General features: G+C 48.2%; 62 protein-coding genes and 1 other annotated feature (1 of these 63 running past the window's edge). Of the genes, 50 read left to right on the top strand and 12 right to left on the bottom strand.

Going from position 1 to position 55,999, the window contains the following annotated elements:
- The first annotated feature begins 21 nt into the window (after positions 1-21).
- The 17 genes from AY633_RS05930 to AY633_RS05850 all read left to right on the top strand — a co-directional run bounded on the left by AY633_RS05930 (position 22) and on the right by AY633_RS05850 (position 14,526).
- The gene (locus AY633_RS05930) at positions 22-1,029 is read left to right on the top strand and encodes a tripartite tricarboxylate transporter substrate binding protein (RefSeq protein ID WP_068487371.1); all 1,008 of its coding nucleotides are present in this window, start codon (positions 22-24) and stop codon (positions 1,027-1,029) included.
- Positions 1,030-1,144: 115 nt separating this feature from the next.
- The gene (locus AY633_RS05925) at positions 1,145-1,603 is read left to right on the top strand and encodes a tripartite tricarboxylate transporter TctB family protein (RefSeq protein WP_068487368.1); all 459 of its coding nucleotides are present in this window, start codon (positions 1,145-1,147) and stop codon (positions 1,601-1,603) included.
- 15 nt (positions 1,604-1,618) lie between these two features.
- On the top strand, positions 1,619-3,121 hold the full coding sequence (locus AY633_RS05920) for a tripartite tricarboxylate transporter permease (RefSeq protein ID WP_068487367.1): 1,503 nt from the start codon (positions 1,619-1,621) through the stop codon (positions 3,119-3,121).
- 12 nt (positions 3,122-3,133) lie between these two features.
- Positions 3,134-4,513 (top strand): SLC13 family permease, encoded by a 1,380-nt coding sequence (locus AY633_RS05915; RefSeq protein WP_068487366.1) that lies wholly within the window; start codon positions 3,134-3,136, stop codon positions 4,511-4,513.
- A 138-nt stretch (positions 4,514-4,651) separates the two neighbouring features.
- Positions 4,652-5,038, top strand: coding sequence for a DUF302 domain-containing protein (locus AY633_RS05910; protein ID WP_068487364.1), 387 nt, complete (start codon positions 4,652-4,654; stop codon positions 5,036-5,038).
- A gap of 31 nt (positions 5,039-5,069) precedes the next feature.
- A complete protein-coding gene (locus AY633_RS05905) occupies positions 5,070-6,188 on the top strand; it encodes an MBL fold metallo-hydrolase (RefSeq protein WP_068487362.1) in 1,119 nt (372 codons plus the stop codon).
- 172 nt (positions 6,189-6,360) lie between these two features.
- The gene (locus AY633_RS05900) at positions 6,361-6,621 is read left to right on the top strand and encodes a metal-sensitive transcriptional regulator (RefSeq protein ID WP_068464762.1); all 261 of its coding nucleotides are present in this window, start codon (positions 6,361-6,363) and stop codon (positions 6,619-6,621) included.
- A gap of 153 nt (positions 6,622-6,774) precedes the next feature.
- Positions 6,775-7,254 carry a DsrE/DsrF/DrsH-like family protein gene (locus AY633_RS05895; protein WP_068487360.1) on the top strand — a complete coding sequence of 160 codons (480 nt, stop codon included), beginning with the start codon at positions 6,775-6,777 and terminating at the stop codon, positions 7,252-7,254.
- Between the two features lie 27 nt (positions 7,255-7,281).
- Complete coding sequence (locus AY633_RS05890) at positions 7,282-7,647, top strand: rhodanese-like domain-containing protein (protein WP_068487358.1); 366 nt, start codon at positions 7,282-7,284, stop codon at positions 7,645-7,647.
- An 18-nt stretch (positions 7,648-7,665) separates the two neighbouring features.
- A complete protein-coding gene (locus AY633_RS05885) occupies positions 7,666-7,962 on the top strand; it encodes a rhodanese-like domain-containing protein (protein WP_068487356.1) in 297 nt (98 codons plus the stop codon).
- Between the two features lie 43 nt (positions 7,963-8,005).
- A complete protein-coding gene (locus AY633_RS05880; protein ID WP_068487354.1) occupies positions 8,006-8,563 on the top strand; it encodes a sulfurtransferase TusA family protein in 558 nt (185 codons plus the stop codon).
- Between the two features lie 92 nt (positions 8,564-8,655).
- The gene (locus tag AY633_RS05875; RefSeq protein ID WP_068487352.1) at positions 8,656-9,777 is read left to right on the top strand and encodes an MBL fold metallo-hydrolase; all 1,122 of its coding nucleotides are present in this window, start codon (positions 8,656-8,658) and stop codon (positions 9,775-9,777) included.
- Between the two features lie 52 nt (positions 9,778-9,829).
- Positions 9,830-10,057, top strand: a complete 228-nt coding sequence (locus tag AY633_RS05870) for a sulfurtransferase TusA family protein (RefSeq protein ID WP_068487348.1) — start codon at positions 9,830-9,832, stop codon at positions 10,055-10,057.
- Positions 10,058-10,116: 59 nt separating this feature from the next.
- Positions 10,117-10,893: a sulfite exporter TauE/SafE family protein gene (locus tag AY633_RS05865; protein WP_068487346.1), complete on the top strand. Its 777-nt coding sequence runs from the start codon at positions 10,117-10,119 to the stop codon at positions 10,891-10,893.
- A 923-nt stretch (positions 10,894-11,816) separates the two neighbouring features.
- On the top strand, positions 11,817-13,925 hold the full coding sequence (topB, locus tag AY633_RS05860; protein ID WP_068487343.1) for a type IA DNA topoisomerase: 2,109 nt from the start codon (positions 11,817-11,819) through the stop codon (positions 13,923-13,925).
- A gap of 36 nt (positions 13,926-13,961) precedes the next feature.
- Positions 13,962-14,168: a hypothetical protein gene (locus AY633_RS05855; protein WP_068487341.1), complete on the top strand. Its 207-nt coding sequence runs from the start codon at positions 13,962-13,964 to the stop codon at positions 14,166-14,168.
- 166 nt (positions 14,169-14,334) lie between these two features.
- A complete protein-coding gene (locus AY633_RS05850) occupies positions 14,335-14,526 on the top strand; it encodes a hypothetical protein (protein WP_068487336.1) in 192 nt (63 codons plus the stop codon).
- A 47-nt stretch (positions 14,527-14,573) separates the two neighbouring features.
- On the opposite strand, the gene AY633_RS05845 is transcribed toward AY633_RS05850, so the two are convergent.
- Positions 14,574-15,344, bottom strand: coding sequence for a DUF2294 domain-containing protein (locus tag AY633_RS05845; protein WP_253183156.1), 771 nt, complete (start codon positions 15,342-15,344; stop codon positions 14,574-14,576).
- Positions 15,345-15,432: 88 nt separating this feature from the next.
- Between AY633_RS05845 and AY633_RS05840 the strand changes: the two genes are divergently transcribed.
- On the top strand, positions 15,433-15,918 hold the full coding sequence (locus AY633_RS05840) for a DUF2243 domain-containing protein (protein ID WP_068487332.1): 486 nt from the start codon (positions 15,433-15,435) through the stop codon (positions 15,916-15,918).
- Between the two features lie 21 nt (positions 15,919-15,939).
- On the opposite strand, the gene AY633_RS05835 is transcribed toward AY633_RS05840, so the two are convergent.
- A complete protein-coding gene (locus tag AY633_RS05835) occupies positions 15,940-16,524 on the bottom strand; it encodes a protein-L-isoaspartate(D-aspartate) O-methyltransferase (protein WP_082799187.1) in 585 nt (194 codons plus the stop codon).
- Positions 16,525-16,631: 107 nt separating this feature from the next.
- Here AY633_RS05835 and AY633_RS05830 point away from each other — a divergent pair, with 107 nt between their 5' ends.
- From AY633_RS05830 to AY633_RS05800, 7 genes are all read left to right on the top strand, one after another.
- Positions 16,632-17,303 (top strand): peptide-methionine (S)-S-oxide reductase MsrA, encoded by a 672-nt coding sequence (locus AY633_RS05830; RefSeq protein WP_068487330.1) that lies wholly within the window; start codon positions 16,632-16,634, stop codon positions 17,301-17,303.
- A gap of 117 nt (positions 17,304-17,420) precedes the next feature.
- Complete coding sequence (locus AY633_RS05825) at positions 17,421-17,615, top strand: PLD nuclease N-terminal domain-containing protein (protein ID WP_068487328.1); 195 nt, start codon at positions 17,421-17,423, stop codon at positions 17,613-17,615.
- Positions 17,612-18,493, top strand: coding sequence for an ABC transporter ATP-binding protein (locus tag AY633_RS05820; protein WP_068487326.1), 882 nt, complete (start codon positions 17,612-17,614; stop codon positions 18,491-18,493). Before AY633_RS05825 ends, AY633_RS05820 begins: the two co-directional genes overlap by 4 nt.
- A complete protein-coding gene (locus AY633_RS05815) occupies positions 18,490-19,275 on the top strand; it encodes an ABC transporter permease (protein WP_068487323.1) in 786 nt (261 codons plus the stop codon). Before AY633_RS05820 ends, AY633_RS05815 begins: the two co-directional genes overlap by 4 nt.
- A gap of 211 nt (positions 19,276-19,486) precedes the next feature.
- Positions 19,487-20,314 carry a metallophosphoesterase gene (locus tag AY633_RS05810; RefSeq protein ID WP_068487321.1) on the top strand — a complete coding sequence of 276 codons (828 nt, stop codon included), beginning with the start codon at positions 19,487-19,489 and terminating at the stop codon, positions 20,312-20,314.
- Between the two features lie 23 nt (positions 20,315-20,337).
- On the top strand, positions 20,338-20,817 hold the full coding sequence (locus tag AY633_RS05805; protein WP_068487319.1) for a GNAT family N-acetyltransferase: 480 nt from the start codon (positions 20,338-20,340) through the stop codon (positions 20,815-20,817).
- Between the two features lie 120 nt (positions 20,818-20,937).
- The gene (locus tag AY633_RS05800) at positions 20,938-21,453 is read left to right on the top strand and encodes an RDD family protein (protein ID WP_068487317.1); all 516 of its coding nucleotides are present in this window, start codon (positions 20,938-20,940) and stop codon (positions 21,451-21,453) included.
- Between the two features lie 41 nt (positions 21,454-21,494).
- On the opposite strand, the gene AY633_RS16325 is transcribed toward AY633_RS05800, so the two are convergent.
- Entirely contained in the window at positions 21,495-21,821 is a 327-nt protein-coding gene (locus AY633_RS16325; protein WP_082799185.1) for a CHY zinc finger protein, read from the bottom strand.
- A gap of 147 nt (positions 21,822-21,968) precedes the next feature.
- On the opposite strand from AY633_RS16325, the gene AY633_RS05795 reads away from it, so the two are divergent.
- From AY633_RS05795 to AY633_RS05780, 4 genes are all read left to right on the top strand, one after another.
- Positions 21,969-22,982 carry a GTPase gene (locus AY633_RS05795; RefSeq protein WP_068487315.1) on the top strand — a complete coding sequence of 338 codons (1,014 nt, stop codon included), beginning with the start codon at positions 21,969-21,971 and terminating at the stop codon, positions 22,980-22,982.
- Positions 22,983-23,060: 78 nt separating this feature from the next.
- Positions 23,061-23,741: a response regulator transcription factor gene (locus tag AY633_RS05790; protein WP_068487313.1), complete on the top strand. Its 681-nt coding sequence runs from the start codon at positions 23,061-23,063 to the stop codon at positions 23,739-23,741.
- The gene (locus AY633_RS05785) at positions 23,731-25,134 is read left to right on the top strand and encodes a sensor histidine kinase (protein WP_068487881.1); all 1,404 of its coding nucleotides are present in this window, start codon (positions 23,731-23,733) and stop codon (positions 25,132-25,134) included. The genes AY633_RS05790 and AY633_RS05785 overlap by 11 nt, the downstream gene beginning before the upstream one ends.
- 178 nt (positions 25,135-25,312) lie before the next feature.
- Entirely contained in the window at positions 25,313-26,485 is a 1,173-nt protein-coding gene (locus AY633_RS05780) for a S1C family serine protease (RefSeq protein ID WP_068487311.1), read from the top strand.
- Positions 26,486-26,545: 60 nt separating this feature from the next.
- Here AY633_RS05780 and AY633_RS05775 read toward each other — a convergent pair whose 3' ends face one another.
- Together AY633_RS05775 and AY633_RS05770 are read right to left on the bottom strand one after the other, a co-directional pair.
- Positions 26,546-26,773, bottom strand: a complete 228-nt coding sequence (locus AY633_RS05775; RefSeq protein WP_068487310.1) for a hypothetical protein — start codon at positions 26,771-26,773, stop codon at positions 26,546-26,548.
- A 58-nt stretch (positions 26,774-26,831) separates the two neighbouring features.
- The gene (locus AY633_RS05770; protein ID WP_068487308.1) at positions 26,832-27,536 is read right to left on the bottom strand and encodes a type 1 glutamine amidotransferase domain-containing protein; all 705 of its coding nucleotides are present in this window, start codon (positions 27,534-27,536) and stop codon (positions 26,832-26,834) included.
- Between the two features lie 148 nt (positions 27,537-27,684).
- Between AY633_RS05770 and AY633_RS05765 the strand changes: the two genes are divergently transcribed.
- Complete coding sequence (locus AY633_RS05765; protein WP_068487306.1) at positions 27,685-28,458, top strand: PAS domain-containing protein; 774 nt, start codon at positions 27,685-27,687, stop codon at positions 28,456-28,458.
- Positions 28,459-28,585: 127 nt separating this feature from the next.
- Here the strand turns inward: AY633_RS05765 and AY633_RS05760 are convergent, their stop codons facing one another.
- From AY633_RS05760 to AY633_RS05740, 5 genes are all read right to left on the bottom strand, one after another.
- Entirely contained in the window at positions 28,586-29,461 is an 876-nt protein-coding gene (locus AY633_RS05760) for an SDR family oxidoreductase (protein WP_068487304.1), read from the bottom strand.
- A gap of 145 nt (positions 29,462-29,606) precedes the next feature.
- Positions 29,607-30,242 (bottom strand): superoxide dismutase family protein, encoded by a 636-nt coding sequence (locus AY633_RS05755; RefSeq protein ID WP_068487303.1) that lies wholly within the window; start codon positions 30,240-30,242, stop codon positions 29,607-29,609.
- 70 nt (positions 30,243-30,312) lie between these two features.
- Positions 30,313-32,880 carry a YfhO family protein gene (locus AY633_RS05750; RefSeq protein ID WP_260804525.1) on the bottom strand — a complete coding sequence of 856 codons (2,568 nt, stop codon included), beginning with the start codon at positions 32,878-32,880 and terminating at the stop codon, positions 30,313-30,315.
- Positions 32,881-32,947: 67 nt separating this feature from the next.
- Positions 32,948-33,343 carry a GtrA family protein gene (locus tag AY633_RS05745; RefSeq protein ID WP_068487880.1) on the bottom strand — a complete coding sequence of 132 codons (396 nt, stop codon included), beginning with the start codon at positions 33,341-33,343 and terminating at the stop codon, positions 32,948-32,950.
- Complete coding sequence (locus AY633_RS05740) at positions 33,333-34,271, bottom strand: glycosyltransferase family 2 protein (protein WP_068487299.1); 939 nt, start codon at positions 34,269-34,271, stop codon at positions 33,333-33,335. Before AY633_RS05740 ends, AY633_RS05745 begins: the two co-directional genes overlap by 11 nt.
- Positions 34,272-34,610: 339 nt before the next feature.
- Positions 34,611-34,835, top strand: a binding site (T-box leader).
- Positions 34,836-34,914: 79 nt separating this feature from the next.
- On the opposite strand from AY633_RS05740, the gene AY633_RS05735 reads away from it, so the two are divergent.
- Together AY633_RS05735 and serA are read left to right on the top strand one after the other, a co-directional pair.
- Complete coding sequence (locus AY633_RS05735) at positions 34,915-36,072, top strand: pyridoxal-phosphate-dependent aminotransferase family protein (RefSeq protein ID WP_068487297.1); 1,158 nt, start codon at positions 34,915-34,917, stop codon at positions 36,070-36,072.
- A complete protein-coding gene (serA, locus tag AY633_RS05730) occupies positions 36,072-37,658 on the top strand; it encodes a phosphoglycerate dehydrogenase (protein WP_068487295.1) in 1,587 nt (528 codons plus the stop codon). Before AY633_RS05735 ends, serA begins: the two co-directional genes overlap by 1 nt.
- A 52-nt stretch (positions 37,659-37,710) precedes the next feature.
- Here the strand turns inward: serA and AY633_RS05725 are convergent, their stop codons facing one another.
- On the bottom strand, positions 37,711-38,511 hold the full coding sequence (locus tag AY633_RS05725) for an HAD family hydrolase (RefSeq protein WP_068487292.1): 801 nt from the start codon (positions 38,509-38,511) through the stop codon (positions 37,711-37,713).
- 308 nt (positions 38,512-38,819) lie between these two features.
- On the opposite strand from AY633_RS05725, the gene AY633_RS05720 reads away from it, so the two are divergent.
- Positions 38,820-39,917, top strand: a complete 1,098-nt coding sequence (locus tag AY633_RS05720; protein WP_068487290.1) for a nitric oxide synthase oxygenase — start codon at positions 38,820-38,822, stop codon at positions 39,915-39,917.
- On the opposite strand, the gene AY633_RS16590 is transcribed toward AY633_RS05720, so the two are convergent.
- Entirely contained in the window at positions 39,905-40,084 is a 180-nt protein-coding gene (locus AY633_RS16590; protein WP_141705885.1) for a hypothetical protein, read from the bottom strand. The genes AY633_RS05720 and AY633_RS16590 overlap by 13 nt on opposite strands.
- A 30-nt stretch (positions 40,085-40,114) precedes the next feature.
- On the opposite strand from AY633_RS16590, the gene AY633_RS05715 reads away from it, so the two are divergent.
- The 17 genes from AY633_RS05715 to dacB all read left to right on the top strand — a co-directional run.
- On the top strand, positions 40,115-40,831 hold the full coding sequence (locus tag AY633_RS05715; RefSeq protein WP_068487288.1) for a YebC/PmpR family DNA-binding transcriptional regulator: 717 nt from the start codon (positions 40,115-40,117) through the stop codon (positions 40,829-40,831).
- A 384-nt stretch (positions 40,832-41,215) separates the two neighbouring features.
- On the top strand, positions 41,216-42,442 hold the full coding sequence (locus AY633_RS05710) for an acyl-CoA dehydrogenase family protein (RefSeq protein ID WP_068487286.1): 1,227 nt from the start codon (positions 41,216-41,218) through the stop codon (positions 42,440-42,442).
- A gap of 137 nt (positions 42,443-42,579) precedes the next feature.
- Positions 42,580-43,632, top strand: coding sequence for a phosphotransferase family protein (locus AY633_RS05705; RefSeq protein ID WP_068487284.1), 1,053 nt, complete (start codon positions 42,580-42,582; stop codon positions 43,630-43,632).
- Positions 43,633-43,676: 44 nt separating this feature from the next.
- Positions 43,677-44,129, top strand: a complete 453-nt coding sequence (locus AY633_RS05700; protein ID WP_068487282.1) for an FAS1-like dehydratase domain-containing protein — start codon at positions 43,677-43,679, stop codon at positions 44,127-44,129.
- Positions 44,101-44,460, top strand: a complete 360-nt coding sequence (locus AY633_RS05695) for a MaoC/PaaZ C-terminal domain-containing protein (RefSeq protein WP_068487280.1) — start codon at positions 44,101-44,103, stop codon at positions 44,458-44,460. Before AY633_RS05700 ends, AY633_RS05695 begins: the two co-directional genes overlap by 29 nt.
- Before the next feature lie 134 nt (positions 44,461-44,594).
- Entirely contained in the window at positions 44,595-45,776 is a 1,182-nt protein-coding gene (locus tag AY633_RS05690) for an acetyl-CoA C-acetyltransferase (RefSeq protein WP_068487278.1), read from the top strand.
- Complete coding sequence (locus AY633_RS05685) at positions 45,769-46,671, top strand: NAD(P)H-dependent flavin oxidoreductase (RefSeq protein WP_068487276.1); 903 nt, start codon at positions 45,769-45,771, stop codon at positions 46,669-46,671. Before AY633_RS05690 ends, AY633_RS05685 begins: the two co-directional genes overlap by 8 nt.
- A complete protein-coding gene (locus AY633_RS05680) occupies positions 46,655-47,473 on the top strand; it encodes an enoyl-CoA hydratase-related protein (protein WP_145915652.1) in 819 nt (272 codons plus the stop codon). The genes AY633_RS05685 and AY633_RS05680 overlap by 17 nt, the downstream gene beginning before the upstream one ends.
- Before the next feature lie 150 nt (positions 47,474-47,623).
- Positions 47,624-49,036 (top strand): MBL fold metallo-hydrolase, encoded by a 1,413-nt coding sequence (locus AY633_RS05675; protein ID WP_068487272.1) that lies wholly within the window; start codon positions 47,624-47,626, stop codon positions 49,034-49,036.
- A 78-nt stretch (positions 49,037-49,114) separates the two neighbouring features.
- Complete coding sequence (locus AY633_RS05670) at positions 49,115-49,483, top strand: hypothetical protein (protein ID WP_068487270.1); 369 nt, start codon at positions 49,115-49,117, stop codon at positions 49,481-49,483.
- A gap of 357 nt (positions 49,484-49,840) precedes the next feature.
- Positions 49,841-50,863 (top strand): LacI family DNA-binding transcriptional regulator, encoded by a 1,023-nt coding sequence (locus tag AY633_RS05665; RefSeq protein ID WP_260804524.1) that lies wholly within the window; start codon positions 49,841-49,843, stop codon positions 50,861-50,863.
- Positions 50,863-51,738 carry a ribokinase gene (gene rbsK, locus AY633_RS05660; protein WP_068487266.1) on the top strand — a complete coding sequence of 292 codons (876 nt, stop codon included), beginning with the start codon at positions 50,863-50,865 and terminating at the stop codon, positions 51,736-51,738. Before AY633_RS05665 ends, rbsK begins: the two co-directional genes overlap by 1 nt.
- Positions 51,735-52,121: a D-ribose pyranase gene (rbsD, locus tag AY633_RS05655; RefSeq protein WP_068487265.1), complete on the top strand. Its 387-nt coding sequence runs from the start codon at positions 51,735-51,737 to the stop codon at positions 52,119-52,121. Before rbsK ends, rbsD begins: the two co-directional genes overlap by 4 nt.
- Before the next feature lie 26 nt (positions 52,122-52,147).
- Positions 52,148-53,650, top strand: coding sequence for a sugar ABC transporter ATP-binding protein (locus AY633_RS05650; protein WP_068487879.1), 1,503 nt, complete (start codon positions 52,148-52,150; stop codon positions 53,648-53,650).
- Positions 53,631-54,575 carry an ABC transporter permease subunit gene (locus AY633_RS05645; RefSeq protein ID WP_068487262.1) on the top strand — a complete coding sequence of 315 codons (945 nt, stop codon included), beginning with the start codon at positions 53,631-53,633 and terminating at the stop codon, positions 54,573-54,575. Before AY633_RS05650 ends, AY633_RS05645 begins: the two co-directional genes overlap by 20 nt.
- Before the next feature lie 12 nt (positions 54,576-54,587).
- The gene (gene rbsB, locus AY633_RS05640; protein ID WP_068487260.1) at positions 54,588-55,511 is read left to right on the top strand and encodes a ribose ABC transporter substrate-binding protein RbsB; all 924 of its coding nucleotides are present in this window, start codon (positions 54,588-54,590) and stop codon (positions 55,509-55,511) included.
- Positions 55,512-55,734: 223 nt separating this feature from the next.
- On the top strand, positions 55,735-55,999 hold the 5' end (the start) of the coding sequence (gene dacB / locus AY633_RS05635; RefSeq protein ID WP_249929392.1) for a D-alanyl-D-alanine carboxypeptidase/D-alanyl-D-alanine endopeptidase. It continues 1,241 nt past the right edge of the window; 265 of the gene's 1,506 nt are visible here — the first part of the coding sequence; it begins with the start codon at positions 55,735-55,737; the stop codon falls past the right edge of the window.

The following is a 55,999-nucleotide window of genomic DNA, read 5'->3' as shown; positions in this document are numbered from 1 at the left end:
ACGAACTGAGGGGGAAATAAAATGAGAAAAACGATTTTTGCTGGAATTTTGAGTGTGAGCGCTCTAACATTTGCCGGTTGTGGATCTGATGACGCGGCAAACACAGCAGGAGAAGATGGAAACTTTGAGCCATCAAAAACAATTGAGGTGGTAGCACCAGCCGGATCAGGCGGCGGTTGGGATACGACAGCCCGTGAAGTTGCCCGTGTATTCGGCGAAACTGAAATTATCGATGAAAATATGACGGTCATCAACCGTGAAGGTGGAGGCGGAGCGATTGGTTGGGCTTACGTTCACGGAAAAGAAGGCGACGCCCACAGCATGTTCGTTGCTTCACCGCCCTTGATGTTTGTGCCGCTAAATGGCCAATCAGAACATGGCCATGAAGACTTTACGCCGCTTGCCAATATGATTGCCGACTACGGCGCATTTGCTGTCCGTGAAGATAGCGAGTTCGAAGATTTGAACGATTTGTTCGACCAGATGAAAGACGATCCGGAAAGCATCACCGTCATCGGCACATCCGCTCCGGGAAGTATGGACCATATGCAATTTGTCCGCATTGCCAAAGCGGCAGGCGTGGACCCGACCAAGATCAAATACGTTTCTGATCAAGAAGGCGGCGCTTTGACAGCGGTTCTGAATGGCTCGGTAGATGTCTTTTCCACAGGTGTCGGCGAAACGATCGAGCAAGTACGTGCCGGCAATATCAAAGTTCTCGGTGTGACGGCAGAAGAACGCATGGAAGGGGAAGTGCTTTCCGAATTCCCGACAGCGATCGAGCAGGGCATCGATGAAAGCTTCGTCAACTGGCGCGGATTCTTCGGGCCTCCAGGTATGGACGAGGCAGCGGTCGATTATTATGAAGCTAAATTTCAGGAATTGAGTGAATCCGAAGAATTTGCGGAAGTTCGCGAGAAGTATGGCTGGAACGAAATGTACATGGGCAGTGAAGAATACAGTGAGTTCCTCGAAAAAGAAAAAGAGGAAATTGCAAGCTTGCTTGAGGAAATCGGATTAGGTCAATAAAAGCTTATTTATAATCACGGCTGCCCAGTCAGCTCAAAAGTAAAATACAACAATAGGTGGAACCGGATCTTTGGCATTCGGTTTCTCTCTTTTCAGTTAAAAGGAGGCGTTTCGTTTGCTTGCAAGCATAAATCGGAAGTTAGGCCTGCTGCTTTTCATTGTTGCGGCCGTCTATTTATATTTAAGTTTTCAATTGCCCAATTACGAATATGCCCCGATCGACGCGGATGTCATTCCGAAGGGCTTGGGCATCTTGCTATTAGTGCTGTCGGTCTTCCTGTTCTTTTCCCGTGTAGTGGAAACGGATGCGGAAAAAGCAAAGCGCGATATTCCGAAAAAAGAACTCGGGGTCATTGCCGCAGTGTTCGCCATGATTTTTGTCTACATTCTGTTGTTTGAAGCGATCGGTTTTATCATCACGACCTCATTGTTCATTTTCTTTTGTTCGTGGTTTTTAGGTTATAGAGCATGGAAGACAAATATATTGGTCTCTCTTCTATTCCCGATTGTTATGTATGCTATTTTCGTTTTCGCGCTGGGGATTGTATTGCCGCGCGGCATCTTGCCATTTTAAGGAGGGAGTTTCCACATGGATGCATTTCAAGGTTTATTGACCGGTTTTCAAGTTGCCTTAAGTCTAGAAGGGATTATGTTCGTGCTGATCGGCGTCATCGTCGGTACTTTGATCGGGATGATGCCAGGGCTCGGCCCGATCAGTGCCATTGCGATCATGATTCCGATTACATACGGGATGGACCCGGCGCCGGCACTCGTCATGATGGCGGGCGTCTATTACGGGGCAGTATTCGGCGGTTCGACTTCTTCAATCCTGTTGAACGCCCCGGGAATTTCCGGAACGGTCGCTACAGCTTTTGACGGCTATCCAATGGCCCAACAAGGAAAGGCCGGAAAAGCGCTGGCCATTGCGGCGATTTCTTCGTTCATCGGAGGGACCGTCTCGGTTGTCCTGCTAATGCTGCTGGCACCGGCTTTATCGAGCGTGGCGATTTCTTTCGGGCCACCGGCTTATTTTGCTTTAATGTTCATGGGATTAACCGCGATTTCCAGTCTGTCTGAAGGCTCGACGATCAAAGCGATGATCGCAGCCGTTGCAGGCTTTATGGTCGTGACGATTGGCATTGACCCGCAGACAGGGACACAGCGCTTTACATTCGGGAACGTCAACTTGTTCGACGGATTCGACTTTTTGATCATCGCACTTGGCCTCTTTGCGGTCGCGGAAGTCTGCATGCTCATCTTGAACCGGAAAAACCGCAGCTTGAGCGACGACCAAAAACTGGGCAGCTTGAAACTGTCCAAGGCAGACTTGAAAGAAATGAGCGGGCCAGTCAGCCGCCAGTCGTTTGTCGGTTTTTTGCTTGGTGTTTTGCCGGGGGCAGGGGCAACAATCGCTTCTTTTATCAGTTATATTTTTGAAAAACGAATCGCTAAAAATCCTGAAGAGTTCGGGAAAGGGTCCATCAAAGGGCTCGCAGCACCGGAAAGTTCCAATAACGCCGCAACAAGCGGTGCGTTCGTTCCGCTGTTGAGCTTGGGGATTCCAGGCTCGGGTACGACTGCTGTCATGTTAGGCGCGTTCCTTGTACTCGGCGTACAGCCTGGCCCGCTCTTGATGACCGACCGCCCCGAAATCTTCTGGGGTATTATCGCTTCCATGTATCTCGGGAACGTCTTCCTGTTGATCTTGAACTTGCCGCTGATTCCATATTTGGCAAAAATCTTGAGCATTCCACGTCCTTTGCTCATTTCACTCGTCATCATGTTCAGTTTGATCGGCGTTTATTCGATCAGCTTCAACGTCTTTGACCTATACATGCTGCTGGTATTCGGTGCATTAGGGTTTGCGATGCGGATCTTTTCATTCCCCGCACCGCCGTTCATTCTGGCATTTATCCTGGGAGGCATGATGGAGCAGGCTTTCCGCCAGTCCATGACGATCTCCAATGGCAGCTTGAGCATTTTTGTCGACAGCCCGCTTCCGCTATCCCTGCTCTTGGTTGCACTCGTTTCACTATTGGTTCCGGCATTCCTCAAATGGAGAAGCAACAGGCTGGCATATAAACAAGGTTAAGGGGGGGAGAAAGTGAGAAACTCTAAGCTAGTGCCGCGAATTCTTGCTTTTCTGCTGGCCGCCGGTTTTGCTCTTTTATGGATGTTCGGCTTGTTGGATGCATATACGGATGACCAGAAACTGACGCTGCTCTTGCTTGGCATCGCCATCGGTTTATGGACGATAAGCGCCATGCCGCTAGCTGCTTCGAGTCTTCTGGTGCTTGGCCTGCTGCTGCTTTTCCGCCTGACGGAAGAGCCGGAGCAGGCTTTTGCCGGTTTTCTGTCGGACGCGCTTTATTTCATCCTGGCACTGACTTTGATTTCCAAGGTATTGGTGAAAGCGAAAGCCGATCAAGTATTTGTCGGTGTGTTGTTGAAAATGAGCAAAGGCAAGGTTCAGCGGCTATTGGTCGGCTTGCCGTTATTGATCGTCTTTTTGCCCATCCTGCTGCCTTCAGCTGTCGCAAGGTTCCGCATTCTTGAGCCGATCATCGAGCAAGTGAATGATCGTTTCGCGCTCGGCAAAAGAAGCCTGTTCCGCCAGTTCAGCTTTTATGTCATCGGCATGATGAATCAGAACTCGACGATGATTGTTTTCACAGGCGGCGGATTTCCGATTTTAGCGGCTCAATTGCTGAGCGATTTCGGAGGCATCCAAATTTCCTGGCTCGGCTGGTTCGTTCGCATCGCGCCTGCGCTTTGGCTGGCACTGCTAGTGGTCAGTTTCGGGGTTTGGTTCTTTTTCAAACGCCGCAGCGGCGCAGGGCCTCAAATGGAACAGATGGAATTTGCACCTGCTGCACACTTGCCGGAACGTTTCTGGTGGGTGATCATTCCATTTTTCGCCATGATTATCAGCTGGATCGTCATCGATCAAGAACAGATTCCACTTATTGTTGCACCATTTCTGCTACTAGCTTATTATGCTTTGCCGATACTTGGACTAGTTGATGACCGGCTCGTCCGGGATTACGATTGGGAAACCTTCCTATTACTCGGTGCCTCCTTTTCACTTGGGTATTTAATAGAAGAAAACGGAACGGCAGGCGTCTTGGCGAGCCAATTGATTCAATTGCTGCCAGAAGGAATGGGCCAGGGGGTAAATATTATTTTTATCGCTTGTCTCATTTTCCTGTTACGCTTCTTGTTTGTCGTGCCTTCTACATCGATGATTGTCATTTTTCCGATCATCGTCAGTTTTGCAGAAATGTTGGGCTTGCCGATTTTGCCGATGGCGTTTTTATTGATCATGATCATCGGGGGCGTCACCATCTTGCCGATTCATTCCCCCACGACTTTCTTAGCTTTTCAAAAAGGGGCATTTTCCCAGCGTGAACAATTGCTCATTGGCAGCTTTTCAAGTATTGTCATCACGGTAATTGCCATCTTCTTTGCAGTTTTCATCTGGTGATGGAACTTATTTGTAATTGCCAAAGCCACCCTTCACAAGAAGGAGGGCTTTTTGTCTGCAAAGAGCCCTTATGTTTAGGTGGAAAAATAGGGGGTAGGGTAATTCTAGAAGCAATTTAAAATAGAGGAGGCAGAAAAAATGTTTGATTATACCGTGACGACTAGCAAATTAGTGGATGAAGCAGTGGCATCACTCGAGGAAAACTTGAAAGAAGAGCAGTTCGGTGTCTTGTGGAACTTCGATTTGACAGCAAAACTTCAGGAAAAAGGCCAAGACTTCGATACGGCGTACAAGATTCTAGAAGTCTGCAACCCGAAAGAAGCGAATACGGTACTCTCTGAAAACTTGATGGTCGGTTATTTCTTGCCATGTAAAATCGTTGTTTATAAAGAAGGGGAAGAAACGAAGATTGGCATGCCGAAGCCGACCTCGCTGATTGGTATGGCTGAAGATGGCGGGAAATTGACTGAAGTGGCTACTGATATCGAAAACCGCTTAATCAAATGCATTGACCAGACTGTATAAATTTTGAAAATGCCGATGGAGGGATTTCTGTATGACAGTCCAATTTACATCTGCTAAAAAAATCGCCGAAAAAGTGATGAACAACGAACCCGTTGCCATTCTCGATGTCCGCAGCAAAGAAGATGTGGAGAATTGGCATGTAGAAGGCAGCCATGTTGAGCTTCATAATATTCCGTTCAATAAAATAGAAGAAAGTAGCGAAGAAATCAATAAGCTGCCGAAGGAAAAGCCGCTCTATACGATGTGTGCGAAAGGCAATACCTCGAAGAAAGCGGCAGGGTACTTGCAAGATCAAGGGTTTAAAAACGTCATTTCGATTGAAGGCGGAATGGCTTCCTGGAGCGAGCAATTGGAACCAGTGAAAATCGGTGACTTGAAGAGCGGCGGAGCGATTTACCAATTTGTCCGCGTTGGTAAAGGCTGCTTGTCTTACTTGATCGAATCGAATGGCGAAGCAGCGGTAGTCGATGCGGCACGTATGACCGAGCCGTACGAAAGCTTCGCAAAAGAGCATTCACTGAAAATTACTCATGTACTGGATACCCATCTGCATGCCGACCATATTTCTGGAGGCAAAAAGTTGGCTGAAAAAGTTGACGCACAATACCACTTGCCGCCGGAAGATGCAGACGAAGTAGTATTCGATTATGAACCTGCTAAAGACGGAACAACTGTAGAAATAGGAAACGCTAAGATCAAAGCGTTCTACTCGCCGGGCCATACGATCGGCAGTACTTCTTTTATTGTCGATGATGAGTATTTGCTTACAGGCGATATCCTATTCATCGAATCCATCGGCCGGCCGGACCTCGCAGGAAAAGCGAGAGATTGGGCGCAAGACCTGTACGAAACACTCCATGAGCGCTATGGCCATTTGTCGAAAGAGTTGATTGTCTTGCCCGCCCATTACGGCGATATTGAAGAAATGAACGAAGACGGCAGTGTCCATAAAAAACTCAGTGATTTGTATGATCAAAATGATGGCTTGAATATTGACGGAGAAGAGAGCTTTATTAAGCGCGTGACGGAAAACTTAAAAGAGCAGCCAAATGCTTATGAAGATATCCGCAAGACCAATATGGGGAAAGTCACTCCATCCGAAGACGAACAAAAGGAAATGGAAACCGGCCCGAACAACTGCGCGGTCTAAGCAATGCTGGCTATACAAGAGTCCCTGCTATATTGGCAGGGGCTTTTCATGATAAAATACCCTCAAGTAAAGCGAAAAAAGCTAGTGAGTTTTTCGTTTGACATCATACCCTAAGGGGTATATTGTAGAACATAACAACTTCATTTTATATTTTGAACAGGAGGCTTGTCTGATGGAATACGATAAAAAGATTGAAAACCGCCTCAAGCGCATCGAAGGCCAATTACGCGGAGTCATCAAAATGGTTGAAGCAGACGGCGAGTGCCGTGATGTAGTGACTCAGCTGTCAGCAGTGAGAAGTGCAGTAGACCGGACGATCGGCGTCATTGTCAGTGAAAACCTGCAGACTTGTGTACGCGATAGTTTAGAAAAAGGCGAAAGCACGGAAGACGTCGTCAAAGAAGCAGTCGAGCTTCTCGTGAAGAGCCGTTAAAGCAGAATAAAAAAACTTTAGCTGTTGACTTGATAGAATAGATGCTGTAATATACCCTATAGGGTATTAGAAAGAGTGCGGCGTCACTATAAAACGTTCTTTTTTTTGGAGAAAATTATACCCATAGGGGTAATTATTGGAGGAATTTACAGCATGGCAGAACAAAAGAAAACCACCATCGTACTTTTTAGCGGAGATTACGACAAAGCAATGGCCGCTTACATCATCGCAAACGGCGCAGCAGCTTACGATCACGAAGTCACCATTTTCCACACATTCTGGGGATTGAACGCACTTCGCAAAGAAAATCCGCCAACAGTCAAAAAAGGGCGCCTTGAAGCGATGTTCTCAAAAATGATGCCGCGTGGAGCGGACAAATTAGGGCTTTCCAATATGCAATTCGGAGGCATGGGGCCGAAACTGATTAAAAAAGTGATGAAAAAACACAACGCTATGCCTTTGCCGGACTTGATCGACATGGCACAAGAGCAAGATATTAAATTGGTTGCCTGCACAATGACCATGGACCTTCTCGGTTTGCAAAAAGAAGAGCTATTGGATGAAATTGAATATGCTGGTGTCGCAGCCTATCTTGGCGATGCAGAAGACGGCAATGTGAACTTGTTTATCTAACTCCCCAAAGTGGAAAGGATGAAGTATATGGAATGGTTGCTCTGGATCGCAATCGGGATTCTTGCTTATATCGCAATCTCCCGTTTTACTGCACCAACTAAAGGAATTAAGACAATGTCCACTGATGAATTGAAACCTGTACTCGGCAAGAAAGATAAGCAGTATATTGATGTCCGGACGCCGGTAGAGTTTAAAGCAAACCACATTAAAGGCTTCAAGAACATTCCATTAAATGAGTTGCCGAAGCGTGTGAATGAGCTGTCGAAGGATAAAGAAACATTGGTCATCTGCCAAAGCGGCATGCGCAGCAGCAGAGCGAGCCAATTATTGAAGAAAAACGGGTTTACCCATATAGTGAATATCAGAGGCGGCATGAATAGCTACCGCGCATAATTGGAGGAGGAATTTAACATGAAAAGCATGACTACACAAGAAGTTCAGGAATACATCAAAAACAACCCTGAGGCGTCACTCATCGATGTACGCGAGACAGAAGAAGTCGCTGCAGGAAAAATTCCTGGAGCTGAGCACATCCCATTAGGTTTGTTGGAATTCCGTTTGCAAGATATCGATAAATCAAAAGAGCACATCATGGTTTGCCGTTCGGGCAACCGCAGTGGGCAAGCAACACGTTTTCTTGAAGACCGCGGCTATAACGTCATCAATATGGACGGCGGCATGATGAACTGGGAAGGCGACACCGAGTAATATCCGGCTACAGGCACGGTCTCATTAAAGGAGGAAAAGATTAATGGTTCAAACAGATAAAGTATTGGATGCTAAAGGGCTTGCATGCCCAATGCCGATCGTTAAAACGAAAAAAGCTATGAAAGACCTGGCTTCCGGCGATGTGCTGGAAATCCAGGCGACCGATAAAGGCTCTACAGCCGATTTACAAGCATGGGCGAAAAGCTCAGGCCACGAATACATCGGCACAGAAACAGAAGGAGACGTTTTGCTTCATTATTTGCGCAAAGACGGTGTAAATGAAGTGAGCGAGACGATCGAGATTCCTGAAGTTTCGCTGGCAGAGTTCCAAGCGCGTGTGGAAAATGGGGATTCGTTGAACATCCTGGACGTCCGTGAGCAAGAGGAATACGATGAAGCGCATATTCCTGGCGTTAAACACATCCCGCTCGGTGAAGTGGAAGCCCGCATGAACGAATTGGAGAAAGATAAAGAAATCTACATCATCTGCTATTCTGGCCGCAGAAGTGCAACAGCGGGAGACATGATGGCGAAAAAAGGATTTAAAAATCTGTATAACGTAGTACCTGGCATGCGTGATTGGACTGGCAAAACCGAGTAATCGGGCCAGTCCTTGGCGCCAAGCCGGAAATTATACTTTAGAATTCAATATATTTTTTTATTCACAATAATACCCCGGGAGGTAATTTGTATATGTCAGCAACAGCAATGACAGCGGCGCAAGTAGCCCGCAAGATAATGGATAACCAACCATTGTTCATCCTTGATGTCCGCAACGGCGACGCATTTGCCGATTGGAAAATCGAAGGCGGCAACATCCAGTACTTGAACATTCCCTATTTTGACTTATTGGACGGCGTTGAAGAAGTCATTGATCAATTGCCTAAAGACCGTGATATTTTGGTCGTCTGCGCCAAGGAAGGATCTTCTATCATGGTCGCGGATATGCTTGCAGAAGAAGGCGTGGAAACGGCTTATCTATCAGGCGGCATGAAAGCATGGAGCGAACATCTGGAACCGGTGAAAGTCGGCGATTTGAAAGATGGCGGAGAGCTTTATCAATTCGTCCGCATCGGCAAAGGCTGCTTGTCTTACATGGCTATTTCTGGCGGGGAAGCGGCGATCATCGACGCGACTCGCATGACGGATGTCTTCTTGAACTTCGCACAGGAAAAAGGCGCAACGATTAAGCATGTATTTGATTCACACCTTCACGCAGACCATATTTCAGGCGGACGCCATCTTGCGGAAGCCACTGGCGCAACTTATTACTTGCCGCCGGCTGATGCCAAAGGCGTAACTTTTGAGTATGAAGCTCTGGAAAGTGGATTTGAAGCAGGCATCGGCAGCTCAAAAGTCGAAGCTCTTTATACACCGGGGCATACTATCGGGTCCACTTCTTTTATCGTAGACGACCAATACTTGATGACAGGAGATATCCTGTTCATCGATTCCATCGGCCGCCCGGACCTTGCAGGGCTCGCGGAAGATTGGGTTGGCGATTTGCGTGAATCCCTTTATCAACGCTACCAAGCCCTTACCGACCAATTGACGGTATTGCCGGCGCACTTCATGATTATGGACGAATTGAATGAAGACGGCAGTGTCGCAAAAAAATTAGGCGAATTATTTAAAGAAAATCACGGCTTGAATATTGAAGATGAACAGGAATTCCGTGACATGGTCACGAAAAACCTGCCACCGCAGCCAAACGCTTATGAAGATATCCGCAAAACCAATATGGGCCAAATCACGCCGGAAGACGAAATGCAGCGTGAAATGGAAATCGGCCCGAACCGTTGCGCCGTACGTTAAGTTGAATTAGTAGCAAGTAACTATACTAAAACATTCTAAAGGAGAGATTTTGATGAACGTAGATAAAGTACTAGATGCAAAAGGCTTGGCTTGCCCAATGCCGATCGTAAAAACAAGAAAAGAAATGAAAGACATGAATTCCGGACAAGTATTGGAAATCCAAGCTACAGACAAAGGCGCTTCAGCAGACTTGACAGCTTGGGCTAAATCAGGCGGACACGAGCTCTTAGAAGAGCAAATGGATGGCGACGTCCTGAAATTCTGGATCAAAAAGGGCTGAGCTCTTACTAGCCAGAATTTATGAGAAGCAGAAATGCTTTTTAGGAAGGGGGAGTTGCCATGAGTATTGATTTTATGATCGTTATTTTCTTGATCGGTTTTGTCGGTTCCTTCATCTCAGGGATGGTCGGAATCGGCGGCTCCATTATCAAGTATCCGATGCTGCTATATATTCCGGTGATGCTAGGATACACGGCATTTTCAGCACATGAAGTTTCAGGCATCAGTGCCATTCAAGTGTTTTTCGCAACCATCGCCGGGGTATGGGCATACCGAGGAAGCGGGTATTTGAATAAGTCCCTTATCACTTATATGGGCGGTGCGATTCTCGTCGGGAGTTTTATCGGCGGATACGGTTCGACTCTCTTGTCAGAGGCCGCTATCAATATTGTCTACGCCGTTCTCGCGACCATTGCAGTGATCATGATGTTCATTCCGAAAAATGGGTTGGATGACATTCCAGCAGATCAAGTGACTTTCAACAAATGGATTGCTGCAAGTCTCGCGTTCATCGTGGGGATTGCGGCAGGCATCGTCGGTGCAGCAGGCGCCTTTATCTTGGTGCCGATCATGCTCGTCGTCTTAAGGATTCCCACTCGCATGACCATCGCAACATCACTGGCGATCACCTTCATCTCGTCCATCGGTTCAACGGTCGGCAAAATCGTTACCGACCAGATTCTTTATGGGCCGGCTGCGGTGATGATCGTTGCAAGTATTCTTGCTGCCCCACTAGGCGCAAAAGTTGGCCAGAAAGCCAACACCAAAGTATTGCAATGGATCTTGTCGCTATTGATTTTAGGGACAGCCATCAAGATTTGGCTCGATATTCTGTGAAGACAAAAAGCTTCCGGCAACTGCCGGGAGCTTTTTTTATGTGTGCACATATACTTATTGAGCTCCAAAGGCCACGTCCAGGAAGCCGATTTCCCCACTAGCCGGCAATTGAATATGGAAGCAGATCTGCTTAAACAAACTCGGTCCAACGAACTCTCCAAGGAGCTCGGCGTAAAAGGGTGAGGCGAGGCAATAAGACAGATGCTCTTTCTGGCTTATTGCAAGAGGCCAACCCATAGCCGGGCGGCGAATATCAAGACGAAGCCAGACTCAACTTCAAAAACATGTCCACAAGCAAACCCTCTATCTCTAGTTCTACACTAGACCCAGGAAGCGATTTCCCCACTAGCCGGCAACTAATTGAAGAAGCAGAACTGTTTGAACAGCCTTCAAAGAATGAAATCTCCAAGCCGCCTAGCGTAAAAGGGTGAGCCGACGCAGTAAGACAAGTGATCTTCTTGGCTTACTGCAAGAGGCCAACCCAAAGCCGGGCGGCGAATACCAACATGAAGCTCGAATCAACTTCAGAGACACATCCACAAGCAAACCTTCCTTCTCTAGTTCTACACTAGACCCAGGAAGCGATTTCCCTACTAGCCGGCAACTAATTGAAGAAGCAGAACTGTTTGAACAGCCTTCAAAGAATGAAATCTCCAAGCCGCCTAGCGTAAAAGGGTGAGCCGACGCAGTAAGACAAGTGATCTTCTTGGCTTACTGCAAGAGGCCAACCCAAAGCCGGGCAGCGAATACCAACATGAAGCTCGAATCAACTTCAGAGACACATCCACAAGCAAACCTTCGCTCTCTTTATTTAAAACCCACCACACAAAACAGTTAATTACAGAAATACAAATCCGCTTTCATTTGGATTTCTCAGCGGAAAGAGTACAATGAAATAAAGAACACGGGAAAGGAAGAACAGCATGAAACCAGTAATTATAGCCGAAAAGCCAAGCCAGGCGAAAGCTTATGGCGATGCGTTTAAGACGGTGAAACGGGAAGGCTATATGGAAATGGCGGCAAATCCGATCTTCCCGGAAGGCGCCTACATTACCTGGGGAATCGGCCATCTCATCGAACTGAAAGAGCCAAAAGCCTACGACCCGAAGTGGGGCAAATGGTCGCTCGCGTCCTTGCCGATTTTGCCAACCGAATACCAGTTCCAAGTAGCGCGGGGCAAATCAACTCAATTCAATATCATCAAAAAACTCTTGAGAAAAACCGATACCGTTATCAATGCCTGTGATGTAGACCGAGAAGGCTCGAATATCTTCTATAGCATCTACCGGCAGACTGGCGTGCGCGGTAAACACATCAAACGACTGTGGATCAATTCACTCGAAGTCGATGAGGTACGCGAAGGCTTCCGCAATTTGCGTGACAACAAGGAAGACCTGCGACTGTACGAAGAAGCGCGGGCGCGCCAAATCAGCGACTGGCTCGTTGGCATGAACGGCTCGCGACTGTATTCCCTGCTGCTTCAAGAACGCGGCATCCATGAAGTATTTGCGATTGGGCGTGTGCAGACGCCGACCGTCTTTTTGATCTATCAACGCCAGAAGGAAATCGAGGCCTTCAAGCCGGAACCGTTTTATGAAATCGAAGGAAAATTCAAAGCGGCGAAAGGCAGCTATAAAGGAAAAGCCAAATTAAAGGCAAAAGAGCGCAAGAAAGCGGAAGAACTCTTGATTGCCCATGACTTGGTGGACGGCAAAGCCCCAGGCCATATCAAAGAACTGAAGACAGCGGAAAAGCACATTCCGCCGCAGCCATTGCATTCCTTGTCCAGTTTACAGGCAGCCGCGAACCGAAAATGGAAATACAGCCCTCAAAAAGTGCTGTCAGCGATGCAGAAGCTTTATGAGAAAAAACTAGTGAGTTATCCGCGAACGGATTCACGCCATATCACTTCGGCAGAATTTGGCTATTTGTCGTCTCAAGTGGAAAGTTACCAAAAACTCATCGACGCCCCGTTTGAAATCGCAACAAAAATACCGAAAAAGCGTTTCGTCGATAACACGAAAGTACAAGAGCACTATGCGATCATCCCGACGAAAAGTTTGCCGACAGCCCGCAAAATTGAGGGGTTGCCACAAGATGAGCGAAATTTATACGAAGAAGTGATGCGCACGACACTCGGCATGTTCCACCGGGATTACCGTTATGCCGAAACGAAAGTCGTGACCGATGTCAAAGGGCTTGAATTCCATACGACCGGCCGGACAGAGCTCGACAAAGGCTGGAAATCCTTATTTCCGACTGCCAAAGAAGCAAAGCAGGACCCGCCGCTTCCAGAATTGTCCGTACAAGAACAAGTAGCGGCAGCGATCGCTATTGTCGAGGGCATGACCACTGCGCCAAAGCCTTATACGGAAGGGCAATTGATTGCCATGATGAAAACTTGCGGGAAGTTCGCAGAAGACGTAGCCGACAGCGAAATCCTCAAGGAAGTCGAAGGGCTTGGGACGGAAGCGACGCGCAGCGGCATCATTGAAACGATCAAACGGCATAATTATATTGAAGTTAAGAAAAATATTGTATCCGTCACCGAAAAAGGCCGCATGCTTTGCCAGGCCATTGAAGGAAATCTATTGTCGAGCCCGTCGATGACCGCGAAATGGGAGAGCTATTTGAAAAAAATCGGCAAAGGCGAAGGCTCATCGGAAGTGTTTCTCGCCACTATCGGCAAATTTATTGAGAAGCTAATGCAAGACGTGCCGGAGCAATTGCGCAGCAATGGAATGCCGGATGAGATGCCGTTATTGCAAGGAAGCGAGATTGCGATATGCCCGCGTTGTAAAAAAGGCTCGATCATCTCGCGTAAAGGCTCATATGGCTGTACAGAACATGCTAATGGCTGCAAGCAATCATTCCCAGCGGTGTTTTTGAAAAAAAGACTGACGGCTAAACATATCGAATACTTGTGTACGAGAGGTAAAACGCCTGTCATTAAAGGCTTCGTTTCGAAAAATGGCAAGAAGTTCAACGCTAGCCTGGAATTAGAAGAAGGAAAGCTGAAAATGAAGTTTTGACATTTCCCGGGAAATACACAGGAAGGAGAATTGATGATGAGAAAAATGACGATGTATGTACAAGAAGCGAAATCAGAGCGTCCCATCCATGAACTGGAGGATTTATTGTTAAAGGAGCATGGGGTCGAACGGGCATTGATTGATGTAGAAGATGGCGAAGTGAAACTCGAATTGGACGAGACGAAAATCAAAGAAAGCCAGATCCTTCGCCTCGTCAAAGAAGCAGGTTTTCACATAGAGTGATTTCTTTGTCACTTAGTATATGTTCATGTACAATAGGAATCGTTGAAATGCAAAACTGTATGTAACAGGTCAAATGCCCCGGACTATAGCGCCGGAGGCAAAGCCGGAAAGACCCCTTTCACACGAAAGGGCTCTTTTCGGCTTTTTTTATAGGAGGGAAGCCGTAATGGGTTATTTTGTAGATCATCGAACGAAAAAAATCCATCATAGCCAATTTGCAGGAGATAGCTGTGGTTTTTTGCAAACACCTATAAACCAGAGGGAGTTCACGGACAAACTGGAGTATGTAGAGAGCTTGGCAGAAAAGGAATATGAGCATTGTCCACATTGCCAAACTGCACAGCCTACTGTGGGTTAAGATGAATAAAGAAAAAGCCGCCAAATGGGCGGCTTTTTTATTCAATTTCATTTTTGGGGTTCGAGCAATACCAGAATGTAACTGGTATCTATGGAGAACTCCCAGTCTAGAAAAATTTCCTTAACATCCCGGCCGAGAAGTCCTGGAAATGACGTTTCTTTAAGAAGCAATCGTTTTTCTAATGGGCGTTTAACCTGCTTAAGTTCTTTAACGAGTCCATTGTAAATCAGTTCACGTTCAATCTCGACAAGAAAACCAACCCGCTTGATCAATAAGGTGCGGTCATTCAGCCAAAATAGTTCCGTGCTCTCGGGTTTTTTCTCAGCTTTTCGGCTTGCCTCTACTACGGATTTCTGAAGTGCATCCGGATCCGCCTCGGACAGCCAGTCAAAATTGGCTGTAGCATCCCGAGCGCTCATGACACCGAGGAGCATGCCGGTTTGGCTCTCGAGATGCCAGTCGTAATAAAAAGTTTCTACTTCTTTTCCAGAAACCTCTGATAAAGCAGTACAAATATCCGGCTTCAATTCTTCAAAGAGCAACTCACGGATTTCCAACACGCGCCGGACCTCATTCTTTTGAAGCAGTATTTTTTCCGTAGGGCTTAAAAAGCCTCTCACATGTACGACAACAAAGGGCGGTTTCACAATAACGAATACAGAAGTCGGGCCTTTCCCGAAGTGTTCGCGGATGAGAGTTGAAACATAACCACCGATTTCGCTTTGCATGGTTTTGGAATTTTGCAATGGGGTCTCCTCCTTAGGTAATGAAATAGGTTTGCCGGATAGAGCAAGCTTGAATATTAGCAAGTTCGGCAAGCTGAACAACTCATAGCGATTAAGTGGATAAAAGAGCGGGTATAAATGGAAAAACAGGCGTGAACGGAATCCGAAAGGGGTGGATCGAATGGTTTCGGGAGAACGCAAAATAGATCTCACAAAAGCAAGAAACCGGCGTGTCCATTCTTCTCGAAATTTTTGGGCGGGCCTATTATTCGGAGCCGGAATGTTCTCAGTGCTTGAGCAAAGCATTTTCCATTTCTTTTTGCAATGGCATCATTTCTACGAAGGCAACGGCCCTCAAGCGATTTGGACAGGAGAAGGGATTTACCAGCTCGTTGGCTGGGCATTAACCGTTCTATCTATGGGAGTCGCTGCTGACTTAGCCAGACGAAAATCCTTTTGGCCAGCGCGCTTTCTCGGGAGCGCGGTAATCGGTGGCGGTGTGTTGTTGGCAGTAGACAGCCTAGTGTTTCGGCTGCTGCTGAATCTTCATGCCGTCCGAACGACTGGCGACCCTGTCTTCTATGAATCGCTTTGGCTGGGGACTGCTGTTTTCTTAGTTTTGCTCGGTTGGTCGATCTTACGCAATGCCTCAAAAGAAGGCGACTGATGCCTACCGTTATCCTATTCCTCAATGTTCATATTTTCCCTTCAGTGGGACAAAACGGACGACTTCGAGAACGGTCTTTTCTAATTGCCCATCGATAGATTTATCGATAGCGAATAAATCCTGGCGATGCGGGCTGCCGACAGGGATAATCATGCGGCCGCCGGGAGATAATTGATCGATCAATTCTTTCGGAATCGCCGAGGCGGCCGCCGTGACGATGATCCGATCATACGGGGCATGTTCCGGCCAGCCGAGGCTGCCATCCCCTTGCAGAAAGGAGATATTGGTGTGCCTTTTTGCTTCGAGGCGTTTTTGAGCGCTTTCCGCTAGCTGTGGAATTTTTTCAACTGTATAGACTTCATTTGAAAAAGCTGCCAAAAGCGCGGTTTGAAAACCGGAGCCCGTGCCAATTTCCAGGGTTTTGTGATGGTCTTCGAGAGCGAGAGCGATCGTCATTTCCAAAACGAGCGAAGGCTGTGAAATTGTCTGGCCGTACCCAATTGGCAAGGCTTCATCAAGCCCGGCATCTTGCTGGTGACGATCCATGAACGAACGCCGGTCGAGAGAACGGAAATAAGCGATGATGTCCTGTTTGCGTGCAGTCATGCAGATACACCTGCTTTCAATCAATCGGTATATTGAATTGCTTGCTATTATCATAATGAAAAATGGCCCGAAGCACAAAGGGCGGCTCTTAAGGAGAGGAAGCAGCTATGGTGAACACAACGATCTTAAATCTTGAACAAGACCTTCCGGATACAGCGAATCTTGAAACCGCAACTTTCGGAATGGGTTGCTTTTGGAGCCCGGATGCGCAATTTGGTTCATTGCCTGGAGTGATTCGGACACGGACCGGTTATGCAGGCGGCACATCAGCCCATCCGACTTACCGGCAGATGGGCGATCACACAGAAACCATTCAAGTGGAATTTGATCCGGTACAGATTTCCTTTGAGGACATCGTGAGGGAATTTTGGCGCAGCCATTATCCGAATCGTGATGCTTATAAAGGGCGCCAATACATTTCCTTGATATTTTGGGAATCGGTAGAACAAAGGCGCAGCCTGGAGAAGTTGAAAAAAGAAAAGGAACAGCAATTGAACGAACCGGTTGAAACGGAAATCCGGCTGTTCGATGGGTTTACCGAAGCGGAGGAGCGCCACCAAAAATACTATTTGAAGCGTTATCCGAAAGCGCTTGAACAATTGGCTGAACTTTATCCTGAGGACAGCCTATTGACCAGGTCGACTTTTGCGGCGCGTTTGAATGGGTTCGTTAAAGGTTTCGGCAGCCGTCAACAACTGCTCGAAGAATGCAACAGCTGGCCGATCCAAGACAAGCACCGAAACGTTCTCAGACAAGTGCTGATGGGGCTGAAATGGTGATCCAGTAAGCAATCAAAGGACCGCGTGTCGCGGTCCTTTTTAAGTGTGGATGCAGGGAGAGCGGTCCTACATAGCGAAATAAATAGAGGCAAAAGAAGTGCAGGGGGGAATACAAACATGCTAGATGAACGGACAATTTTATTGGTACTGCCTATTCTGGTCTTGCAGCTCGCCTTGATGATCTTCGCAATAGTGGATTTGATTAGAAACCCAAATCCGAATGGCCCAAAATGGATGTGGGCGGCGATCATCGTCTTGTTAAATCTGATCGGGCCGATTCTATACTTTGTTATAGGGAGGCGGAATTATTGAATCTAGTGGAGGTTAAGTCATTATCAAAGCGTTTTGGCAACGAGCAGGCAGTCGATGGGATCAGCTTCGAACTGGCAGAAGGCAGTGCGACAGCGTTGATCGGGCCAAACGGTGCCGGAAAAACGACAACGCTGTCGATGCTTGCCGGGCTGCTTGAAGCGACAGACGGGGAAATTCAACGCAAGAAAAATTTAACGATCGGGTTTTTGCCGCAATATCCGCGTTTTTTTCCATGGCTGAGTGCTCTGGAGTTTACGGAAATGGCCGCTAAGCTAAGCGGCGTCGATGCCAAGAAAGCCCGCCAGCAATCTGAACGGACGCTAGGGTTTGTCGGTCTTCATCAAGTGGCCCATAAAAAGATCGGTGGATTTTCAGGAGGCATGAAGCAACGGCTCGGACTGGCACAAGCAATTGTCCACCAGCCGAGTGTGTTGCTTTTAGATGAACCGATTTCTTCCTTGGATCCGACTGGGCGAAGAGAAGTGATGGAATTGTTGAAATCGCTGCTCGGGCAAACGACGGTTCTGTATTCTACTCATATTTTAAACGATGCCGAAGAAATGACCGATCAGCTGTTGTTTTTGAAAAATGGCCGATTAGTGGAACAAGGTTCCCTTAGCCAAGTGCGCCGCCGTTATGAGGACCCGCATATTCGGGTGCGCTTTGAAAACACTGACGCTGCGGAATGGTTTGTGCGTGAAGCGCCTTGGCCAACTTCGGTTAAAGGCACAGCAGCTGTTATTCCGGTGAAAGCGGAAGGGCCGGCCATACAGGATGTCTTCCGATTTTTATCGGTGAAGAGTTTACCCGTTATCGGGGTTGAACATGAGACTGCCAGCCTAGAAGATATTTTCTTGAAGGTGGTGGCAGGAAAATGAAACAATTCTCAGCACTCTTATTAAAAGAATGGCGTGAGAACTTGCGCAATTATAAGATATTCTGGATTCCCATTGTCTTCATCTTATTGGGCATCACAGAACCTCTATCGAATTATTACCTTCCCCAAATACTCGATGCAACAGGCGGATTGCCAGAAGGCGCCGTCATCGAACTGCCAGATCCTGAACCCGAACAATTGATGGTGGCGGTTATGGGACAGTTTCAGCTGATTGGCATGCTGGTTCTCGTTCTCGCTTATATGGGCAGCATTGCTGGCGAGCGCAGGAACGGAACGGCGACGCTTTTATATGTACGGCCGCTATCGTATGTCTCCTATTTTCTCAGCAAGTGGCTGATGGCATCCGCCGTGGCGCTGCTCAGCGTATGGGCTGGTTTTTTGGCGGGTTATTATTACACCGCCGTGCTGTTTTCAGCTGTGCCGTTCGGCGAGTTTCTGGCGTTTGCGGCGACTTATAGTGTCTGGATAGTGCTAGTCGTGACTTTGGTGTTATTCGCAAGTGCCTCTATGCCAAATGGGGGCTTAGCTGCTGGATTGACCCTTGCAGCATTATTGATTTTGCAGCTTATCCATAGCCTATTTGGCAGCCAGTGGGACTGGTCGCCGTTTCGGCTTCCGAATTATGCGGCGTCATTTCTGGACATTGGGCCAGATGCAGTCGCGTTAGCCTGGACACTCGCCCTCTCGCTCGTTTGCTTACTGATCCTTGCGACAATGGGCATTTGGTTTGCGAAGAGAAATCGTGCCAAAACGAAAGTGTAGAAGCAATCAGCTGCGTCAGCTGATTGCTTTTCTTTTGGGGGAATGCTGTTAGAATAAGAACAGGATTTGGCGGCGTAACGGAGAATTTTCCTGCTGGAGTGGGTTTATTATTTTGCGCAGTCTTTAAACGTAGGCTCCAAAGCTGCCGAAATGAGACTTGTGCAGATTCCATCAGATGCACAAGCCAGACTAATGAATTGAGGAATAAAGCATGAAAAAACTAATTGCATGGATCTTTGTGGCATTGTTCCTGATAGGTTTTGCTTGGGTTAATAATAACTGGATCGTCACGACCGAATATACGGTCCAATCGGAAAAAGTGCCAGATGCATTTGTTGGCAAACGCATTGTCCAGGTATCGGATCTTCACAATGCTGAGTTTGGAGAAAATCAACAAGCGCTATTGGACAAAGTCGAAGAGGCGAATCCGGACGTCATTTTCATTACCGGAGATTTGATCGACAGTGACCGTTACGATTTGGAGAGAAGCATGAAGGCTGTCGACGGGCTCGTAGAGATGAGCGAGGTCTATTATGTCATCGGCAATCATGAAGTATCCTCAAACAAGCTGGATGATGAAATTATCCCCGCCCTCGAAGAACGTGGCGTACAAGTGTTGCGCAATCGTTCTGTCATATGGGAAGAAAACGGGGAAGCGATCCAAATTGCAGGCATCGACGATCCTTTGATGGACGTCAATCTGCATGAAGCGGAGTTCACACGCAACAGCATCGCACAAGCAGGGCTTACTGACGCTTTCACCTTAATGCTTGCCCATCGCCCGGAACATTTGGAGACTTATGCGAGCGAAGGCATCGATGTAGTTTTTGCCGGCCATGCACATGGCGGCCAGATTCGGATCCCTGGGCTTGGCGGCTTGATCGCCCCGGGGCAAGGCTGGTTTCCAAGCATGACCGAAGGTATCTTCGAATCAAGCGACACGCAGCTCGTGTTGAGCCGTGGCCTTGGAAATAGCGGATTTCCGCTGCGTGTTTTTAATTTGCCCGAAGTCGTAGTCGTAACACTCGAGAATGAATAACTCATGTAGGAGGACCGATTTTTGTGATCAGAAAAAGTGAAGTGAGCTTGCATAGCTATACCCAAAGAACAGATGTCTCTTATGACCTTCCTATGGACCAACAGGAATTTACGATGATGCCGCAAGACTTGATCAAGCGAGATGCGGGAAATCCCGAAAAGCATCTGGTCGTTATCCGCGCACGCGGAGAAGTGGCTGGTTTTTTCGAACTGGATGAATCGGAAGACCGAAAACGCTATTCGGATAACCCGAAGGCTTTGTTGTTGCGCGGCTATTCCGTCAACCCAAAGTTTCAAGGACGCGGCATCGCAACAGGCTCTCTTGAGGCCTTGCCTGCTTTTTTGCAAAAAGAATTTGGGGCTTTTGACGAAATCGTGCTTGGCGTTAATGCGCGCAACCTCGCCGCGCAAAAGCTCTATCAAAAAGCGGGCTTTGAAGATACTGGCAGACGAGTTATGGGAAAAAAAGGTGAGCAATTCGCGATGTGCCTAAAAGTGAAATAAAAAATGCCCCCTCCTGAAAATCAACGGCCGTTGATTTTCAGGAGGGGGTTTTCTATGCAGAAAAGGAAGAATGCATTAGATGAAGAATAATATTGAGAAAGGAAAAGGGGGGCGGGGAAGATGGCCGCTGGGGTGTGGATCCGTGCGAGAGCTTTCCTATGGGATTATTTGTGGATTAGCCTTTATTTAGTGCTGCTCGCTGTAGTAACGGTCTTTGTCATTCCGGATATTCAAGGTTTATTTCAGGGCTCTCTAGCGGTGGCGCAGTTGGCTGGCTTTCTGCTAGTCACGGTGCCGGTTTCGCTGTATTTTGCCGTTTTCGATTCGAAGCATTTCAACGGAACTTTCGGCAAGAGAAAAATGGCGATTCAAGTGATCGGCCGTAACGGCAAAGCGGTTGGCCTGATGCGTTCGGCCGTTCGCACGAGCTTGAAATTTACACCTTGGGAGCTGTCTCATTTTCTGGTGTACCGTTTAGCTGGAAATGGGGCGGAAAGTGTGTCATTAATATTGATGCTGGTGGGAGCGAGTATTTATGGACTGCTTTTTTTATACGTATTGTCCGTTTTTTTATCGAAAGACAAACGTGCGCTCTATGACTGGTTAAGCGGAACGAAAGTCATAAGAAAAGAGTGAACCGGCTAATGTATTGCAGCATCGACATACGGCCAAAGGATTCAAACTTCGAAATACAAATGCTGATGGAGGCTGCAGCCGGGATTGAATGCGGCTGAGCAATGCGGACAGGCAGAAGCGCAATCGAGGTATTCCCGGATGGACAATTCGGTTCCGCACGACCCGCATAAAATTGCTTTTTGGTAAAATTGCTCTATTGGCCAGACGGCAGTATTGTCGCAGCCTACCGCCTCGTGGCAAGCAAAGCAAGGGAAATACTTTCTGCAACAGTAGAAGCGGATAGCGATCCGGTCGTTTTCCGAACGGTAATGGCGGCAGCGGGTTTCGGAATCGACATCGAGCCCGAGAACCTGTGGACGAGTACACATAGACAAACACTCCTTACGAATTTACTGATTTCTTTTATGCTACTATGAAAAGAAGTTGGTGGCGAGCGCGGAGAGTGGCTGAAAATGGTCGCAAACACTAGAAGCCATTATAATGGGGATAAGGATCTTGAAGGAGGAGACGGGCCAATGGTTAAGGAATTCGAAGATGAAGTCATGCGTGCGATGGACAAAGTGTTTGAAGATGAGATGAAAAAAGTAAGTGACACGCTTGAGCAGGACCTGCTGATATCGCTGATCGGTGAAGTCAATGCCGGCAAATCGACAACGGTGAATAAAATTATCGGTGAGGATATTGCTAGTACCAATCCAATGCCTGGAGAAACAGTCAGTGTGGACCCTTATAATATTCGTGGCTTAGAGAACATCAAGTTCATGGACACACCAGGGCTCAATGACCCGAATGATGAAAACCCGAAAAAGACCTTGGAGTTCGTCCAGCAATCGGATGTTGTGCTGTTTTTCCTGAACGCTGCCGGCACGGTCTTTTCAGATAGCGAAAAACAAAAATTCGCCGAAATTGAAAAGCATAATAAAGACATCCTCATTGTCTTGAATAAAATCGATGCAGCAGAAGACATTCCCTCAATTATTAAATTCATCAAGGGCCATACGAACAATAAATACAAAGTGATCCCGGTGTCTTCGAAAACAGAAGAGAATTTGGATTTGCTGAAAAAGGAAATTTTGTTGTTGCTGGAAAAGAAGGGGAAAGACCTGCTCTTCGCCAAAAGCATGAAAGAGAAGTCATCTGCTGCTACGCGTTGGATCGTCGGAGCCGGAGTTTCAGCAGGAATCATCGGCGCATCTCCAATTCCGGGGTCAGATGTGCTGCCGCTAACGACATTGCAGGTCGGACTCATCGTCAAATTGTCGAATCTATACGATAAACCATTGACGAAAAAAGCCGCAAAAGACATGATCGTCATTACCGCAACGCAGACGATCGGACATACCCTTTATCGCCAAGCATTGAAATTTGTTCCGGGTGCAGGCTCCATCATTGGCGGAACGGTCGCGAGTTCCATGACATTGGCGCTCGGCTACGGAGTGAAATACGCATACGAAAACAATATGGCCATTGATTATGAAATGATCGGCAGCCTTTACGATAAGCTGAAAAAGAAAGAAAAAAATGCTTAACTCTTGCGGCCGTCCCCAACTTCAGGACGGCTTTTTATGTTTTTCACATAGCTCGAACGGCCATCAGGAGGTGGGAATATGAAAATCTTAGTAGTGGAAGATAACCCGAGTGTCAGTTCCATGCTGGAATTGTTTTTTTCGAAAGAAGGACTTGAAGGGGAATTTGCTGGAGATGGACTCGAAGGATATCGCAAATTTCAAGAAGGGGAATTCGACTTGTTGATCCTGGACTGGATGCTGCCGGGAATGGAAGGCATCGCTTTATGCCGGAAAATCCGTGAGACGGGAAGCGAAGTGCCGATCATCATGCTGACAGCGAAAGATAGCGAATCCGACCAAGTGATCGGCTTTGAAATGGGCGCAGATGATTATGTAACCAAGCCTTTCAGCCCCTTGACCTTGATGGCGCGCATCAAAGCGGTGACCAGAAGGGCGCGCAAAGGCGACACGGGCGAGGAGGGCATCCGCACAGCGCATTTTCATGTCAGGAAAGAAACGCGCGAAGTCGTAAAAGACGGGCAAGCGATCGACAACCTCACGCCGAAGGAATTCGATCTGCTGGTCTTTTTCCTGCAGCATCCCAAGCAAGTGTTCAGTCGGGAGCAATTGCTCGAGCAAGTGTGGGGATACCAATTTTATGGTGACGAACGGACGGTAGACGTCCACATCAAACGGCTGCGCAAGAAAATTCCGGAAGGGGACCAGCTCTTCCATACAGTGTGGGGAGTGGGCTATAAATTTGAAGAACTTGCGGGTTAAGTATTTCTATCAATTGATCGCAAGCCATATGGGCGTTTTGCTGTTTGCGGTAGCCATTTTAAGCACGCTGTTCATTTTTTATGGAGAGCGGGTCGCGTATTCGGACAAAGCGGAAGAATTGGAGCGTTACGGCGAACAAATTCTCGAAGAATTGGAACAAGCACGTCCAGGGACAGACTTGCAATCCTATGTAACGGTGCTCGAAGCGCAAAACATCAACTTTATTGTCTTCGATCAGCAAAGCCGGATCCTGTATCCGATCAATGGCAATTTCCCGTCAGTCGAACTGACGACTGAAGAGTGGAATGTCATCGAGCGAGGCGAAACTTTGACTGTCTACCGGGATGTCGAACGTTTTGAGCGATCGATGACCTTCGTTGCGCTGCCTTATGTTGAGGGCAATACGCTTGCCGGTGGGGTGTTATTGGCTTCTCCTGTAAGCGGGATCCGTGAAATGGTGGCGGATTTGAACCGCACACTCATCGTCGTTATTGCGATTGCTTTGCCGTTCGCTTTGCTGCTGAGTCTGTTGTTGGCCAAAATCCACGTCACGCGGCTGCAGCGCATGCAAAAAGCGGCGTCGATGATCAGCGAAGGGCATTACCAAGTCAATTTGCCGGAATCGAATTTTGATGAGTTTGGCGATCTGGCTCATGATTTTAATGTCATGGCGGATAAGCTGCAGCGTTCGAACGAAGAGATCGAACAGCTCGAAAACCGCAGGCGGCGCTTTATGGCTGATGTATCACATGAAATGAGAACGCCACTTACGACCATTGCGGGCATCATTGAAGGCTTAAGGAGCGGAATGATCGAAGAACAGCAGCGCGAAAAAGGCATTCGCCTAGTGAGCGATGAAACGAAGCGGCTGATGCGCCTCGTCAATGAAAACTTGGATTATGAAAAAATCCGGTCAAATCAAGTAACGCTGATGAAAGAAGAAATCGAAGCAGCCGAGCTATTGGAAATCATCCAAGAACAGCTACAATTGCAAGCAGCCGAAAAAGGCGACCGTTTATTGATTGAAGCTGAACCGGGAGAGATGATCTACGGCGATATGGACCGATTGATTCAAATCTTAGTGAACATCGTCAAAAACAGCATCCAATTTACCGACGATGGCGATATTTACCTGCGTGCGCGTGCAGAATCCGGCGCCTCCGTGCTGGAAGTGGAAGATACCGGAGACGGCATCGAAGTGGATGAGTTGGAGATGATTTGGCGCAGGTTTTATAAAGCAGACATGTCGCGCGGAAGCGGACAGTTTGGGCTTGGCCTCTCGATCGTCCGCCAATTGGTCAATTTGCACGACGGGGATATCTCGGTGGAAAGTGAAAAAGGCAGAGGGACCAAGTTCACCATCCGCTTGCCTCACAAACCATTCGATAAATAAGTGGAAAATCGAAAGCCTGCCGGTTGCTCCGGCGGGCTTTTTCGCGTCCTGCCAACGCGTAAACTTTACATATCTGTTGCATGTTTGGTCATACTTTTTTCATATCTGCTTTGTATGATAAGAATATCAACAGCTTGAAGGCAAACAACAACCAATTATTAAAGGGGATGGAAATATAATGGGCTATTACAACACAGCACCGGCTAAGCAAAAAAGTTCGTGGAAACGCTATATGGCTTCTAGTTTCGGAGGTGTCCTGGCAGGGGCGTTGCTCGTTAGCACGATGATCACCGGGACGGATGCAGGTGAAACCGAATCCGCCACTGCGGGCATCCAAAGCAGCGAGCTGCAAAGCGAATCGGCAGTTGTTACGACAGATGTGACCGAAATCGTAGACGCGACGGCAGATGCGGTAGTTGGCGTGTCGAATTTACAAGCGGGCAATAATCCGTTTGCCCAAACATCAACACAAGAAGCAGGCGCAGGCTCGGGTGTCATTTATAAAAAACAAGGGGACGATGCGTTTATCGTGACAAACCACCACGTGGTTGAAGACGCTGAAGAAGTGGTCGTGACTTTGGCAAACGGCGAGGAGCTCGAAGCGGAAGTGCTCGGTTCAGACGTCTGGACCGACCTTGCTGTATTAAAAGTGCCCGGGGCGCAGATTGAAACGGTCGCAGAGTTCGGTGACTCTTCGGTACTGAAATCCGGTGAACCCGTCATTGCTATTGGCAACCCGCTCGGTCTCCAGTTTTCAGGCTCGGTGACAACGGGCGTCATCTCGGGGACAGAGCGCGCGATTCCGATTGATGTCAATCAAGATGGCCAGGAAGATTGGCAATCTGAGGTGCTTCAAACCGATGCTGCGATCAATCCCGGTAATAGCGGCGGCGCATTATTGAATGCCCAAGGCCAAGTTATCGGCATCAATTCGATGAAAATCGCACAGGACGCAGTGGAAGGTATCGGCCTTGCCATTCCCATCAACTCGGCAATCCCGATCATTTCAGAACTTGAAGGAGAAGGGGAAGTTTCCCGGCCGTCTTTAGGCGTCGCTTTGCTTGAACTCGAACAGATTCCTGCGGAAATCAGAAATACGGAATTGAACTTGCCGAATGAAGTGGAAGACGGCATTGTGGTCCAATCGGTACAGGAAGGCTCCGGTGCAGAGAAGGCGGGGATTGAAGCAAAAGACACCATTGTGGAATTGAACGGCCAAGCGATTTCTTCTGTCTTGGAGCTCCGCCAATATCTCTATACGGAAGTAGAAGAGGAAGGAACGGTGACAGTCAAAGCTTATCGCGATGGCGAATTGAAAACGTTTGAAGTCCAGTTGAGCGAACAGATTTAAGTGGGCATGCAAAAAAGCGGACAGTTTCCTGTCCGCTTTTTTTATATGAAGAAGGAAACGTTAATTGCCGAATAGGCCGAACCAGTCGAAACCGATAGCAAATCCGACAATCACTAAAACCGCGATCCCAAAAACAATCAAGCCAAGCTGCAAAGGCGGATAACCTGTAGTCTTTGGTTTTTCAAGCCCTTCTTCTTCAGTAGCCGGTTTGTTCTTTAGTTCCTGCTCACTTGTTTTCATGTATTCTTGCTCCCTGTCTTGGTTCTTGCGATTATCATTGTTATCCATTTCATTTCCTCCTCTAATTATGGGTATCGTGGTTCAATTGATGGCTGAAAGCAAGGGATTAGCCCAACTGCTTGTCGAGTCGATGCTCTTCTTTTTCGGTCAATTTTTCCGCCAATTCGCGGCCGAATGCTTGTGAGGACCCAGGATCGCGGCCAGTCAGGAGGCGGTCGCTGCCCCAAACAAAGTATTCGTCTTGGCCGTCGCCTTTATCGTATTGCGCAATGTTGGCCATTTCATCTTCAAGGCTGAACGGCAATAATCCATCGACTTCTTCCGGTTCCATATCATTCGGATACCCTGTTACTTTCAAACCTTGTAATAAAGGTTTTCCATCTCTTGTTTTCGTGAAGACTAGGGGAGCCGGCCCGTGGCAGACCGCAGAGATAATGCCGCCTGTTTCATGGACGACATTGATGACAGCGTGGAGATTTTCATCATGTGCCAAGTCGAACATCGCGCCATGGCCGCCGACAATCATGATGGCGTCGTAATCACTTGCCCTAACATCGACGACCGGCGTCGTCTTATCTGCAAGGCCAGAATCATATAATTCTTTGTATGTGCCCGCTGGATCATAAGCGGAATCGAGACTTAAGGGATCGACAATTGGTTTGCCGCCATTAATAGAAGCCAAGTCTACCGAATGACCTGCTTTTTCGAGTTCTGACAGGGGTTCGAATAATTCCTCAGCCCACCAGCCAGTAACGTAATTACGCTCTTCATTTGAATAGCCGTTCGATAATACTGCCAATACTTTTGCCATTTGGGTATCCTCTCCATTTCATTAGAAAGCTCTTGTTGTACATTTACCCTTTGACGGATTCCTGAAACTTCCGGGAAGTCCCGGTTTTGGCTGGTTGCCAAGCTGTGCTAAAATAATGTGAGTAGAAACTTGAGGTGAACTAATTCTTATGGAAAAAATGGAAATGGATACACAGATTCAGCTGCTCGAAGCGATGCTTGATGGCAGCAAAGTCGGCACTATCGTCACGGATCCCGAAAAAGAAGATAACCCGATTATCTATGCCAATCATACATTTACGGAAATGACCGGCTATGGCAAAGAGGAGATTCTTGGCCGGAACTGCCGTTTCTTACAAGGGCCGGACACGTCCGCGATGGGCGTGGACCAAATTCGGCAAGCAATCAAAAACCAGGAAAAAACCACGGTGATTTTGCGCAATTATCGAAAAGACGGGACGTCGTTTTGGAACCGCCTGGCCATTACCCCGGTTTTGGTAAAGGAAAAGCTCTATTTTATCGGTACCCAAACCGATGTCACAATCGAGCAATTGCAAGAAGAAGCGATAACGGCACATGAAAGTGAAATCGAACGCTTAATGCTGCCGATTTTATCGATACAGCCGAATGTTGCGACAGTAGCACTGGTCGGCACGATGAGCTTGCAGCGCTTTGAAGCACTGAAAGTGAAATTATGCGAATATGTCAGCGAACACCGGATCGAACATGCGCTTCTCGATATTACGGGATTGACATGGAACGAGGAATCTCCGCTTCATTGGTTCACACAGATTTATGAAGCGCTCCGCATCATGGGTAGTCATATGTACATCACCGGAGTGACACCTCAAGCGGCAACTGAATTAGTGCGCGACTTGGACCGCGACAATATGCTGAAAACCTATTCGAGCATCGAAAAAGCATTAGCTGATATTAACGGATAAAGCAATGCGGAGAATCGGCCTCATCCGGGTGGAATGAGGCTTATTTACGTTTCGCTTAAAAATAACCCCTTGTGTCATTGAGAAAGCCGGCCACAGGACGTGGCCGGCTTTCTGCTTATCTAGAATATTAGGAAGTGATGAAATCTCCACCGTTCACATGGATGGCCTGGCCGGTCACATAGGTGGAATCGGTGGAGGCGAGATAAACGTATGCCGGAGCCAGTTCAGCCGGCTGCCCGCGGCGTTCTAACGGTGTGCCTTCACCTTGCTTGCCGGATTTTTCAGCGTCGAATGTAGCTGGGATCAACGGCGTCCAAATCGGGCCGGGCGCGACTGAATTGACGCGAATGCCTTGTTCGCTGACATTGGTAGCCAAAGAGCGCGTGAAGCTGGTGATTGCGCCTTTAGTGGATGAGTAGTCAATAAGTGCCGGCGAACCGCGATAAGCTGTCACAGATGAAGTGTTGATGATGGTATCTCCTTTGGAAAGATGCGGCATGGCGGCTTGGGATAGATAAAACATGCTGTAAATATTCGTCTCGAAGGTTTCCTGCAATTGCTGCGGACTGATATCCAGGAAATCTTCTGTTGGAAATTGCTTTCCTGCATTGTTGACGAGCACATTCAATTGCCCGAACTCGGCGATGATATCGACGATCAACTGATGGCAGTTTTCCACTTGACTCACATCCGTAGCGAATTTTTGCGCTTCTGCACCGTAGGCTTTCACGGCTTCAATGGTTTGATCCGCATCTTCGTGTTCATCGAGATAGGCGATGGCGATGTTTGCGCCTTCTTTGGCGTAAGCGATCGCAACGGCACGCCCGATTCCGCTATCGCCTCCTGTGATCAACGCGACTTTTCCTTCGAGCTTTCCTGCGCCTTTATAATTCTCATCGTCGTATATCGGCTCCGGGGACATTTCACTTTCTACCCCTGGCTGATGGTCTTGCTCTTGCGGGTCGATTTGGTCATGAATTTTTTCGTATTTATCTTTTGACATGTAAACGCCCTCCTCGGTATGAATATAGGGTAGTTATTCCCGTTTCGATTCCAGCTAAACGCCAAGAAATTCTGTGCCCAGATGATGAATTCCGATAGGGAGCTAAAAAAACAGCCGGAGATAAATCTCAGACTGTTTTTAGCTTTTATTCAGCTGTGACGACGCCGCAAGCGACGCGTTCACCGGAATCACCGGAAGGGTCGGTCTGGCCGTCATCTTCTGAAGCGTGGATGACGAGCGCTGTTCCGCCTTCTTTTAATAATGAGTGATCTTCACCGACTTGCAAAGTGACATTTTCTGCCGTCAGTTCGTCCGTTGAAGTGCCGTCATCGGCCACTTCGATATTCGGCAAGTCGCCTGCGTGAGGGCCGTTCTCGCTATCGATTCCGTGGCTCATGCCGGTAGGGTTGAAATGTCCGCCAGCAGATTCGAAATCAGGCGCTTCGCACATTCCTTGTTCGTGGAAATGAATGCCGTGCATGCCAGCTTCCAATCCTTCTACATTCAATGTGACCATGACTCCGTTGTCCTCTTCCGTCAATTCAGCAGTACCGGCAGCGTCACCATCTGCATTCAGGAATTCCACCGTCAACAATTGGACTTCACTGGTCCCGGATGCTTCCCCTCCTGAACCATCCTGTGGCTCACCTTCTTGTTCTTCCACTTCCTCTTCTTGTGGTTCGGCACCATCCGTCTCTGTCGGAGGTTCTGCCGTATCGTCTCCACATGCCGCAAGCAACAGTAAAAGGCTCAAAAGCATAAGCGTTAACCAGGATTTCATCGAATTTGCTCCTTTCTCCCAAAAAATGTTATTACCATTCCTTACACAGTTAGGAGAGAAGCTAAACCCGTTAATTCGGCATAGAGTCTTTTGGCGCATACTTGTGAAGCTCGTTTCTTTTGCGGCGACGAAGCCAGAACAAGCCGGCAGCAAGCGATAACAAACTAATGAACAGAGAAGGCAAAAAGAACGGCGGGCGGTAGCGCAGTTCAATGTCGTTCATACCATCTCCAAGAGGCACTGCTAAAAATGCATAATTGGCTTTCAGCACATCGACCGGTTCGCCGTTGATGGTCGCCTGCCAACCTCTTTCGTAAGGAATCGACAAATTGAGATATGGAGCACCATCTTGATTGTCATAAGTCACGTCCACTTTACTGCCGTCGATGCTCAAGTTGCTCGTACGGTCCGCTAAAGCATTCTGTTCTCTAAGAAGGGTGTAAGGTTCTTTCACAATTTCAATATCCGTTAGTTCGTATGTTCCCTCAGGCAGGCGAATTTCAATTTTTTGTGCTGCCTCAATCCGAATCGTCAGATCATCGACAAAGGTTTTGTAAATCGATTGATTGGACTTGCGGGTTGTCCGGTACTCGTTGATTTCGAGTGGGAAGCCCTGGTCCGCTGCGGTGTTTGCTAAATGGAAGGAGATGTACAAATCGCCTTCTTCCGGAACTTCATCAAGCACTAAATCCATTCCGCCAGTTTCTTCGGAAATATCGAGCACGCCGTCTCGGTAGCTCGCATCTATCTCTTCGATGTCGTAATCAGCCTTTCCTGGGAAGCGATCCGGAAGAGGCTCAGTTTCAGTAGTCTCATCCAAGACAATTCCGCTGAGCATGGCGTGTTCACGCAGCAAAGGCGGTTCATCGGCAAGCTGTGACTCTTGATACACCTGGAAAGCGGGACGTGCAAAAGGTAGCGGGTAGCGATTTTGATAGGCGATGAAATTCTCAGTCGCGGCGAACTTACGGAAGCCGAACGGCACATTCGGGTCGTCTTTTTCCCGTATCGCATAATTGCCTTGCAATAGGCTGTGGAGATTGCTGCGATTGCCGAGTGTTGCGTAGCGGCTGACGCTTTCACGCTGCATATCGATTTCCAAATCGTATAAGTAAAAATACAGCAAGTTTTTGTTCAAGATGCTGGAATACGCGCTGAGTCCTTGGAAATCCTGGACAATCGGCGTATTATTGCGCACGCCTTCCATCCAGTCGATGCGGTACATCTCACTCGTTTCCCGTTCCTGAATTTCGTCGACCAAAGCACGCACTTCGGCATCGTCGTAATCTTCCCCGGTAATCAACTCTTCATCGACGTCCTCGACATCGGCGTTCTCCAGCAATTTTTCACTTTGGTAGACATTGGAAGTGGCCATGACTAAAATAATCAATACGAAAGCAAGCAATGGTTTTTGCCATTGTCGCCGTATGGCCGGCGCTGCCAAAGCGGCTGACAAGCTCAATACCAGCCCCACTAGTGCCAGGCGCGGATACAGCGTAGTGAACTCAAGCGCTTCATCTCTCCAGGCGAACCACCAATAAAAGAGAGCAGTCATGATTGAAGCTGCGACTATTTCTTTCAATTTCAGCTTATGGAAATGATCCAAGCCGCTGGCAATAGCACCTGCAGCCATAAGCGACAAAAAATATTCCCAGCGGTGCTGAGGTGCAGAAAAGCCATTGAATATACTGCCGGCCATCGGACTGTGATACAGCACCATCGCTAGAAGGCCGAGCAATGCGAAAAGCCTAAAGCGATGGAGTTTATAAAGGGATGGAACGAATAAAAATAGCATAAACATCGCCGGTAACAGAATGTAACGACTCATGAACAGGATATTTTCCGTTTCCTCGAACCATAGAATATCTTGCTGGAATGCTGGCCGATGATTGTTCAAAAATGCATAGACAGAAGGGATGAACGATATCATGGACATGCCAGCGCCGATCGATCCGGCCATCAAGAACCATAGAATGGCTTGCTTCCACTTTGTTTCCGTTTTCTCAAGCGGAATGAATAGGCGAAACACAATATAAATGCCCGTCAGGAGAAAGTTGATATAAGCAAAATAGAAATTATCGATCATCGCGATCGCAACGGCGAACATAAACCAACCCGGCTTCTGTTCACGGAAGATTTTCTCTGCTCCAAAAATCAACAGAGGCAGCCAAATGAACGCATCTGCGAAAAACTCCCAGAAAGCCGCATGGCGGAAATACATACCGGATAGTCCGTAGATACTTGCCCCAACGACTGCCGAAATGCGCGAAATGCGCATATAGCGGAACAAGGTGTACGTGACGATCAGTACGATCGTCAACCGGGCGACACTGATGAACACGGAGGCATTGGCCCAGAACAGGACATCCGGATCACCAATCAATTGAAGGGAGTCGAGCAAATAGACGATCACGAGTGTCGAGATATACACGAATGAGGTGGAAAAATAATACGACAGCTCACTGAATATGCCAGCACCAAGACCGAAATCGAAAGAATAGAAAAATTCACCTTGCGTATAGTGGTCATAAAGCAAATGCTTAAACGGCATCATCTGGGCCAGTCCGTCGTTTGGCCCCGCCATATATTGGTTTTGAGTCCATTGAAACAGAAAGACGCCATGGCCGATAATGGCCATGGCTAGAAATGCAACTGTTAGTAGAAGATAGGGACGAAAAGAACGCATAATGCCACCGTCTTTACGATTATTTGGATTGCACTGGCGCTTTGAGGATTTTTCCCGAAACGATAAATGTTACGGGGATGGTGAAGATCACCGCGGCGAATGGCGCAATATTGCTGTTGATATGAAGAAATTCCACAAATATAAAAATCAGGAATGTAGAAACCGACATATTGACGACTTGTGTCAGTGGGAAATACAAGTACTTCTTCAAGGTCGGTTTGACGCGATACGTTACGTAAGTGTTTAAGAAAAAGGAAATATTCAAGCTGATCAAAAAGCCGATGATATGGGACAGCATATAAGCCCAGTCGAGCACATTATGCAAAAACAAATAGATGGAATAATAGCTGAGCGTGTTGACGACCCCAACAAAAACAAAGCGGGTGAACTCCGTATTCAGGCGTTTAAGATTCATCGTATTCATCCACATTGCTCATGTCGACCAAGAAATGCGGCCGTTGTTTGGTCTCGTTATAGATCCTGCCGACGTATTCTCCGATAACGCCGAGGCTGATCAACTGAATGCCGCCAAGCAGCAGGATCGCGGTAATTGTTGTGAAATAGCCGGGCGCAATAACACCACGCGCCATGATCTCATAGAACGTAAAAGCGATATAAAGCAAGGATAGGAACAATACGAGAAATCCGGTGTAAAAGCAGATGCGCAAAGGTTTCATATTGAACGAAATGATTCCATCGATCCCGTAATTGACGAGGCTGGCAAACGACCATTTAGAATCGCCTTCTGCACGCACAACGTTTTCATAGCTGATGGTTTTCTTGCTGAGACCGATCCAAGAGTAGATGCCTTTGGAAAAGCGGTTGCTTTCACTGAGCGCCAAAATCGAATTGATGGCTTTGCGGCTCAACAGCCGAAAATCGCCTTCTCCGTCTTCGAAGCTGACATCCGTTACGGAATTGACCACTTTATAATACAGGGAAGACAAAGCGCTGCGCAGTTTCGAATCTCCTTTGCGTGAACGCTTGGCAACGACTTGGTGAAAGCCTTCCTCGTAGCCTTGAATCATTTCGCAAATCAATGTAGGAGGATGTTGCATATCGCTGTCCATCAAAATAGCAGCGTCTCCCTTAATACGCTTCATCCCTGCGAACATAGCAGATTCTTTGCCGAAATTGCGTGACAGCGAAATGTATTTAACGGTTTCGTGTTCATTGGCGAGTTTGAGGATTTCATCTAAAGTCCCGTCGCTGCTGCCGTCGTTGATAAACATGATTTCATACAGATAAGGAAGCGGCTCAAGTTCTTGCACCAAAGTCTTGTACATCGAAGCGATGTTCGCTTCTTCATTGAAAGCCGGTACAATAATAGAGATCAGCTTCATAATGGTGTTCTCCTTTCAAAGGGCATTCGAAAATCTTCCCTGAAAATCCATTTACCCATTTTTACAGGACATTATTCCTGGGAAATGCCACAAAGGAAAAGGGAAGCTCCATTCATTATACGCAAAAACCTGCTTGCTGACATGTCAGGGCTATTACAATTGAATTACTCTGAAATGCAGAATTCTCTGAAAAGAAAAGTGGGGCCAGGAATTTTTTTTAAGGGGCAATGCTTATAGCGGCAGCGCCATTGGAAACGCTTGCAGAGAAATCTAAATATTTTTTATATATTGACAATAGTTTTTTTCGTATATATGATGGACTCAATTCAATTATATCGATTAACTATTGCGACGGAGATAGGCCGTGTGCAGAGGAATCTGAAGAGAGCTGATGGGTGGTGAGAATCAGCGGTTCCGGCATTTGGCAGCACTCCCGAATAGATGTGCTGAAACTTCAGTAGGCCCATCCGTTTCATGCCCGTTATGCATGATATTAATGAGGCTGCCTGCATTCCGGGCAGTGAATTAGGGTGGTACCGCGATTAGAGACTCTTCGCCCCTTGCATCTTGGATGTGGGGCGTAGAGTCTTTTTTGTATCCGAATTTCCAGAATAATCTTTTCCAATCGAAAGGGGACATTATCATGCTGACAGACCAACAAATTTTGCGAATTCCAGGACCGACACCGATTCCACCTAGCGTAGGGCGTGCCATGGCACAACCGATGATCGGCCACCGGGGGGAAAGCACGTACTCTTTGATCAGAGATATCCGCCCGAAATTGAAAAAAGTGTTCGGCACAAAAGAAGAAGTGATGATTTTGACAGGAAGCGGAACTTCCGCGCTCGAAAGTGCAGTGGTCAATACGGTCGCGCCCGGCGATGAAGTGTTAGTTCTCGTCACTGGCGCATTCGGAGACCGTTTCGCTAAAATCTGCCAGGCTTACGGAATCGCGACACATGTTTTCAATGTGGAATGGGGCCAAGCAGTGGATCCGGAAGCCGTCAAAAACTTCCTCGGTGAACATCCGGAAATCCGCGTCATCTTCTCTACGTTCTGTGAAACTTCAACGGGCGTCTTGAACCCTGTTCAAGCATTGGCCGAAACTGTGAAACAAGTATCGGATGCTTTGATTGTCGTCGACGGTGTGTCATGCGTAGCGGGGACGGAAACGGAAATGGATAAATGGGGCGTCGATATTGTCGTTACGGGTTCTCAAAAAGCATTCATGCTACCGGCAGGGCTCGCCTTCATCGCCGCGAGCAAGCGGGCATGGGAGAAAATTGAAGCCAATCCGCAACCCCGTTTTTATTTGGATTTGAAAAAGCACCGCGACAGCATCGAAAAAGACACGACGCCTTTCACACCGGCCATTTCTATTCTATACGGCCTGCAGCAAGTATTGAACTTGCTGGAAGAAGAAGGGCTGGAAAACGTTTACGGCCGGCACCGCTTGATGCGCGACATGACACGCGCCGCCTTTAAGGCATTGGGCGTTCGTTTGCTTACGAGCGACGAGGATGCATCGCCGACCGTTACTGCCGTTTATCCGGAACATTTTGACGCAGAACAATTCCGCAAAGTGCTAAAAGAAGACTTTGCCATTGAGTTCGCGGGAGGACAGCAACACCTCGCGAAAAGCATCTTCCGTATTGGGCATATGGGCTACTGCTCTCCGGCAGAAGTGCTGCAGGCACTCGCAGCATCGGAAATCGTTTTGAAAAAGATTGGGCAAGACATCACGCTTGGCGCAGGCATCGCAGCCGCGCAGCAAGTTTTCTTGGAAGGGAAGGATAAGTAATGACATTTCATGTGTTGATCAGTGACCCGCTATCAGAAGAAGGCGTATATCCGCTGCGCCACGCCGACGGCATCAACATCGTCATGGAGACGAATTTATCGGAAACCGAACTTGCCGAACGCATCGATGGATTCGATGCATTGCTGGTCCGCAGCCAGACGCAAGTGACGCGTGAACTCATCGAAAAAGCATCCAATTTAAAAATCATCGGGCGTGCAGGCGTCGGGGTCGATAACATCGATTTGGCAGCGGCAACCGAACACGGGATTATCGTTGTCAATGCACCGGACGGCAATACCAATTCCGCAGCCGAGCATACAATGGCGATGCTCATGGGCATGGCGCGCAAGATTCCACAAGCCTATAACTCCTTGAAGCAAGGCAAATGGGACCGCAAATCCTATGTTGGCGTCGAATTGAAAAACAAGACGCTCGGCGTCGTCGGCTTCGGCCGTATCGGCCAGGAAGTCGCAGCCCGCGCGAAAGGCCAGCGCATGAACATCGTTGCCTACGACCCATTCTTGACTGCTGAAAAAGCGGAAAAGCTTGGCGTCGATTTCGGCTCAGTAGAAGATGTATTGAAAGTCGCTGATTTTGTCACCGTCCATACGCCACTGCTCAAAGAAACCAAGCATTTGATTAATGCGGAAGCCTTTAAAGTGATGAAAGACGGCGTACAGATCATCAACTGCGCACGCGGCGGCATCATCGATGAAAGCGCCTTGTACGATGCAGTGAAGTCCGGGAAAGTGGCCGGTGCGGCATTGGATGTATTCGAACAAGAGCCGATGGTCGATTTCCGCTTGCTGGAATTGCCGGAAATCATCGCGACGCCTCACCTCGGGGCAAGTACTTTCGAAGCCCAGGAAAGCGTCGCGGTCGATGTCAGCCAAGACGTCGTCAGCTTCGTTAAATATGGCACTGTCCGCAATTCGGTGAACTTGCCATCCGTGCCGAAAGAAATCATGAAACGCATCGAGCCGTATTTCGATTTGGCAGAACGCATTGGCACGTTCCTTACTGACTTGACCGGGGAAACGGCAGATGAAGTGAACGTCTATTATTCAGGCGAACTTGCCAACCTCGAAGTCGGCCCCTTGACGCGCAATATGCTCAAAGGGATGCTCAAGCGCCATCTCGGCAAACACGTCAATGACGTCAATGCGATGTATATCGCCAACCAAAAGGGCATTCACGTTAATGAACATAAATCGACGGAATCCCGCGGCTTCACGAATCTCATCACTGTCGAAGTGAAAACGCATAGCGGCACGCGCAAAGCATCCGGCACGCTTTTGAACGGACAAGGCGCACGCATCGTCAAAGTGGACGATTACATCGTCGACTTCCTGCCGAATGGCCATCTATTGTTCATCCGCCATAATGACCGTCCGGGAGTTATCGGCCGCGTCGGCACCTTGCTCGGGGCAGAAGACATCAATATCGCGACGATGCAGGTTGGGCGTTCGAACGTCGGCGGCGACGCAATCATGATGCTGTCGATCGATAAGCATGCCGATCCGGAAGATTTGGAAGAACTGAAGAAACTGGAAGAAATCGAAAGCGTCACGGCGATCGATCTATAAAAAAAGTGCCCGTCCCCAATGTCTCTAAAGACCAATTGGGGCGGGCATTTTTTTACACAGATGCAGTTTCCAGCTTATCGAGCAAGGGCAATAGCTCTTTTAGGTTTTTGATTTCGTAAGTAGCGGTTACAGTCTCATGAGGCGCTTTTTGTTCTCGGTTCAGCCAGGCGGACGGGATGCCGGCGCGTTCAGCACCGAGTATATCCGTCAGCGGATTATCGCCGACCATCAATACCTCTTCCGGGGCATAGCCGAACTTCGACAAGGCATGCTCGAAGATGGAAGCGTCCGGCTTGCCGCGCCCGAATGCACCGGAGACAACGATATGGTCAAAATAAGGCGCGATTTCCGGCGTGATGTCGAGTTTGATTTGCTGCAGGCTGGGCGATCCATTGGTCAACAGCAATAAATCGAAGCGGCCTTTCAATTGATCGAGCACTTCCAAGCTGTCTTCGTAGAGAATGGGGTGGCGTTTTCTTGCTTCTGGGAAATACTCGGCCAATTTCTTCCCTAAGCCAGGGTCATCGATGCCGAGGCGTTTCAGCCCAAGGGTCCAGGCCTCTTGCTGATAACCGGGGGCCACTTGCTTGAGTTGCTGGAAGCCATCTCCTGAATCGTCGAAGCGCCCCCATAGGCCTTCGAACGGGTTGATGCCGATCATTTGCGTAAAGGCATGTGTCGGATAGCTTGCATATAATTCGCGGGCTTCTTCCCGCACAGCCTGTTCCAAACCGCTGCAATCGGCGCCCGCCTGTTCGGCTGCCCATTCGCATGTTTCACGGAAGGCTTCTTTTACGCTTTGCTGGTCCCATAATAAAGTATCGTCCAAATCAAAGAAAATCGCTTTCACCATATCGAACCACTCCCTTGTTTTTTATTATGTATCAATTAGATGAATTTTATAAAAGAGTGGAAGGCGGCGACTCCGGCGGGAATAGCATGAGCTGAAGACCCTGGACTGAGCAAAGCGAGGGAAGCGGCTGAAGCCATGCCCGCGGAAAGCGTCCGCCTGAAGCGACTGTATAACTCTCTTTTAATTTTCAAAATACTTAATTCACTTTTTATAGTGTACTAAAGCGCGGCTGAAAATCAAAGAGTTGTCACAAATCTGGCGACTGACGGCCAGTTCCGGTGGTACGATGTACGGAAAGGAGTGAAACTATGGAAAAGCTTGCAGAATGCCCTCTATTGCTAGAAGAGGCTGCTCATTTCATTGAAACTTGCTATTTAGAACTGGGAAAAAGTGAACAGGAAATCCGCCGCCGTGTAGCAGAGATCGAACAGGAAATCGAGTCTACCGGCAGCTATATGCATACAATAGAAGAATTACAGCACGGCGCGCGCATGGCGTGGCGCAATAATAATCGCTGCATCGGGCGTTTGTTTTGGCAGACGCTGGAAATTTTTGATGAGCGCGAAGCGGAAACGGAAGAACAAGTATTTTCGGCCATCGTCCGCCATTTGCGCTTTGCATTCAACGGGGGGCAAATCCGCCCAGCCATTACGATTTTCAAACAATCCGATAAAAGCCGCATGCGCATCTGGAATCATCAATTATTGCGCTATGCAGGATATGAACGGGACGGCCGGATCATCGGCGATTCCTCGTCTCTTGCATTTACCGCACAATGTGAGACGCTCGGATGGCAAGGGGCGGGCGGTGATTTCGACCTGCTGCCAGTGGTGATCGGCGAAGCCGGAAAAGAGCCTAAATGGTTCGAGCTGCCGGCAGACGCCAAGCCTGAAGTTGAAATTGGGCACCCAGACTGGCCAGCGATGGCGGACCTTGGAGTGAAGTGGTATGCGGTGCCGCTCATATCTGATATGAAGCTTGAAATCGGCGGGGTCGAATACTGCATGGCCCCCTTCAATGGCTGGTATATGGGAACGGAAATCGGCGCACGCAATTTAGCGGATGAAGACCGCTATGGCCTGTTGCCGAAAATGGCGGAAATCATGGGGCTCGACACGAGTTCACAGCGAAACTTATGGAAAGATAAAGCGCTCGTTGAATTGAATGTGGCCGTGCTGGAATCTTTTGCAAATGCAGGAGTGACCATTGTCGACCACCATACCGCCGCCAAGCAATTCAAGAATTTCGAAAAAATCGAAGAGCGGGAAGGGCGTAAAGTCACCGGGAACTGGGCATGGCTCATCCCGCCAGTGTCTCCGGCAACAACGCATATTTTCCATAAGCCGTATAAAAATGACATTGTCAAACCGAATTATTTTTATCAGCGGGCCCCTTACGAAAAATGAAAATGAATCGCTTTGACTGTCCCGCTGGAGCTATTTACAGCAAGACTAGCCAAGGCGATTTTTAATGCGGCCAAGGAAATTAAGCGATCGGAAGCCTGTTTTTTTAGGCTGAAGGTCGATAGAGCGGAAGGTATTGTATTATAATAGAGTGAAATGATGGTCTTCATCGTAAGAAATTTGAGAAAGAAGGAATAACAATGGGACGCAAATGGAATAATATTAAAGAGAAAAAAGCTTCCAAAGATGCCAACACAAGCCGGATCTATGCAAAATTCGGCCGTGAAATATATGTAGCTGCCAAGCAGGGCGAACCAGATCCGGAGTCGAATCAAGCCTTGAAAGTCGTGCTCGAACGCGCCAAGACCTATAACGTGCCTAGAGCCATCATCGACCGTGCCGTGGAAAAAGCCAAAGGCGGATCGGAAGAGAACTACGACGAATTGCGTTACGAAGGATTCGGACCGAACGGCTCAATGGTCATCGTCGATACTTTGACCAATAACGTTAACCGCACCGCCTCTGACGTGCGCGCAGCGTTCGGCAAAAATGGCGGCAATATGGGCGTCAGCGGATCGGTAGCGTATATGTTCGACCATACGGCGGTAATCGGCGTAGAAGGCAAATCGGCTGATGAAGCGCTGGAACTATTGATGGAAGCGGATATCGACGTGCGCGACATTCTTGAAGAAGAAGACACGGTCATCGTCTATGCAGAACCGGATCAATTCCACCTGGTGCAAGAAGCATTCAAAGCAGATGGCGTAACGGACTTCACAGTCGCTGAATTGACGATGTTGCCGCAAAACGATTTGCCATTGTCAGAAGAAGACCAAGCGCAATTCGAAAAGATGATTGATGCCATCGAAGATCTGGAAGACGTTCAGCAAGTTTACCATAACGTCGATTTAGCTTAAGTACATCCATAACAATCTTTCACTTCTGTCCGATCCTGGGCAGAAGTTTTTTTGTGATAATTAATAAAAAGAATATTTGAAATAATATAAAAGTAAACTTGTAATTTAAAAAAGGAAAAGATATACTTTTTTTGAATATAGTTTACTAGAGGTTCAAGTGTTTTATTTTTTTGAAATAATATGTAAGTGCTTTCATTTTTTGAACAGAGTTTTTATTACTAGTCAACGAAATAATGGAATAGTTCCTAGTCAAGATACCAATGTAGTTATCACAGAACAATCCACTTCAAATTGACTGAACAATTTCTCTATTGGAAAGCTGGGCAGGCTATCTGTCCAGAAAGATATCGAAAAATACGTTAAAAGAAATAGGAGGCCGATCAAATGCTTAAGGAATTATCGCCAAAAGCGGAACAATTACGCCAGGAACTGCTGAAATTCATGGATGACTATGTTTACCCGGCTGAACAGACTGTAAAGGAATACAAGGAAACTGCAAGCGACCGCTGGACGATTCCACCGATTATTGAAGAGCTAAAGCAAAAAGCGAAAGTGCAAGGCTTATGGAACTTATTTTTAGATCATCCGGAATATGGGGCTGGCTTATCGAATTACGAGTATTCCCACCTGTGTGAAATCATGGGACGCTCTTTGATTGCTCCGGAAATTTTCAATTGCAACGCACCGGATACTGGCAATATGGAAGTGTTCGTGAAATACGGAACAGACGAACAGAAAAAGCAATGGCTTGAGCCTTTATTGAATGGCGACATTCGCTCGTGTTTTTCCATGACAGAACCTGATGTCGCTTCATCTGATGCCACCAATATTCAAAGCAGCATCGTCCGTGACGGCGATGAATACGTGATCAACGCCAGAAAATGGTGGACGACAGGAGCCATGGACCCGCGCTGCAGCATCGCCATCGTCATGGGGAAAACCGACCCTGATGCCGAAAAGCACAAACAGCAATCGATGATCCTTGTGCCATTCGATACGCCAGGTGTTAAAATTGTCCGCCCGCTCACCGTGTTCGGGTATGATGATGCGCCGCAAGGGCATGCAGAAGTCCATTACGAAAATGTCCGCGTCCCAGCGAGCAATATGCTGCTCGGAGAAGGTAGAGGGTTCGAGATCGCTCAAGGCCGTCTCGGGCCAGGGCGCATCCACCATTGCATGCGGGCTATCGGGGCCGCTGAACGTGCACTCGAACTGCTTTGCAGACGGGCAGAAAGCCGTGTCGCTTTCGGGTCGACCTTAGCAGAAAAAGATGTCATCAAGGAAATCATCGCGGAAAGCCGCATCGAAATCGAGCAAGCGCGCCTATTGACCTTGAACGCTGCACACAAAATCGACGAACATGGCGCAAAAGCCGCACGCAAAGAAATCGCCATGATCAAGATTGCTGCGCCGCGTGTATCGATTAACGTCATCGACCGGGCGATGCAAGTGTTTGGCGGTGCAGGGCTGACAGAAGATTTCCCGCTTGCCGAACATTACGCAAACGCACGCACGCTTCGCCTTGTCGACGGTCCGGACCAAGTCCATTTACGTGATGTCGGGCGTATGGAATTACGTGAACAGTTGAAAGCAAATGAATTACGACAGTAAATTCCCTAGCGCATAAATATCGATAGTTTTTCAAATGTTAAGCGGCACATTGATCGATAAGATACATGCTGGCCAGTAAGCTCCGTAACAAACCGCGCAAAGGATTGTCAAATACGAATGACTTGGAGAGATTTACTATGAGCGACGCAATACCGAATGCCAAAAACATACAGAAAGTGGATTGGCAAAAAGTCGAGAATTTCTTAAGAACTGCAATGCCGAATTTGCCAGAAGGCGAAATGACCGTCCGCCAGTTTTCAGAAGGCTATTCGAACCTCACGTATTTGCTCCAGATCGGAGACTGGGAAGGGGTATTGAGGCGCCCGCCTTTTGGGGAAATTCCTCCGAAAGCGCATGATATGGAGCGCGAATTTAAGATGCTCGAAAAAGTGCATCCGGTTTTTCCGTTGGCACCCGAACCCTATGTGTATTGTGAAGATCCTGAAGTGATGGATAAGCATTTTTACGTGATGGAGAAAAAGCAGGGACTCGTCATCGATCAAGAACTCCCTGAAGTATTTGGAAGCTCGGAACAAGTAGGGCCAGTCATCTCCAAGAATGTTGTTTCAACATTGGTTCAGTTACAGGCGATCGATTACAAAAAAGCCGGACTTGCTGAGATGGGCAAACCCGAGGGATTCATGGAGCGTCAAGTAAAAGGGTGGATCAAGCGCCACCATCACTCCAAAACTGATGATATCGCTGGGCTTGAAGAGCTGGAGCGATGGCTTACGGCGAATATTCCGGTTAACGGGGAAACGACGATCGTCCATAATGATTTTAAGTTAAACAATATGGTAATTGATAAAGAAAGTCCCGGCCTTGCGACGGGTGTTCTTGATTGGGAATTGTCGACAATCGGTGATCCGCTCAGCGATGTCGGATCGACTTTAGCCTATTGGGGACAAGCGGAAGATGCGGATATCGGCATCCACGTCATCTCGAGTCAACCTGGCTTTTATAGCCGCAAGGAGTTCGTGGAAGAGTATGCAAAGCAAAGCGGGCGCAATGTATCAAATATCAACTATTACCTAGCGTTCGGGTTTTATAAACTGGCCGGGATTTTGCAACAAATCTATTACCGCTGGAAAAATGGCGAAATCGAAGATGAACGTTTCCGCCATTTAAACAAAGCGGTCGCGAACCTAATAGATATGGCCAACCGGACGCGCAGGGGCGAAGTACTATAGCGGGCGTCTTGCTAATGGAAGTATAAAAAGAGGAGGGAAAAGCAATGGAACAGGAATTTCACTACGCGCCATTTCGCGTAGAAGCCGGCAAGGTACGGGAATTCGCAAGGGCCATTGGCTTGAAGAATCCGGTTTATTTTGACAGACAAGCAGCATTGGATGCGGGATACCGGGATATCCCCGCTCCACCTACATATACGACAGTCATCGATTTCTGGAATGAACGAGATTTTTACCAATTGTTCAGTCAGTGGGGATTAGACCCGAATGATATCCTGCACGGCGAGCAAAGCTTTGAATACGGAGAAGATATTATCAGCGGGGATGTCATTACAGCGAAAGCCGTAATGATTGGCCGATTCGATAAGAAAGACAAGCGTTTTTACCAGCTTGAAACCACTTACCGCAATCAAGACGCGGAAGTGGTCCGTATCGGGCGGGCAACCTTAATCGAAAGGCGGGAACAGCATGGGGCAGAAATTGCCGGACATTCATAAGGACGCACTCGCGCCAATCGATATGGTGCGCTATTCAGGTGCGTCCGGCGATTTTAATGAAATCCATACAGTCCCGAAAGTGGCGCGTAAAAAAGGCCTCAAGGAGCCGATTGTCCATGGCATGTTGTTAATGGGCTGGGCAGCAGAGGCGATAGAAGAGTGGCTGCCAAACAGGAAATTGGCGAAATTCACCGTGCGTTTTGTCGGCATGGCTCATGCAGGTGAAGCGTTCGTCATCGAAGGCATGCTGACGACCGACAACGCTGGAGAATTACAGATCAAAGATGCTTCAGGAACAGGCAAACTCATGGGAAGCTTCGAACTAGTATAACTAGCTGTTGCGTCACTGAAATATTTTTATGAATGTACTTGCTGAACGATGAGGTAAAGATGGAGATGGATCTTCTAATAATCGTGCGAAAAAATAAGAACCCTTTCATCAGGGCTCGAAAAGGAGAAATGATGATGAAACAAGTATATCTAGTAGATGGTGCCAGAACAGCATTTGGTGCATTTGGTGGGGCTTTTGCCAATACGGATGCGACAGAGCTTGGCACAGCGACAGCGATAGAGGCGTTGAAACGCGCGAACGTTAAAGCGGAAAATGTGGATCATGTCATTTACGGAAACGTTATCCAGTCGAATACCAACGCGGCGTATCTCGCACGCCACATCGGCTTGAATGCTGGCGTCCCTCAGGAAGTGCCGGCTTTGACCTTGAATCGGCTGTGCGGATCGGGTGCCCAGGCAGTTGTTTCTGCGGCACAGCACATTCTGCTCGGTGAAGCGGATATTGTCCTGGCTGGCGGTGCGGAGAATATGTCGATGTCGCCTTATGCGAATTTCACGCAGCGTTTCAGCAAAGCGAAGATGGGGCCGATGCAATTTGAAGATATGCTACTTGCGACGCTGACTGACCAATATACCGGCAGCGGCATGGGCATGACGGCCGAAAAACTGGCGGAGCAATACGATATTTCCCGTGAAGCCCAAGATGAATTCGCGGTCGAATCGAACCAGCGGGCAGCTAAAGCGGCAACGGGCGGACAGTTTGATGAAGAAATCGTCGGAGTCGAAGTGAAAACACGCAAAGGCACAGTTGTAGTCGACAAAGATGAACACATTAAACCGGATGCCAATACGGAAGGTCTGTCAAAACTGCGTCCGTCATTCAAGAAAGACGGCTCTGTAACAGCGGGCAATGCTTCAGGGATCAATGACGGGGCGGTGTCTCTTGTCGTGGCAGGGGAAGATGCCGTGAACAAGCATGGCTTGTCGCCTGTTGCCCGCATCGTGTCCTGGCATGTTGCAGGGGTCGACCCAACCATCATGGGCATCGGCCCGGTTCCTGCCATTCGCCGGGCACTCGAAAAAGCGCAGCTGACGATTGAAGACATGGATTTAGTCGAAGTGAATGAAGCGTTCGCCGCGCAGTATTTGGCGGTGGAAAAAGAGCTTGGGCTGGACCGTTCGAAAGTGAACGTCAATGGCGGAGCGATTGCACTGGGTCATCCGGTCGGTGCGAGCGGAGCACGCGTCTTGCTGTCGGCAGCTTATGAATTGAAGCGCCGCGGCGGAAAATATGCAGTGGCGAGTCTATGCATCGGTGGAGGACAAGGAATTGCGGTGGTGATTGAACATGCCTAGACTGCCGGTTATCGTGGCGCCAATGTTTCTTGTGTCGACACCTCAAATGGTGATTGAATCGAGTCGGGCGGGCGCCATTGGTTCATTCCCATTATTGAATGCGCGTCCCGCCGAAGAATGCGCGAAATGGCTAGTAGAAGTGAAAAATGCACTTGGCGATATTCCGTGGGCGGTCAATTTCATCAGCCACCGCGGTTCGAACAAGCGCTACGATGAAGATGTTGAATTGATCCGCGAGCATCAGCCGCCGATCGTCATCACGTCGCTCGGCTCTCCTGCAGAAGTGCTCGAAATCGTCCATGGATACGGCGGCCTCGTCTATTCCGATGTAGCAAATGCGAAGCATGCGAAGAAAGCAGCACAAAGTGGCGTCGATGGATTGATTCTGGTGTGCGCAGGCGCTGGCGGGCACGGGGGCACGCTCAATCCGTTCGCTTTCATTGCGGCGGTCAAAAAGTTCTTTGACGGCACCATCATCCTGTCGGGTTCTTTGTCGACTGGACAAGACGTGGCAGCGGCTTTATTGATGGGGGCAGATTATGCTTATATGGGTACACGCTTTTTGGCGGTTGAAGAAAGCAGCGCACCGGAAGAGTATAAGCAGATGGTCATCGATTCCTCGATCGAAGACATTCTTTACACCGATTCGTTCAGCGGTGTTCCGGTGAACGTCCTAGTGCCGAGTCTCGAGAAACAAGGCATCGACCCTAAAACCCTCAAGCCCAAAAAAGAAGTCGACTTGTCCCACCTCGTCAACGCCAAGGCGTGGCGTGATATTTGGTCGGCGGGACATGGGGTCACGACGGTGACGAAGCGCGAGACGGTGAAGCAAGTAGTCGAGCAACTCGAACAAGAGTATGCAGAAGGAGTGGGCGCGCTTGTACGAAACCATTAAAACCGATTTAACGGACGGAATCCTTACATTGACTTTAAATCGCCCAAATAAAATGAATGCTTACACAGAACAAATGAATGCAGAGCTGTTGGACTTCTATCGCAACGTCGATGCGGACGATGATGTACGTGTCATCGTTGTTACTGGAGAAGGGCGGGCATTTTGTGCCGGCATGGATTTGTCCAAAGGCGGTTCGACCTTCGCTTCTGAACAAAGCGCAGAGGACTACCGGGACCTTGGCGGACAAGTCAGCAATCAAATCTATGAAGTGAAAAAACCGATCATTGCTGCAATTAATGGCCCTGCGGTGGGCATCGGCCTGACGATGACTTTGCCGATGGATATTCGCATCGTCAAAAAAGATGCAAAAATCGGTTTTGTCTTTGGACGCCGTGGCATCGGTCCCGAAGCTTCATCCGGCTGGTTTTTGCCGCGTATCGTCGGGATCGGCAAAGCGCTTGAATGGACGTTGACGAGCCGCTATATTCCAACGGCCGAAGCGGTGGATGCCGGGCTTATGCAATACGAGTCGGAGGATCCGCTTGAAAAAGCCTACGAAATTGCTCGCGAAATCGTGGAAAACACCGCCGCCACATCGAATGGCTTCACAAGACAATTGCTATGGAAGATGCTTGGGGCGGACCATCCTTATGAATCACATATCACAGAATCGAAGTTCCTTCATTGGGCGGGGCATAACGCGGATGCGGACGAGGGCATACAAGCTTTTGTCGACAAGCGCAAAGCCGAGTTTCCGATGAAAGCGAGCGAACTGCCTGATTTCTTCAAAGAAAAAAGATGAAATGACCTTGAGCCCGAAGCACGCAATTGCTGCGTTCTTCGGGCTTTTTTTATTAACGAAAGAAATGCCAAGCAGATAGGTTTACAGTTAATACCCTAAGGGGTATATTAAGGTTAAGAAAACGACAACAAGCAAAAGGAGATTGATTCCATGTTATTACGATATTTCTATGACGAAAAATTAGCTCACGCATCTTATGTGGTAGGGTGCCAGAAAACAGGAGAAGCCGTAGTCATTGACCCGATGCGCGATGTTTCAGCCTACGAAGAACTGGCGAAAAAAGAGAATTTGACTATTGTCGGCGCACTTGAGACGCATATCCATGCTGACTTTGTATCCGGTTCACGTGAACTGAATGATCGTTTCGGCACGAAGCTTTATATTTCGGATGAAGGCGATGCCGATTGGAAATATCAGAACCTGGATGAAATCAGCCATCAATTAGTGAAAGACGGCGACCAGTTTATGATTGGCAATCTGGTTTTCGACGTGATGCATACGCCAGGCCATACCCCTGAAAGCATTTCCTTCCTGCTGACGGATAAAGGCGGCGCTGCGGACAAACCAATGGGCATCTTTACAGGCGACTTCGTCTTTGTCGGCGATGTCGGCCGACCGGATTTGCTCGAAAAAGCAGCGGGTGTCCAAGGAACCTCCGAAGCAGGTGCAAGCCAGATGTACAAATCACTCGAACGCTTCAAGGCGCTTCCGGATTATCTGCAAGTTTGGCCAGCGCATGGTGCTGGTTCTGCTTGCGGTAAATCACTTGGCGCAGTTCCATCGACAACGGTCGGTTATGAAAAAGCTTTTAACTGGGCGATGCAGTTTGACGACGAAGCTGCCTTCAAGAAGGCTTTGCTCGAAGGCCAGCCGGAACCGCCGTCCTATTTCGCTGTGATGAAATCGGTCAATAAAGTTGGACCGCAGTTGATCAAAAGCTTGCCGGAACCAAAAGAAATCTCATCAGCAACAGCTATCAAAGCGCTTCTTGCAGATGGCAAGCAAGTGCTAGATCTGCGTCAGGCAAATGATTATAGCAATGGCCATCTTCAAGGAACCATCAACATTCCATTTAATAATTCTTTCGCGAATTGGGCTGGATGGATCGTTGATTACAACAAGCCACTCTATTTGCTGCTTGATACGAAAGTGCTCGATGAAGCCTTGCTTGCCTTGCATTCTGTAGGCATTGATGAAGTTTATGGCTTTGCAGAAGCAGAGGATATTGTAGCAGAAGCAGGCGACTTAGCTTCATATGACAATGTTTCGCCAAGCAAAGCGAAAGATATGGTCGAAGCAGGCCAAGCGTATGTGCTCGATGTCCGCAACCAGGCCGAGTTTGATGAAGGGCATATCGAAAACGCTGAGCACATCATGGTGGGAACGTTAAACGACCGCCTGAATGACATCGATACAAGTAAAACCATCATCGTCCAATGCCAGGCCGGTGCCCGTTCCGCTATCGCAGCGAGCGTCTTAAAAGCGAACGGCATCGATAATTTAGTGAATATGACTGGCGGCTACAACAAATGGCAACAAGATATCGCAGCCGTGAAACAATAATAGGAAGACAAGCGCTGAAGTCTTGGCTTTGGCAACATTCCTTTGAAAAACTCAATCCAGAAGGGAAAGATCGAAACAATGAGTATAGGTATTCCGATTGCGCTATTGGCGCTTGCCGGCTCCCACAGTTTCTATAAACGCTATGTCACGGCCAGAGGCGTCGAACGCGGCTGTGCAGAAGAGTTCAAAGGAAATAGCGACATTCTCTTGCTGGATGTGAGAGCCTATAATATTTCTTATAAAGATCCCATCGAAGGCGCATTCGAGCTTCCGATTGCTTATTTCATCCGCAGCTACGAAGAAATACCGGACCGCCCGATCCATATTGTCGCATCTGATGAAATGGAAAAGAATATCGCTGTCCGCCTGTTGCGGAAAAAAGGAAAGAACATCATCAGCTACAGCTTAACCGAGGAAGATTGCGGCGAGCGTACGCTGGCATATTGATTCTGAACACCCCGACACCATTGTCGGGGTGTTTCAGTTTGTCGAGAAAGGTAAGAAATCGTATTTTCCAAAGCTTATCGCTCGCTTTCCTCGGGGCGGGAATCGAGCCTCCTCGTCACTTCGTTCCTGCGGGGTCTCTCAAACCCGCTGATCCCGCAGGAGTCGAGCGAACGCTTCTCCAAATACTTAGAAAGATCATTGATTATTGAATGTAGAAAAATGACTTCATTCTAATTCGTAATGGATTAATAGGCTTCTTCAACACCTTGACACCATTGTCAGGGTGTTTTTTTACGGGCACTCACGCAGGATGAAATGAAAAAGCGCGTTGACAAGAAGAAAGGGAAGTTTTATAGTATGTGTAACCGGTTACACATAACCCGAGAACGGAGAAGTGCGATGACAACGATCAGAGATGTAGCAAGAAAAGCAGGCGTTTCCGTTGCGACGGTTTCACGTTTTTTAAATGGCAGCGGCTATGTTAGTGCAGATGCTGCCAAAGCGGTCACAGAAGCGGTTGAGGAACTGGAATATGAATTGAATCCGGTGGCGCGCTCCCTGAACACGAAACGCTCTAATTTGATCGGGCTCATTTTGCCGGATATCACCAACCCGTTTTTTCCGGAACTTGCGAGGGCTGTAGAAGATGTGGCGTTGAGTTATGGCTATACAGTAATTTTGTGCAACTCCGATGAAGACCCGAAAAAAGAGAAAAATTATATTGAAACTTTGAAGAAAAAATACATTGCGGGCTTTATTGTAACGTCCAATCAGCTAGACGCCCCGCATTATGCCAATACGAAGCTTCCGATTGTAGCATTGGACCGGGAAATCAATGAAAAAATCCCAGTCGTCTCATCGAACAACAAAGAAGGCGCAATGCTCGGAACGAATGCGCTACTCGAGCGTGGGTGTCAAAACATCTTGTTCTTGAGAGGACCAGAAGCGCTCAATCCGGCAAATGACCGCTATGCCGGATTTATGGAAGCGATCGGCAAAACAGATGTCGATTACCGCATCGTCACGTGCCCGTTCCAATACGCCGATTCACAAAAAATCGTCGAACAGGAATTGCTTAATGATCCGGAGATCGACGGGATTTTCGCATCGAGCGACGTATCGGCAGCGGGGGCTTTGAAGGCGGCAGTCCTGCTTGGCAGGAACGTGCCGGATGATCTGCAGATTGTCGGCTTTGATGGCATCGCAATGGGCGAAATGCTGTCGCCAGGGCTATCGACGGTCGCACAGGACGTCTACAAAATGGGCGCTATCGCAACACGCGTTTTGATCAAGCGCATTGAGAACAAACCGGTAGAGGAAAGCTTCTATGAAATACCGGTCAAGCTCGTCTTACGGGGTACAACAAGGAGTGTGGAATGATGATTACAGTAATAGGAAGCATCAATATGGATCTTGTGGTCGGCACGGACCGATTCCCAAAGCAAGGCGAAACGGTGTTAGGTAATTTATATACGACGGTCCCTGGCGGAAAAGGGGCCAATCAGGCAGTTGCGGCAGCAAGACTTGGCGATCAAATCCACATGGTCGGGGCAGTCGGCAACGATGCATTCGGAATGCAGCTTCTTGATGGCTTGGAAAAAGAACAAATCGATACACAAGGCGTCAAAAAGACCAATGGAGCGAGCGGCATCGCCAATATCCTGCTATCGGAAGGCGATAATCGGATCATCGTCGTACCAGGCGCTAATCATGAGTTGTCGAATGCCGACATTGATGCCCAAAAAGCTGTGATGAAAAAGAGTTCGATGGTCATTTTACAATTGGAACTGCCGATTCCGGTAGTGGAATACACACTGCAAGTCGCTAAGGAGCTTGGCGTTCCGGCTATTTTGAATCCAGCACCAGCCGCTGGGTTTACCGAGGCAATGAAAGAGGCAGACTTTTTGACGCCAAACGAAACCGAAGCGGAAGAATTATTCGGTGCCAATTGGGAACTGGAACTGGAACGCTATCCGAACCGCATGGTTGTGACACTTGGCAAAAACGGGGCCCGCTATTTTGACGGCGATAAACATGTCACGGTCGAAGGGTTTCCGACAACGGCAGTCGATACGACAGGTGCTGGAGATACATTTAACGGCGCATTGGCGGTGGCATTGTCAGAGGGCAACGATTTCAAAGAAGCGGTCCGTTTTGCCAATGCAGCAGCTTCGATATCAGTTGAGAAGTTTGGTGCTCAAGGCGGTATGCCGAACCGCGCTGAAGTCGTTTCCCGAATGGAGGCAGCAAAATGAAAAAACAAGGAATGATCAATCGCGATATCGCTGGGCACTTGGCAAAATTCGGTCATACGGACTTGCTTGTCATTGCAGATTGCGGGCTGCCGATGCCGGAGCATGTACCATGCGTCGATTTAGCGTACCGCATTGGAGAACCGTCTTTTGAAACTGTGCTAAAGGCGGTGCTTGAAGACTTTGAAGCAGAAACGGCCTATATTGCCCAAGAAATAAGCGACCATAATAAAAACTTGGCAGCTGACATGCAAGAGCAACTGGATTGCCGATACATAAGTCACGAAGAACTAAAGGCGATGAGCCATAGCGCCAAACTGATCATCCGCACAGGGGAAGCAAGCCCTTATGCGAATGTCATTCTCCAGTCGGGCGTCATCTTTTAATGGGGCAGGTGAACGAAATGACCGAGATGATCAATATGACCGATATTTGTAAATCGTTCAGCGGCAATGCCGTCTTGAAAAACGTCCATTTCTCACTGCAAAAGGGTGAAATTCATGCCTTGATGGGTGAGAACGGCGCCGGTAAATCAACCTTGATGAAAATCATGTCCGGCATCTATACACGTGACTCAGGAACAGTAGAAGTGAAAGGCGAGCAAGTCCAATTTACTTCACCGAAGCAAGCGGAAGCAAAAGGCATCGCCGTTATCCACCAGGAATTGAATATCTTGCCGCATTTGTCGATAGCGGACAACTTGTTTCTCGGGCGTGAAGAAACCGTTGGGCGCACAGGGATTTTGAAGACAAAAGAGATGGAGCGCAAAACGAAAAAAATCTTAGGGGATTTAGGGCTCGATATTGATCCGTCACTTCCAGCGAGCACATTATCTGTCGGCCAGCAACAATTGGTTGAAATCGGCAAAGCTTTGTCGATGGAAGCGGAAATGATTATCATGGACGAACCAACCGCGGCGTTGACAGACCGTGAAATTGAAACTTTGTTCGTGACGATTCGCGGGCTGCAAAAGCGCAGCGTCTCTTTCGTCTACATCTCCCACCGCATGGAAGAAATTTTTTCACTTTGTGACCGCATCACCATCTTACGGGACGGCGAATTTGTCGGCGAGCGCAAGATCAGCGAAACGAGCTTCGAAGAAATTGTCCAGTTGATGGTTGGCCGTGAACTCGGCGATCGTTTCCCGGAACGCAGCTCGGGGCTTGGAGAGGTGAAATTATCGGTTAAAGGCTTGTCTCGCAAAGGGTGCTTTGAAGATGTCTCCTTTGATATTCACAAAGGAGAAATCGTCTCAATTGCCGGCTTGATGGGGGCAGGGCGAACAGAAGTAGCGCAGTCTCTATTCGGATATAAGAAAGCGGATTCAGGAACAGTGGAACTTGATGGCAAGCTCGTGAAGATCGACAATCCGCAAAAAGCGAAAGAACTTGGCATCGGCTATGTGACAGAAGACCGCAAAACCGAAGGCCTGATCGTCGATTTCACCGTAGAAGAAAATATCAGCATGGCGAACTTCAACTCCATTTCCAAAAAGGGTTTGCTGTCAAAAGACAAAGAACGCAGCCTTTACGAACACATGGTGAAACGTCTTGGCATCCGGACTTCCGGACCGGACCAGGCGGCCAAATCGCTTAGCGGAGGCAATCAGCAAAAAGTCGTTATTGCTAAATGGCTCGGCATTGAACCGGATGTGCTCATACTTGATGAGCCAACGCGCGGAGTGGATGTCGGCGCCAAAAAAGAAATTTATTCGATCATCAATGAATTGGCAGCTCGTGGCGTCGCCATCTTGATGATTTCATCTGAACTGCCAGAAGTGATCGGGATGGCTGACCGTGTGCTGGTCATGCACGAAGGCAAACTGACAGCAGATGTACCGAAACAGGAAATGACACAAGAAACGATTATGCATTACGCAACAGGAGGTGGGAAACTTGAAGCTAAAATCCGCTAATACAAGCTTGTTCCAAAAAATCGCGCCGTTTATCGGGTTGATTTTGATCATCGTCATCATTACCGCAATAAATCCGAGTTTTCTGTCCATGAGCAATATCTTGAACGTTCTCCGGCAAGTATCGATCAATGCCTTGATCGCATTCGGCATGACCTTCGTTATTTTGACCGGCGGCATCGACTTGTCGGTCGGGTCGATTTTGGCACTGACAGGTGCTGTAACGGCCGGTATGATGGCTTCAGGAGTTGACCCGATCCTAGCGATGTTATTGGGATTATTCCTTGGGGCCGTACTCGGCGCGATCAACGGCGTCATTATCGCGAAAGGCAAAGTGGCACCATTTATCGCAACGCTCGCGACGATGACCATTTACCGAGGGCTAACCCTCGTCTACACGGAAGGCCGCCCAATTTCTGGGCTTGGCGATAGCATGGCTTTCCAGATGCTTGGAAAAGGCTATTTCCTCGGCATTCCGATTCCAGTCGTCACGATGCTCATCAGTTTCGGAATTCTTTATTTCATTTTGAAGAAAACAACGTTTGGCCGACGTGTCTATGCAGTCGGCGGCAACGAAGAAGCTTCCGTATTGTCCGGTATCAATGCCGACCGTATCAAAATTTATGTATATTCCTTAGTCGGGGCATTGGCTGCACTGGCTTCGCTGATCTTGACCTCACGCTTGAATTCGGCGCAGCCGACAGCGGGCCAGATGTTTGAACTGGATGCCATTGCAGCCGTCGTACTCGGCGGGACAAGTTTAACTGGCGGCCGTGGCTGGATTGTCGGCACATTGATCGGAGCTTTGATCATCGGTGTCTTGAACAATGGTTTGAATTTGATTGGGGTTTCCTCCTTCTTCCAGCAAGTGGTGAAGGGTGCCGTTATATTGCTTGCAGTACTGCTAGACCGTAAAAAAACAGCATAGGGAGTGGTAGAAATGAAGAAAATGCTATTGATGTTCGTCCTTTTGGCAATGATGGTTTTGGCCGCATGTTCGATGGAAGCACCAGGTTCGGATTCAGAAGAAACAACAGGCGGTGAAGATGCGGGTGGTGATTACACCATCGGCTTCTCAATCTCGACATTAAATAACCCGTTCTTCGTCACTTTGAGCGAAGGTGCAGAAGCCAAAGCTTCTGAAATGGGCGCAAGTTTATCGGTAGTTGACGCACAAGACGATGCATCAAAACAGGCAAGTGATGTAGAAGATTTGATCCAACAAGGCGTAGACATGATTCTGATCAACCCAGTTGACTCGGAAGCGGTAGCTTCTGCAGTAGAATCGGCAAACAATGCCAATATCCCGGTTATTACTGTTGACCGCAGCGCAGAAGGCGGAGAAGTGGTCTCCCATATCGCTTCGGACAATACAGCGGGTGGCGAAATGGCCGGTGAATACTTGCTATCATTAGTTGGCGACAATGCACAAGTAGCGGAACTTGAAGGAGTGCCGGGCTCTTCTGCAGCGCGTGAACGCGGAGAAGGATTCAACAAAGTTGCAACAGAGAGCTTGGATGTTGTAGCGAAGCAAACGGCGAACTTCAACCGTGCAGAAGGCTTGTCGGTTATGGAAAACATCTTGCAAGCAAACCCTGATGTAACAGGAGTGTTCGCGCACAACGATGAAATGGCACTTGGCGCGCTTGAAGCTATTGAAGCTGCAGGTAAAGAGGTGGCGGTTGTTGGATTTGACGCCACAAACGATGCAGTTGCTGCAGTTGAAGAAGGCCGCCTGGACGGAACGATTGCCCAAAAACCCGAATTGATCGGTGAAATGGCAGTCGAAACAGCGGTCCAGCACTTGGACGGCGAAGAAGTCGAAGCATCGATTCCGGTAGAATTGGAATTGATCCAGCCTTAATAAAGTAGAAACCGCACTGGCAAATTGCCAGTGCGGTTTTTTCGTTTGACTAGGCGGAAAGAACCTGAGAAAAAGAATTTAAAGAAAAATGAAAATTTAATTTGGATTTTTTTACTATTAATATAAAATAGTAGTAAGTCATTAGTTCTGATTGTCTTTCTATCAGAAAATTCGTACTTCCTTTGTGGTACATTTTTGTAAAACAAGTGGAGGGGGAGACAGTATGGTGAAGATGAAACAGAACCGATGGAGAGCAGCGGGTTTGCTCATAGCGGCAGGTGCTTTGGCGGCATCGCCATTGAAAATGGGGAGTGATGTAAGGATGGCAGGGGCAGACGGGGAATATGCAGAGTTAACCGCGCAAGTGAATGAAATTCTCCAAGATGAAAGTCTAGACGGCGCACTAGCAGGCGTCAGCATCCGAAAAGCAAACAGCGGAGAACGAATATACGATCACTTCGGCGACATCCGTTTGAAACCGGCTTCTA

This window comes from Planococcus maritimus (genome assembly GCF_001592825.1).
GTDB classification, from domain to species: Bacteria; Bacillota; Bacilli; order Bacillales_A; family Planococcaceae; genus Planococcus; species Planococcus maritimus_C.
Note: the sequence above shows the minus strand (reverse complement) of the source record. Positions and strands in the feature narration are given on the sequence as shown.

What these genes read in the sequence shown, in the direction of transcription:
- AY633_RS05800 (WP_068487317.1), top strand. Translation starts at nt 20,938, where the DNA reads ATGGCCGCTGGGGTGTGGATCCGTGCGAGAGCTTTCCTATGGGATTAT.
- AY633_RS05900 (WP_068464762.1), top strand. Translation starts at nt 6,361, where the DNA reads ATGGAATACGATAAAAAGATTGAAAACCGCCTCAAGCGCATCGAAGGC.
- AY633_RS05875 (WP_068487352.1), top strand. Translation starts at nt 8,656, where the DNA reads ATGTCAGCAACAGCAATGACAGCGGCGCAAGTAGCCCGCAAGATAATG.
- AY633_RS05885 (WP_068487356.1), top strand. Translation starts at nt 7,666, where the DNA reads ATGAAAAGCATGACTACACAAGAAGTTCAGGAATACATCAAAAACAAC.
- AY633_RS05675 (WP_068487272.1), top strand. Translation starts at nt 47,624, where the DNA reads ATGTTATTACGATATTTCTATGACGAAAAATTAGCTCACGCATCTTAT.
- AY633_RS05735 (WP_068487297.1), top strand. Translation starts at nt 34,915, where the DNA reads ATGCTGACAGACCAACAAATTTTGCGAATTCCAGGACCGACACCGATT.
- rbsD (WP_068487265.1), top strand. Translation starts at nt 51,735, where the DNA reads ATGAAAAAACAAGGAATGATCAATCGCGATATCGCTGGGCACTTGGCA.
- AY633_RS05715 (WP_068487288.1), top strand. Translation starts at nt 40,115, where the DNA reads ATGGGACGCAAATGGAATAATATTAAAGAGAAAAAAGCTTCCAAAGAT.
- AY633_RS05705 (WP_068487284.1), top strand. Translation starts at nt 42,580, where the DNA reads ATGAGCGACGCAATACCGAATGCCAAAAACATACAGAAAGTGGATTGG.
- AY633_RS05700 (WP_068487282.1), top strand. Translation starts at nt 43,677, where the DNA reads ATGGAACAGGAATTTCACTACGCGCCATTTCGCGTAGAAGCCGGCAAG.
- AY633_RS05690 (WP_068487278.1), top strand. Translation starts at nt 44,595, where the DNA reads ATGAAACAAGTATATCTAGTAGATGGTGCCAGAACAGCATTTGGTGCA.
- AY633_RS16325 (WP_082799185.1), bottom strand. Translation starts at nt 21,821, where the DNA reads ATGTGTACTCGTCCACAGGTTCTCGGGCTCGATGTCGATTCCGAAACC.
- AY633_RS05685 (WP_068487276.1), top strand. Translation starts at nt 45,769, where the DNA reads ATGCCTAGACTGCCGGTTATCGTGGCGCCAATGTTTCTTGTGTCGACA.
- AY633_RS05740 (WP_068487299.1), bottom strand. Translation starts at nt 34,271, where the DNA reads ATGAAGCTGATCTCTATTATTGTACCGGCTTTCAATGAAGAAGCGAAC.
- AY633_RS05835 (WP_082799187.1), bottom strand. Translation starts at nt 16,524, where the DNA reads ATGACTGCACGCAAACAGGACATCATCGCTTATTTCCGTTCTCTCGAC.
- serA (WP_068487295.1), top strand. Translation starts at nt 36,072, where the DNA reads ATGACATTTCATGTGTTGATCAGTGACCCGCTATCAGAAGAAGGCGTA.
- AY633_RS05670 (WP_068487270.1), top strand. Translation starts at nt 49,115, where the DNA reads ATGAGTATAGGTATTCCGATTGCGCTATTGGCGCTTGCCGGCTCCCAC.
- AY633_RS05825 (WP_068487328.1), top strand. Translation starts at nt 17,421, where the DNA reads ATGCTAGATGAACGGACAATTTTATTGGTACTGCCTATTCTGGTCTTG.
- AY633_RS05695 (WP_068487280.1), top strand. Translation starts at nt 44,101, where the DNA reads ATGGGGCAGAAATTGCCGGACATTCATAAGGACGCACTCGCGCCAATC.
- AY633_RS05910 (WP_068487364.1), top strand. Translation starts at nt 4,652, where the DNA reads ATGTTTGATTATACCGTGACGACTAGCAAATTAGTGGATGAAGCAGTG.
- AY633_RS05840 (WP_068487332.1), top strand. Translation starts at nt 15,433, where the DNA reads ATGGTTTCGGGAGAACGCAAAATAGATCTCACAAAAGCAAGAAACCGG.
- AY633_RS05650 (WP_068487879.1), top strand. Translation starts at nt 52,148, where the DNA reads ATGATCAATATGACCGATATTTGTAAATCGTTCAGCGGCAATGCCGTC.
- AY633_RS05765 (WP_068487306.1), top strand. Translation starts at nt 27,685, where the DNA reads ATGGAAAAAATGGAAATGGATACACAGATTCAGCTGCTCGAAGCGATG.
- AY633_RS05665 (WP_260804524.1), top strand. Translation starts at nt 49,841, where the DNA reads ATGTGTAACCGGTTACACATAACCCGAGAACGGAGAAGTGCGATGACA.
- AY633_RS05855 (WP_068487341.1), top strand. Translation starts at nt 13,962, where the DNA reads ATGAGAAAAATGACGATGTATGTACAAGAAGCGAAATCAGAGCGTCCC.
- AY633_RS05850 (WP_068487336.1), top strand. Translation starts at nt 14,335, where the DNA reads ATGGGTTATTTTGTAGATCATCGAACGAAAAAAATCCATCATAGCCAA.
- AY633_RS05760 (WP_068487304.1), bottom strand. Translation starts at nt 29,461, where the DNA reads ATGTCAAAAGATAAATACGAAAAAATTCATGACCAAATCGACCCGCAA.
- AY633_RS05895 (WP_068487360.1), top strand. Translation starts at nt 6,775, where the DNA reads ATGGCAGAACAAAAGAAAACCACCATCGTACTTTTTAGCGGAGATTAC.
- AY633_RS05890 (WP_068487358.1), top strand. Translation starts at nt 7,282, where the DNA reads ATGGAATGGTTGCTCTGGATCGCAATCGGGATTCTTGCTTATATCGCA.
- AY633_RS05810 (WP_068487321.1), top strand. Translation starts at nt 19,487, where the DNA reads ATGAAAAAACTAATTGCATGGATCTTTGTGGCATTGTTCCTGATAGGT.
- AY633_RS05725 (WP_068487292.1), bottom strand. Translation starts at nt 38,511, where the DNA reads ATGGTGAAAGCGATTTTCTTTGATTTGGACGATACTTTATTATGGGAC.
- AY633_RS05775 (WP_068487310.1), bottom strand. Translation starts at nt 26,773, where the DNA reads ATGGATAACAATGATAATCGCAAGAACCAAGACAGGGAGCAAGAATAC.
- topB (WP_068487343.1), top strand. Translation starts at nt 11,817, where the DNA reads ATGAAACCAGTAATTATAGCCGAAAAGCCAAGCCAGGCGAAAGCTTAT.
- AY633_RS05865 (WP_068487346.1), top strand. Translation starts at nt 10,117, where the DNA reads ATGAGTATTGATTTTATGATCGTTATTTTCTTGATCGGTTTTGTCGGT.
- rbsB (WP_068487260.1), top strand. Translation starts at nt 54,588, where the DNA reads ATGAAGAAAATGCTATTGATGTTCGTCCTTTTGGCAATGATGGTTTTG.
- AY633_RS05770 (WP_068487308.1), bottom strand. Translation starts at nt 27,536, where the DNA reads ATGGCAAAAGTATTGGCAGTATTATCGAACGGCTATTCAAATGAAGAG.
- rbsK (WP_068487266.1), top strand. Translation starts at nt 50,863, where the DNA reads ATGATTACAGTAATAGGAAGCATCAATATGGATCTTGTGGTCGGCACG.
- AY633_RS05870 (WP_068487348.1), top strand. Translation starts at nt 9,830, where the DNA reads ATGAACGTAGATAAAGTACTAGATGCAAAAGGCTTGGCTTGCCCAATG.
- AY633_RS05905 (WP_068487362.1), top strand. Translation starts at nt 5,070, where the DNA reads ATGACAGTCCAATTTACATCTGCTAAAAAAATCGCCGAAAAAGTGATG.
- AY633_RS05745 (WP_068487880.1), bottom strand. Translation starts at nt 33,343, where the DNA reads ATGAATCTTAAACGCCTGAATACGGAGTTCACCCGCTTTGTTTTTGTT.
- AY633_RS05790 (WP_068487313.1), top strand. Translation starts at nt 23,061, where the DNA reads ATGAAAATCTTAGTAGTGGAAGATAACCCGAGTGTCAGTTCCATGCTG.
- AY633_RS16590 (WP_141705885.1), bottom strand. Translation starts at nt 40,084, where the DNA reads ATGAAGACCATCATTTCACTCTATTATAATACAATACCTTCCGCTCTA.
- AY633_RS05720 (WP_068487290.1), top strand. Translation starts at nt 38,820, where the DNA reads ATGGAAAAGCTTGCAGAATGCCCTCTATTGCTAGAAGAGGCTGCTCAT.
- AY633_RS05920 (WP_068487367.1), top strand. Translation starts at nt 1,619, where the DNA reads ATGGATGCATTTCAAGGTTTATTGACCGGTTTTCAAGTTGCCTTAAGT.
- AY633_RS05780 (WP_068487311.1), top strand. Translation starts at nt 25,313, where the DNA reads ATGGGCTATTACAACACAGCACCGGCTAAGCAAAAAAGTTCGTGGAAA.
- AY633_RS05930 (WP_068487371.1), top strand. Translation starts at nt 22, where the DNA reads ATGAGAAAAACGATTTTTGCTGGAATTTTGAGTGTGAGCGCTCTAACA.
- AY633_RS05815 (WP_068487323.1), top strand. Translation starts at nt 18,490, where the DNA reads ATGAAACAATTCTCAGCACTCTTATTAAAAGAATGGCGTGAGAACTTG.
- AY633_RS05830 (WP_068487330.1), top strand. Translation starts at nt 16,632, where the DNA reads ATGGTGAACACAACGATCTTAAATCTTGAACAAGACCTTCCGGATACA.
- AY633_RS05710 (WP_068487286.1), top strand. Translation starts at nt 41,216, where the DNA reads ATGCTTAAGGAATTATCGCCAAAAGCGGAACAATTACGCCAGGAACTG.
- AY633_RS05880 (WP_068487354.1), top strand. Translation starts at nt 8,006, where the DNA reads ATGGTTCAAACAGATAAAGTATTGGATGCTAAAGGGCTTGCATGCCCA.
- AY633_RS05750 (WP_260804525.1), bottom strand. Translation starts at nt 32,880, where the DNA reads ATGGCCATTATCGGCCATGGCGTCTTTCTGTTTCAATGGACTCAAAAC.
- AY633_RS05795 (WP_068487315.1), top strand. Translation starts at nt 21,969, where the DNA reads ATGGTTAAGGAATTCGAAGATGAAGTCATGCGTGCGATGGACAAAGTG.
- AY633_RS05755 (WP_068487303.1), bottom strand. Translation starts at nt 30,242, where the DNA reads ATGAAATCCTGGTTAACGCTTATGCTTTTGAGCCTTTTACTGTTGCTT.